The 57,014-nt window shown below is 71.3% G+C and carries 48 protein-coding genes and 4 pseudogenes (1 of these 52 running past the window's edge); 21 read left to right on the top strand and 31 right to left on the bottom strand.

What is annotated here, in order from left to right:
* The first annotated feature begins 448 nt into the window (after positions 1-448).
* Entirely contained in the window at positions 449-1,447 is a 999-nt protein-coding gene (gene trpS, locus H1D24_RS03720; RefSeq protein WP_181655923.1) for a tryptophan--tRNA ligase, read from the top strand.
* Positions 1,448-1,496: 49 nt separating this feature from the next.
* On the opposite strand, the gene proC is transcribed toward trpS, so the two are convergent.
* The 8 genes from proC to H1D24_RS03760 all read right to left on the bottom strand — a co-directional run bounded on the left by proC (position 1,497) and on the right by H1D24_RS03760 (position 6,925).
* Complete coding sequence (gene proC, locus H1D24_RS03725; protein WP_181655924.1) at positions 1,497-2,309, bottom strand: pyrroline-5-carboxylate reductase; 813 nt, start codon at positions 2,307-2,309, stop codon at positions 1,497-1,499.
* 265 nt (positions 2,310-2,574) lie between these two features.
* The gene (locus H1D24_RS03730; protein ID WP_181655925.1) at positions 2,575-3,372 is read right to left on the bottom strand and encodes an ABC transporter permease; all 798 of its coding nucleotides are present in this window, start codon (positions 3,370-3,372) and stop codon (positions 2,575-2,577) included.
* Positions 3,369-4,217 (bottom strand): ABC transporter ATP-binding protein, encoded by an 849-nt coding sequence (locus H1D24_RS03735; protein WP_181655926.1) that lies wholly within the window; start codon positions 4,215-4,217, stop codon positions 3,369-3,371. The genes H1D24_RS03730 and H1D24_RS03735 overlap by 4 nt, the downstream gene beginning before the upstream one ends.
* Before the next feature lie 111 nt (positions 4,218-4,328).
* Positions 4,329-5,141 (bottom strand): class I SAM-dependent methyltransferase, encoded by an 813-nt coding sequence (locus H1D24_RS03740; RefSeq protein WP_181655927.1) that lies wholly within the window; start codon positions 5,139-5,141, stop codon positions 4,329-4,331.
* 109 nt (positions 5,142-5,250) lie between these two features.
* Positions 5,251-5,757 (bottom strand): EamA/RhaT family transporter, encoded by a 507-nt coding sequence (locus tag H1D24_RS03745; RefSeq protein ID WP_181655928.1) that lies wholly within the window; start codon positions 5,755-5,757, stop codon positions 5,251-5,253.
* Positions 5,758-5,874: 117 nt separating this feature from the next.
* Complete coding sequence (locus H1D24_RS03750) at positions 5,875-6,219, bottom strand: SH3 domain-containing protein (protein ID WP_181655929.1); 345 nt, start codon at positions 6,217-6,219, stop codon at positions 5,875-5,877.
* A 20-nt stretch (positions 6,220-6,239) separates the two neighbouring features.
* Positions 6,240-6,551 carry an SH3 domain-containing protein gene (locus H1D24_RS03755; protein WP_181656376.1) on the bottom strand — a complete coding sequence of 104 codons (312 nt, stop codon included), beginning with the start codon at positions 6,549-6,551 and terminating at the stop codon, positions 6,240-6,242.
* A 47-nt stretch (positions 6,552-6,598) separates the two neighbouring features.
* Positions 6,599-6,925 carry an SH3 domain-containing protein gene (locus H1D24_RS03760; RefSeq protein WP_181655930.1) on the bottom strand — a complete coding sequence of 109 codons (327 nt, stop codon included), beginning with the start codon at positions 6,923-6,925 and terminating at the stop codon, positions 6,599-6,601.
* A gap of 152 nt (positions 6,926-7,077) precedes the next feature.
* Here H1D24_RS03760 and H1D24_RS03765 point away from each other — a divergent pair, with 152 nt between their 5' ends.
* The gene (locus H1D24_RS03765; protein ID WP_181655931.1) at positions 7,078-9,309 is read left to right on the top strand and encodes a serine/threonine-protein kinase; all 2,232 of its coding nucleotides are present in this window, start codon (positions 7,078-7,080) and stop codon (positions 9,307-9,309) included.
* Positions 9,310-9,397: 88 nt separating this feature from the next.
* Here H1D24_RS03765 and ilvD read toward each other — a convergent pair whose 3' ends face one another.
* The 4 genes from ilvD to H1D24_RS03785 all read right to left on the bottom strand — a co-directional run bounded on the left by ilvD (position 9,398) and on the right by H1D24_RS03785 (position 14,110).
* On the bottom strand, positions 9,398-11,248 hold the full coding sequence (gene ilvD, locus H1D24_RS03770) for a dihydroxy-acid dehydratase (protein ID WP_181655932.1): 1,851 nt from the start codon (positions 11,246-11,248) through the stop codon (positions 9,398-9,400).
* Between the two features lie 300 nt (positions 11,249-11,548).
* Positions 11,549-12,163 carry a TetR/AcrR family transcriptional regulator gene (locus tag H1D24_RS03775; RefSeq protein ID WP_181655933.1) on the bottom strand — a complete coding sequence of 205 codons (615 nt, stop codon included), beginning with the start codon at positions 12,161-12,163 and terminating at the stop codon, positions 11,549-11,551.
* Positions 12,160-12,984, bottom strand: a complete 825-nt coding sequence (locus H1D24_RS03780) for a sugar phosphate isomerase/epimerase family protein (protein ID WP_181655934.1) — start codon at positions 12,982-12,984, stop codon at positions 12,160-12,162. Before H1D24_RS03780 ends, H1D24_RS03775 begins: the two co-directional genes overlap by 4 nt.
* Positions 12,985-13,177: 193 nt before the next feature.
* A complete protein-coding gene (locus H1D24_RS03785; protein WP_181655935.1) occupies positions 13,178-14,110 on the bottom strand; it encodes a Ppx/GppA family phosphatase in 933 nt (310 codons plus the stop codon).
* A gap of 71 nt (positions 14,111-14,181) precedes the next feature.
* Between H1D24_RS03785 and H1D24_RS03790 the strand changes: the two genes are divergently transcribed.
* Positions 14,182-15,084, top strand: coding sequence for a DUF3109 family protein (locus H1D24_RS03790; protein ID WP_181655936.1), 903 nt, complete (start codon positions 14,182-14,184; stop codon positions 15,082-15,084).
* A gap of 122 nt (positions 15,085-15,206) precedes the next feature.
* On the opposite strand, the gene H1D24_RS03795 is transcribed toward H1D24_RS03790, so the two are convergent.
* The gene (locus H1D24_RS03795; RefSeq protein WP_181655937.1) at positions 15,207-17,072 is read right to left on the bottom strand and encodes a BACON domain-containing protein; all 1,866 of its coding nucleotides are present in this window, start codon (positions 17,070-17,072) and stop codon (positions 15,207-15,209) included.
* Positions 17,073-17,818: 746 nt separating this feature from the next.
* Between H1D24_RS03795 and radA the strand changes: the two genes are divergently transcribed.
* Positions 17,819-19,228: a DNA repair protein RadA gene (gene radA / locus H1D24_RS03800; RefSeq protein ID WP_181655938.1), complete on the top strand. Its 1,410-nt coding sequence runs from the start codon at positions 17,819-17,821 to the stop codon at positions 19,226-19,228.
* Between the two features lie 68 nt (positions 19,229-19,296).
* Positions 19,297-20,421, top strand: a complete 1,125-nt coding sequence (gene disA, locus H1D24_RS03805; RefSeq protein WP_181655939.1) for a DNA integrity scanning diadenylate cyclase DisA — start codon at positions 19,297-19,299, stop codon at positions 20,419-20,421.
* A 120-nt stretch (positions 20,422-20,541) separates the two neighbouring features.
* Here the strand turns inward: disA and H1D24_RS03810 are convergent, their stop codons facing one another.
* Positions 20,542-21,354 (bottom strand): hypothetical protein, encoded by an 813-nt coding sequence (locus tag H1D24_RS03810; protein WP_181655940.1) that lies wholly within the window; start codon positions 21,352-21,354, stop codon positions 20,542-20,544.
* A gap of 197 nt (positions 21,355-21,551) precedes the next feature.
* Here H1D24_RS03810 and H1D24_RS03815 point away from each other — a divergent pair, with 197 nt between their 5' ends.
* The 7 genes and pseudogenes from H1D24_RS03815 to H1D24_RS03845 form a co-directional block, all read left to right on the top strand.
* A complete protein-coding gene (locus H1D24_RS03815; protein ID WP_181655941.1) occupies positions 21,552-22,205 on the top strand; it encodes a phosphatase PAP2 family protein in 654 nt (217 codons plus the stop codon).
* Between the two features lie 429 nt (positions 22,206-22,634).
* Positions 22,635-23,612, top strand: coding sequence for an HhH-GPD family protein (locus tag H1D24_RS03820; RefSeq protein WP_374064133.1), 978 nt, complete (start codon positions 22,635-22,637; stop codon positions 23,610-23,612).
* 280 nt (positions 23,613-23,892) lie between these two features.
* Positions 23,893-24,432, top strand: a complete 540-nt coding sequence (locus tag H1D24_RS03825; RefSeq protein WP_181655942.1) for a SigE family RNA polymerase sigma factor — start codon at positions 23,893-23,895, stop codon at positions 24,430-24,432.
* 56 nt (positions 24,433-24,488) lie between these two features.
* A complete protein-coding gene (locus H1D24_RS03830) occupies positions 24,489-25,157 on the top strand; it encodes a hypothetical protein (RefSeq protein ID WP_374064135.1) in 669 nt (222 codons plus the stop codon).
* Positions 25,158-25,178: 21 nt separating this feature from the next.
* Complete coding sequence (cseB, locus tag H1D24_RS03835) at positions 25,179-25,892, top strand: two-component system response regulator CseB (RefSeq protein ID WP_181655943.1); 714 nt, start codon at positions 25,179-25,181, stop codon at positions 25,890-25,892.
* A gap of 10 nt (positions 25,893-25,902) precedes the next feature.
* Positions 25,903-27,249 carry a two-component system sensor histidine kinase CseC gene (gene cseC / locus H1D24_RS03840; protein WP_309484192.1) on the top strand — a complete coding sequence of 449 codons (1,347 nt, stop codon included), beginning with the start codon at positions 25,903-25,905 and terminating at the stop codon, positions 27,247-27,249.
* A 47-nt stretch (positions 27,250-27,296) separates the two neighbouring features.
* Positions 27,297-27,410 (top strand): annotated as a pseudogene (locus tag H1D24_RS03845) (TetR family transcriptional regulator); the annotation flags it as partial.
* Between the two features lie 83 nt (positions 27,411-27,493).
* Here H1D24_RS03845 and H1D24_RS03850 read toward each other — a convergent pair.
* Positions 27,494-28,159, bottom strand: coding sequence for a M23 family metallopeptidase (locus H1D24_RS03850; RefSeq protein ID WP_181655944.1), 666 nt, complete (start codon positions 28,157-28,159; stop codon positions 27,494-27,496).
* 600 nt (positions 28,160-28,759) lie between these two features.
* Here H1D24_RS03850 and H1D24_RS03855 point away from each other — a divergent pair.
* Positions 28,760-31,912: an NACHT domain-containing protein gene (locus tag H1D24_RS03855; RefSeq protein ID WP_181655945.1), complete on the top strand. Its 3,153-nt coding sequence runs from the start codon at positions 28,760-28,762 to the stop codon at positions 31,910-31,912.
* Positions 31,913-31,984: 72 nt separating this feature from the next.
* On the opposite strand, the gene H1D24_RS03860 is transcribed toward H1D24_RS03855, so the two are convergent.
* On the bottom strand, positions 31,985-34,513 hold the full coding sequence (locus H1D24_RS03860) for an ATP-dependent Clp protease ATP-binding subunit (protein WP_181655946.1): 2,529 nt from the start codon (positions 34,511-34,513) through the stop codon (positions 31,985-31,987).
* A gap of 432 nt (positions 34,514-34,945) precedes the next feature.
* Between H1D24_RS03860 and H1D24_RS03865 the strand changes: the two genes are divergently transcribed.
* Positions 34,946-35,515 (top strand): SCO3374 family protein, encoded by a 570-nt coding sequence (locus tag H1D24_RS03865; protein ID WP_181655947.1) that lies wholly within the window; start codon positions 34,946-34,948, stop codon positions 35,513-35,515.
* Here H1D24_RS03865 and H1D24_RS03870 read toward each other — a convergent pair.
* The 10 genes from H1D24_RS03870 to H1D24_RS03915 form a co-directional block, all read right to left on the bottom strand.
* Complete coding sequence (locus H1D24_RS03870; RefSeq protein ID WP_181655948.1) at positions 35,494-35,832, bottom strand: histone-like nucleoid-structuring protein Lsr2; 339 nt, start codon at positions 35,830-35,832, stop codon at positions 35,494-35,496. The two genes, H1D24_RS03865 and H1D24_RS03870, sit on opposite strands and share 22 nt — an antisense overlap.
* Positions 35,833-36,058: 226 nt before the next feature.
* Positions 36,059-36,592: an amino-acid N-acetyltransferase gene (locus tag H1D24_RS03875; RefSeq protein ID WP_181655949.1), complete on the bottom strand. Its 534-nt coding sequence runs from the start codon at positions 36,590-36,592 to the stop codon at positions 36,059-36,061.
* Positions 36,593-36,601: 9 nt separating this feature from the next.
* Positions 36,602-37,018, bottom strand: coding sequence for a BlaI/MecI/CopY family transcriptional regulator (locus tag H1D24_RS03880; protein ID WP_181656380.1), 417 nt, complete (start codon positions 37,016-37,018; stop codon positions 36,602-36,604).
* A 120-nt stretch (positions 37,019-37,138) separates the two neighbouring features.
* Entirely contained in the window at positions 37,139-37,318 is a 180-nt protein-coding gene (locus tag H1D24_RS03885; RefSeq protein WP_181655950.1) for a hypothetical protein, read from the bottom strand.
* A gap of 269 nt (positions 37,319-37,587) precedes the next feature.
* Positions 37,588-38,334 carry a hypothetical protein gene (locus H1D24_RS03890; protein ID WP_181655951.1) on the bottom strand — a complete coding sequence of 249 codons (747 nt, stop codon included), beginning with the start codon at positions 38,332-38,334 and terminating at the stop codon, positions 37,588-37,590.
* A 418-nt stretch (positions 38,335-38,752) separates the two neighbouring features.
* Positions 38,753-39,550: a type III pantothenate kinase gene (locus H1D24_RS03895; protein ID WP_181655952.1), complete on the bottom strand. Its 798-nt coding sequence runs from the start codon at positions 39,548-39,550 to the stop codon at positions 38,753-38,755.
* 6 nt (positions 39,551-39,556) lie between these two features.
* Positions 39,557-40,552 (bottom strand): carboxylating nicotinate-nucleotide diphosphorylase, encoded by a 996-nt coding sequence (nadC, locus tag H1D24_RS03900; RefSeq protein ID WP_181655953.1) that lies wholly within the window; start codon positions 40,550-40,552, stop codon positions 39,557-39,559.
* Positions 40,553-40,557: 5 nt separating this feature from the next.
* Positions 40,558-42,414, bottom strand: coding sequence for an L-aspartate oxidase (locus tag H1D24_RS03905; RefSeq protein WP_309484216.1), 1,857 nt, complete (start codon positions 42,412-42,414; stop codon positions 40,558-40,560).
* 38 nt (positions 42,415-42,452) lie between these two features.
* Positions 42,453-43,526 carry a pantoate--beta-alanine ligase gene (panC, locus tag H1D24_RS03910; RefSeq protein ID WP_181655954.1) on the bottom strand — a complete coding sequence of 358 codons (1,074 nt, stop codon included), beginning with the start codon at positions 43,524-43,526 and terminating at the stop codon, positions 42,453-42,455.
* Positions 43,523-44,458 (bottom strand): Rossmann-like and DUF2520 domain-containing protein, encoded by a 936-nt coding sequence (locus H1D24_RS03915; protein ID WP_181655955.1) that lies wholly within the window; start codon positions 44,456-44,458, stop codon positions 43,523-43,525. Before H1D24_RS03915 ends, panC begins: the two co-directional genes overlap by 4 nt.
* Positions 44,459-44,612: 154 nt before the next feature.
* On the opposite strand from H1D24_RS03915, the gene H1D24_RS03920 reads away from it, so the two are divergent.
* The 3 genes and pseudogenes from H1D24_RS03920 to H1D24_RS03930 all read left to right on the top strand — a co-directional run.
* Positions 44,613-45,767, top strand: coding sequence for a threonine aldolase family protein (locus H1D24_RS03920; protein WP_181655956.1), 1,155 nt, complete (start codon positions 44,613-44,615; stop codon positions 45,765-45,767).
* A gap of 164 nt (positions 45,768-45,931) precedes the next feature.
* A pseudogene (locus tag H1D24_RS03925) lies at positions 45,932-46,477 on the top strand (ArsR/SmtB family transcription factor); the annotation flags it as partial.
* Between the two features lie 99 nt (positions 46,478-46,576).
* A pseudogene (locus H1D24_RS03930) lies at positions 46,577-46,975 on the top strand (Uma2 family endonuclease); the annotation flags it as partial.
* A 171-nt stretch (positions 46,976-47,146) separates the two neighbouring features.
* Here the strand turns inward: H1D24_RS03930 and H1D24_RS03935 are convergent.
* Together H1D24_RS03935 and H1D24_RS03940 are read right to left on the bottom strand one after the other, a co-directional pair.
* On the bottom strand, positions 47,147-47,830 hold the full coding sequence (locus tag H1D24_RS03935; RefSeq protein WP_181655957.1) for a response regulator: 684 nt from the start codon (positions 47,828-47,830) through the stop codon (positions 47,147-47,149).
* A gap of 94 nt (positions 47,831-47,924) precedes the next feature.
* Positions 47,925-49,139: a sensor histidine kinase gene (locus H1D24_RS03940; RefSeq protein WP_181655958.1), complete on the bottom strand. Its 1,215-nt coding sequence runs from the start codon at positions 49,137-49,139 to the stop codon at positions 47,925-47,927.
* Between the two features lie 118 nt (positions 49,140-49,257).
* Between H1D24_RS03940 and H1D24_RS03945 the strand changes: the two genes are divergently transcribed.
* Positions 49,258-50,397 (top strand): SAM-dependent methyltransferase, encoded by a 1,140-nt coding sequence (locus H1D24_RS03945; protein ID WP_181655959.1) that lies wholly within the window; start codon positions 49,258-49,260, stop codon positions 50,395-50,397.
* 13 nt (positions 50,398-50,410) lie between these two features.
* On the opposite strand, the gene H1D24_RS03950 is transcribed toward H1D24_RS03945, so the two are convergent.
* Positions 50,411-51,562, bottom strand: a complete 1,152-nt coding sequence (locus H1D24_RS03950; protein ID WP_181655960.1) for an NADH-quinone oxidoreductase subunit D — start codon at positions 51,560-51,562, stop codon at positions 50,411-50,413.
* 175 nt (positions 51,563-51,737) lie between these two features.
* On the opposite strand from H1D24_RS03950, the gene H1D24_RS03955 reads away from it, so the two are divergent.
* Together H1D24_RS03955 and H1D24_RS03960 are read left to right on the top strand one after the other, a co-directional pair.
* A complete protein-coding gene (locus H1D24_RS03955; protein ID WP_309484193.1) occupies positions 51,738-52,232 on the top strand; it encodes a PH domain-containing protein in 495 nt (164 codons plus the stop codon).
* A gap of 338 nt (positions 52,233-52,570) precedes the next feature.
* On the top strand, positions 52,571-53,854 hold the full coding sequence (locus H1D24_RS03960; RefSeq protein WP_181656381.1) for a PH domain-containing protein: 1,284 nt from the start codon (positions 52,571-52,573) through the stop codon (positions 53,852-53,854).
* 105 nt (positions 53,855-53,959) lie between these two features.
* Here H1D24_RS03960 and H1D24_RS03965 read toward each other — a convergent pair whose 3' ends face one another.
* Positions 53,960-55,186 (bottom strand): hypothetical protein, encoded by a 1,227-nt coding sequence (locus H1D24_RS03965; protein WP_181655962.1) that lies wholly within the window; start codon positions 55,184-55,186, stop codon positions 53,960-53,962.
* A 337-nt stretch (positions 55,187-55,523) separates the two neighbouring features.
* A pseudogene (locus H1D24_RS42075) lies at positions 55,524-55,632 on the bottom strand (amino acid ABC transporter substrate-binding protein); the annotation flags it as partial.
* Positions 55,633-55,969: 337 nt separating this feature from the next.
* Between H1D24_RS42075 and H1D24_RS03970 the strand changes: the two are divergent.
* Positions 55,970-57,014: the 5' portion of a phosphatidylglycerol lysyltransferase domain-containing protein gene (locus H1D24_RS03970; protein ID WP_181655963.1), read on the top strand. 815 nt of this gene lie beyond the right edge of the window; only the first 1,045 of its 1,860 coding nucleotides appear in the window; its start codon is at positions 55,970-55,972; its stop codon lies off the right edge, out of view.

Consider the following 57,014-nt stretch of genomic DNA (forward strand, 5'->3'; position numbering starts at 1 on the left):
CGGGCTTGTCTTCCCGGCTGTTGGGCCGTTCCGACGAGTGAGACTTTAGCGGAATCCTGCCTCCCGAGCTAATCGGGGACCGCGCCCTTTCGAACGCTGATTCCTCATTTCGCAAACACGCATGAAAACGCGCCGACGACGAGTCATCGTTCGTTTGGATGGTTCTTGCGGAATGGCTGTCCGGGGCCGACCGGAGTCGGTGCTCACGTCGGACAACTCGGAGAACACTACGTAGGTCGGCCAGTCATGTCAACTCGGCGCCGCAGGGCGTACCCTTGTGGGCATGTCCAAGCATGCGTTCACCCAGCAGTGGTGGGCCGCCTGACGGCGGCCGTACTTACGCATGTACTCAACGGCCGCCGCTCCGGCGGCCGTTCGCGTATCTCCCTCCTGGAGGAACCTGAGTCGGCCGGCGGGCAGCGGCGGCCGACGACCAGGAGGTGGAGAGATGACGCGGATCTTCAGCGGGGTCAAGCCGACGGGGCATCTGACGCTGGGGAACTATCTCGGGGCCGTGCGGCAGTGGGCGAAAGTCGACCAGCACCGTGCTGATGCGTTGTTCTGCATCGTCGACCTGCATGCCCTGACGGTGGAGCACGATCCGGGGCGCGTGTGCAGGCTCAGCCGGCAGGGGGCGACGCTGCTGCTGGCGGCCGGACTCGAGCCGGCCCAGTGCACCGTGTTCGTACAGAGCCATGTGGACGAGCACGCGCGTCTGTCGTATCTGCTCGAGTGCGTCGCGACCGACGGCGAGATGCGGCGGATGATCCAGTACAAGGAGAAGTCCGCGCGCGAGCGGGCGCATGGCGGGAGTGTGCGGCTCTCGCTGCTGACGTATCCCGTGCTGATGGCGGCGGACATCCTGGCGTACGGGGCCGACGAGGTGCCGGTCGGGGATGACCAGAGACAGCACGTCGAGCTGACGCGGGATCTGGCGGTGCGGTTCAACCAGCGGTACGGCCACACGTTCGTGACGCCTCGCGCGACGCATCCCGTGGTGGCGGCTCGGGTCATGGATCTGCAGGATCCGACGTCGAAGATGGGGAAGTCGCACGATGCCGGAGCCGGGATCGTCTATCTGCTCGACGAGCCGGATGTGGTGCGGAAGAAGATCATGCGGGCGGTGACCGACAGTGGGCAGGAGGTCGAGTACGACCGGGAGGCCAAGCCGGGTATCTCGAATCTGCTCGAGATTCTTGCGGCTTGTACGGATGGAGAGCCCGAGAAGCTGGGTGGTGCGTACACGTCGTACGGGGCCTTGAAGAAGGACACCGCCGACGCCGTGGTGGAGGTGCTCAGGCCACTGCAGGAGAGGCACAGGGAGCTTGTTGCCGATCCTGCCTATGTGGACGGGGTGTTGAAGGAGGGGGCGGAGAGGGCCAGGGGAATGGCCAGGCCGACGGTGGATGCGGCCTATCGGGCGATCGGGCTGCTGCCGCCTTCGTGACCGATGGGCGCGGCGGTCGGTCGGGCCGGCCGCCGCGCCGGGCGGCGCGTCAGGTGTTCTTGCCGGAGGCCAGTTCGCGGCTGCGGTCGCGGGCCGCTTCGAGGGCGGCGATGAGGGCCGCGCGTACGCCGTGGTTCTCGAGCTCGCGGATGGCGCTGATGGTGGTGCCGGCCGGCGATGTCACGTTCTCGCGGAGCCTGACCGGGTGCTCGCCGCTGTCGCGCAGCATGGTGGCGGCGCCGATCGCGGACTGCACGATCAGGTCATGGGCCTTGTCGCGGGGCAGGCCGAGGAGGATGCCGGCGTCGGTCATGGCTTCGACCAGGTAGAAGAAGTACGCCGGGCCGGAGCCGGAGAGGGCGGTGCAGGCATCCTGCTGCGACTCGGGGACGCGGAGCGTCTTGCCGACGGCGCCGAAGATCTCTTCGGCGTGGGCGAGGTGCTCGGCGGTGGCGTGGGTGCCCGCGGAGATGACGGACATGGCCTCGTCGACGAGGGCGGGGGTGTTGGTCATGACGCGGACGACCGGGGTGCCTGTCGGCAGCCGGTCCTCGAAGTACGTCGTGGGGATGCCCGCCGCGCCGCTGATGATCAGGCGGCCGGCGGGGACGTGCGGGGCGAGTTCGTCGAGGAGGGCGCCCATGTCCTGCGGCTTGACCGTGAGGATGAGGGTGTCGGCGATCTTGGCCGCTTCAGTGTTCGAGACGGGCGTGACGCCGTAGCGGGTCCGGAGCTCTTCGGCGCGTTCGCGGCGGCGGGCGGTGACCAGGAGGTCGGCCGGGGCCCAGCCGGCTCGGATCATTCCGCTGAGCAGGGCTTCGCCGATCTTGCCGGTGCCGAGGACTGCGACTTTCTGGGTCATGGCTGGGGTGCCCTCCGGGGGGTTGCGTCGTCCGGGTTCATCCTCGCACCGGGGGCGTGGGGGTGGCTCGGTTGTCCGGTGGGCGGACGTCGGGTGGCGCGTTTCCCTTGGAGGGTTTCCCTCGGAAGGTTCTCGCCCCCGCCGCCCCTCCCCTTCCCGTCCCTGGGGGCTGCGCCTCCAGCCCCCCTTTCGGCCTGGACGGCCTCGTCCTCAAACTCCCCCAGCTACCGCTGGGAGGTGCCCCCAGACGGGCTGAATGGGGCGATCACGCGGTACGGCGGCGCAGCGTCGCCGCGCCCAGGCTCAGCACCAGCAACGCGCACCCGGCCACGACCAGCGCATCCCGTACGAAGTTCGCCGTCATGTCCGTGTGCCTGAGGACCTCGTTCATGCCGTCCACGGCGTAGGACATGGGGAGGACGTTGGAGATCCCTTCGAGGACCGGGTGCATGTTGGAGCGGTCGGTGAAGAGGCCGCAGAGGAGGAGCTGGGGGAAGATCACCGCCGGCATGAACTGCACCGCCTGGAACTCGGAGGCCGCGAAGGCGGAGACGAAGAGGCCCAGGGCCGTGCCGAGCAGGGCATCGAGCAGGGCGACGAGGAGCAGCAGCCAGGGGGAGCCAGTCACGTCGAGGCCCAGGACCCACAGGGCGAGGCCGGTGGCCAGGGCCGACTGGACGATGGCCAGGGTGCCGAAGGCGAGGGCGTAGCCCGCGATCAGGTCGGCCTTGCCGAGCGGCATGGCGAGGAGGCGTTCGAGGGTGCCGGAGGTGCGTTCGCGCAGGGTGGCGATGGAGGTGACCAGGAACATCGTGATCAGCGGGAAGATGCCGAGCAGCGAGGCGCCGATCGCGTCGAAGGTCCCCGGGCTGCCGTCGAAGACGTAGCGGAGCAGGAAGAGCATCACGCACGGGACGAGGATCATCAGCGCGATGGATCGCGGGTCGTGGCGGAGCTGGCGCAGGACGCGGGCGGCGGTGGCGAGGGTGCGGGATGCGCTGATCGCGGTGGGGCTGGGTGCGGCAGCCGCGGGGCGTGCGGGGTGTGTGCTCGTCGTGGTCATCGGGCGGTCTCCTTGCGGGCGTTGCCGCGGGTGTCGGCGCCGGCATCGGCCGCGGCGGCTTCGACGGCCTCGTCGACGAGATGGAGGAAGGCCGCTTCGACGGTCTCCGAGTGCGTGCGCTCGCGCAGGGCGTCGGGAGTGTCGTCCGCGAGGATCTCGCCCTCGCGCATGAGGAGCAGACGGTGGCAGCGTTCGGCCTCGTCCATGACGTGCGAGGAGACGAGGATCGTGGCTCCGCGCTCGGCGGCGATGGAGTGGAAGAGGTCCCACAGGTCGCGGCGGAGTACGGGATCGAGGCCGACGGTGGGTTCGTCGAGTACGAGGAGTTCGGGGGCGCCGAGCAGGGCGACGGCGAGGGAGACGCGGCTGCGCTGTCCGCCGGAGAGATTGCCGGCGAGGGCGTCGCTGTGCGAGGTGAGGTCGACGTCGGCGATTGCGCGGGTGACATGTTCGTGGCGGCGGTCGGCGGCAGCGCGGCCGGGATCCAGGACGGCCGCGAAGTACTCGAGGTTCTGGCGGATCGTCAGGTCGTCGTAGACGGAGGGTGCCTGGGTCACGTATCCGACGCGGGACCGGAGGGAGGGGTCGCCGGCGGGGCGGCCGAGTACGTCGAGAGTGCCGGTGACCTTGGCCTGCGTACCGACGACCGCCCGCATGAGGGTCGACTTTCCGCAGCCGGAGGGGCCGAGAAGGCCGGTGATCTGGCCGCGGGGGACGGCGAAGTCGACGCTGCGGAGGACGATGCGCGGGCCTCGTACGACGGTGAGGGCGGCGGCTTTGATGGCGGGTGGGGGCTCGGTGGGGGTTCCTTCCCGGACGGGGGGTCCGGAAGCGAAATTCATCATGCGGTGAATAATGCGCGTGGTGGGTAGTGGCGTCAAGGCGTCAAGGTGGGTGAACCCTTGTGAACCCCCGCGGGAGGAGCGGGCGTTTTCCGGTGGTGTGATGCGCGGCTGTCATGTGAGGCGGCCGGGCCTGCGTACGACCGTGAGATCCACGGCGTACACCTCCTCGACCAGGCCGTCCGGGAAGTACCGCAGCAGGTGGCGCCGCTCGTCGGCCAGTACGGGTGCGGACTCCTCAGGGCCCAGGGCGGCGAAGTACGAGCGGCTGCCGAGGTGGGCGAGATGGACGTCGACGGGGATGCGGCGGGTCCAGTGGAGACGGCGGTGCGCCGGACCCAGGCCGGGGGCCAGCCGGTCGATGATCTGCGGCGCTTCGCCGGTGATGCCGTGCGCGTGGTAACCGGGCAGGCGGGCCTGCAGTCGTCGCTCCTGCTCGGCGCACCAGGGCACGTCCGGGTCGGGGATGTTCCACCACAGGGCGAGAGCGCCGCCGGGGCGCAGGACGCGCAGGGCTTCGGGGAGGGAACGTCCCGGGTCCGTCCAGTGCCAGGCCTGTGCGTAGGTGATGAGGTCGGCGCAGGCGTCGCCGAGCGGGAGGGCGTCGCCGAGGGCACGGACGACGGGGACGTCCGGGAGGTGCGCCTTGAGCTGGGCGCCCATGGCCGGGCCGGGTTCGACTGCGACGGCCTGTGCGCCGCGTTCCACCAGCAGGCGAGTGGCGATGCCGGTGCCTGCTCCGACGTCCACGACGCGCGCTCCGCGAATCGGCCGGCCTGCCAACTCCTCGACCGCGTCGAAGAGTTCTGGCGGATAGCCGGGCCGGGCGGCGGCGTACTGACCGGCGACGGAGTCGAAGGACAGCGCGAAGGGGGAGGGACCTGGAAGGTTTGAGGAACCTGGGTAGCCGGAAGCGTCTGGGTGCATGCCACCACGCAAGCGAATCCGCCGCAGAACCGCCAGACCGCGGGTGGTTGCGGGGAGGCGGATGCCTGGCCAGCGGCTGTCAGGCGCGGTCGCTCGGTGGGGCGGCGGCCTAGCCTTTCCGTTTCCGCTTCGACGGGTTGCCCGCGCGGCGTGCCGCACGGCGTTCGTACTGCTCGCGTGCCGCCTCGTGCTCCTCGCGGTACAGCTTCTCGCCGGGGGCCTCGGTGAGGGTGCGGAGGAAGTAGGCGAGGAGGGAGCCGACGAAGCCGATGGCGAGGAGACCTCGGAGGGAGGCCTGGCGGTCGGGCTCGGGGCGCTTGCTGAAGCCGTCCCAGGTGTGACGGAACGCGAGCGCGCTGCAGACCGCGAACATCACGACGACCAGCACGGTCGCCAGCCCTCCGATGGCAGCGATCTCCAGACCCTCGTACGCGAAGCGCAGGACCAGGCACGACACGGCCGCCGCGGCGAGCGAGCCGGCGGCTACGGCCGCGCGGCGCGCCGCGTAGCCGCCGTCGTGGTTCACCCAGGTCGTGCCGAAGAATCGGATGGGTTCGGGGCGGGGGCCCGCGGGGGTGGCCGGGGTGCCGGTCTTGTCGTCCTTCTCGTCGCTCACGCGTCGATTATCGGTCCGGCCCGCCGTGATCCCTACCGGCACTCCTCTGCCGCTCGCTTATCTGCCGCTCCTCGGGGTGGCCCCACCGGTCGTGCGGGCGAGGCCACGCCCGAGGCGTCAGCCGCAGCGCGGTGCCACGTACCCGTCGCTGCCTGTGAACACGTATGCGTCCGAGATGTACTCGCCGTCGGCGATGTTGTCCCAGAGGTTCGTCGTGCCGTACGGGCCGGTGATCGTCTGGCCCGGCGTCTGGCAGAAGATCGGCACCTTGGCGCCATCGGGCAGGACGCGGACGATGCCGTAGCTGGTGCTGGGGCCGCTGCGCACGTTCACGCGGTAGCCGGGCGCGACCGAGTAGTACCTGAGCGCCGAGGCCTCCGCCGCGGCACCCAGCGTCAGTGCGAACGCCGCGACGGTGGCGCCTGCCGCCATCCTGGTGCGTCTGCCGGCCAAGAGCTTCATGGTGATCCCCATCCCGTTCGTCAGGCGCAGCGCGGCCTGATGTAGCCGTCGCTGCCCGTGTTCACGTACGCGTCGGAGACGTACGCCCCGGAGCCGATGTTGTCCCAGATGTTCGTCGTGCCGTACGGGCCGGTGATCGTCTGGCCCGGCGTCTGGCAGTAGATCGTTACCTGGGAGCCCTCCGGCAGCACCCGGACGAGGGTGTACTGGGTCCCCGGCCCGCTACGGACGTTCAGCCGGATGCCGGGAGCAATCGGGTAGGTGACCGCCGCGGCCTCCGCCGCGGCGCCCAGTGTCAGGGCGAAAGCCGCGACTGCGGCGCTTCCCGCCATCGCGGCACGTCTGGTCGGCTGGAGCTTCACGCTGGTTCCTCTCCTTCTCACGCGCAGCGCGGGGCGATGTATCCGTCGCTTCCGGTGTTCACATAGGCGTCGGAGACGTACTCGCCGACGGCGATGTTGTCCCAGATGTTCGTGGTGCCGTACGGCCCGGTCACTGTCTCTCCCGGGCGCTGGCAGAAGATCCGCACATGCGAGCCTTCCGGCAGTACGCGGATGATGCGGTAGCTCGTGCCGGGGCCGCTGCGCACGTTCACTCGGTAGCCCGGGGCGATCGCGTAGTAGCGCAACTGCACGTCGGCCGTGCTCGCGGCCTGCGTGGTGTGCTGCGCCTCTTCTTCCGAGCCCTCGATGCGGTCAACAGCCATGTCGGCTCCCCCCGTTGAAACCCACTTGATCGCGCCAAGTGCGTCGCGGACACACATGGCACGCGGAGGCTAACAAGCCACACCGGTTTCGTACTAATCATCGACTAGGCTCCGTATGTCGCGCGCGGACGAGCTACCCGGGGGGAGAGTCCATGGCGCCGCATCACAGCACTGGAGCAGGCACGGAAGCGGAACTTCCCGGCTATGCCGGGCAGTACCGCCTCGAGTCCTGCCTCGGCTCAGGCGGCATGGGAGTGGTGCACCTTGCGCGCAGCGACTCGGGGCTGCGCCTCGCGGTGAAGGTCGTACACGCCGAGTTTGCCCGAGACCCCGAGTTCAGGGGGCGGTTTCGGCAGGAGGTGGCAGCTGCTCGGCGTGTGAGCGGTGCGTTCACCGCACCGGTCGTCGATGCCGATCCGGAGGCCGAACGCCCCTGGATGGCCACGTTGTTCATCCCTGGTCCCACCCTCGCCGAACACGTGAAGCGGAATGGTCCGATGGAGCCGCCACAGCTGCAGCGTCTGACGGCGGGACTGGCGGAAGCCCTGCGGGACATCCACCGCGCCGGTGTCGTCCACCGCGACCTCAAACCCAGCAACGTCCTGCTGGCCGAAGACGGCCCCAAGGTCATCGATTTCGGCATCTCCCGGCCATCCGACAGTGAACTGCGCACCGAGACCGGGAAGTTGATCGGCACCCCGCCCTTCATGGCGCCCGAGCAGTTCCGCCGCCCCCGGGAAGTGGGCCCGGCGGCGGACATCTTCGCGCTGGGTTCCGTGATGGTGCACGCGGCGACGGGTCGGGGTCCGTTCGATTCCGACAGCCCCTATCTCGTCGCCTACCAAGTGGTTCACGACGAGCCGGATCTGACCTCGGTTCCGGGAAATCTCGTGCCGCTCGTAACGCGCTGTCTCGCCAAGGAACCGGAGGACCGGCCGACGCCCGACGAGCTGATGGCCCAGCTGCGCATGGTCGCGGCGTCCTATGACACCCAGGCGTTCATTCCGGTACGGCGAGGGCGAGAGCCGGTCGGGAAGGACACCGGCCTCGGCACCGGCAAGGGGGGCAGGGAGGACGTCGGCGAGGACGAGCACGGAGCCGGCGTAAAGGGTGGTGCGAGGACGGACGTCGGCAGAAGCAGGCTGAAAGGGCTCCTGCCGGCGGCCGGCTCGCGGCCTTCGAATCATTCTGTGCGCACCCGTTTCCACGTGGCTCTTGCGGTCGGTGCGGTCCTCCTCACCGGCGGCGTGGCCGCGGCCGTCCACCACGTGGGCGCAGTCCCCCACCCCACCGTCTCCGGAAGCGCCACCGGGCAGAGCACCGACCCGACCGGTCGCCAGCCGTGGACCAGAAGTCTGAGCGCCGGCTCCGGAGCCGGGCAGTCCGCTCGGACATCCATGTGCTCATACGGAGTCAAGACGCTGGTGTGTGTCCAGCCTGGGATCCACGCCGTCGATCCGCAGGATGGCACGGTGCTGTGGCGCCGCACATCTGACTTCGCACAGGACGTTCCGGAGCCTCCGGTCATGGCGGGCGGCCTCGTGCTCGCCCTGGTGCAGAAGGGCCGGATGCTGATGGCGCTCGCCCCCTCCTCCGGCAAGGCCCGGTGGAAGCTGGACGTCTCCGCGTACGCGGGTGGTGTGCAGTTCGCGGGCCGAACGGTACTTCTGACGAGCCCCGACGGCACGGTCACCGGCGTGGATGCCGCGTCGGGGAAACAGCGGTGGAGCCACCGCCTCCCGGGCCACGATCGGCCCACCTTCGCGTCGTTCGCTGCGGACGGTCTCGTGTACGCCGCCAGCACGGCGAGCGGCACATCAGGTACCCGGGTCACCGCGGTGGATCCGGTCACCGGTGAGGTCCGCTGGGATCGCCGCCTGGACGGAACACTCAGCCCGGTGGGCACCCGGGGCGACGCGGTCTTTTTCGTATCCGTCGATGCCTTCGCACATACAGAGGCCATCGTCAGCTACAACGCGTCGAGCCGCAGCCTGCACCGAGTGCGGCTCGACGTTCCGCTCATGCAGGCCCGGGCCACGGTGCGCGGCGGCACGGTCTACCTGTTGGCGACGGAGGGTTCGCTCACAGCTGTGGACATGGACGCGCGGGTCCAGCGGTGGCGGTTGGAGACGTCGGTGAGCCGGGGTTCGACGCCCGTCGCCGACGCCGAGCATGTCTACTTCACCGCCGCTGACGGCCGCCTCCTCGCGGTGGACGCCCGCAGGGGGATTCTGCTCGGCCAGACAAGTCCCCGGCTTCCGAAGGCATCGGACCGAGTCGTGGCCGACATTCCCGCACCGCTGCTCGCCATGGGAATGGTGTATGCGAGCGCGCCCGACGGAACGGTGTTCGCCGTGGCGGCGGACGATCCCTCCCGTTGGTGAGCGATCCATCCCGTGCCGATGGGCGATCGCGGAGGCACCGTGAAGGGCCGGGCGGGCCGACGAGCCCGTCCCGGCCGCCGTTCGGACGTCAGCCCAGCTTCGTCACGTCCCGCACAGCCCCCTTGTCCGCGCTCGTCGCCATCGCCGCGTAAGCCCGCAGCGCCGCCGAGACCTTACGGTCGCGGGACTTCGGGGCGTACGCGCCGGCGAGGGCCTCGCGGCGGGCCTCCAGCGTCGTGTCGTCGACGAGGAGTTCGATCGTGCGGTTCGGGATGTCGATGCGGATGCGGTCGCCGTCCTCGACCAGGGCGATCGTGCCGCCGGAGGCCGCCTCGGGGGAGGCGTGGCCGATGGACAGACCCGACGTGCCGCCGGAGAAGCGGCCGTCCGTCACCAGGGCGCAGGCCTTGCCGAGGCCGCGGCCCTTCAGGAACGAGGTCGGGTAGAGCATCTCCTGCATGCCGGGGCCGCCCTTGGGGCCCTCGTAGCGGATGACGACGACGTCGCCCTCCTTGACCTGCTTCGTGAGGATCTTGTCGACCGCCTCTTCCTGCGACTCGCAGACGACGGCCGGGCCCTCGAAGGTCCAGATCGACGCGTCGACGCCCGCCGTCTTCACGACGCAGCCGTCCTCGGCGAGGTTGCCCTTGAGGACCGCGAGGCCGCCGTCCTTCGAGTACGCGTGGGCGACGTCGCGGATGCAGCCGTTCGCCGCGTCGGTGTCCAGCTCCTCCCAGCGCTCGGACTGCGAGAACGCCTCGGCGGAGCGCTTGCAGCCGGGCGCCGCGTGCCACAGCTCGACGGCCTCGTCGGTCGCCGATCCACTGCGGATGTCCCAGTCGTCCAGCCACTCCTTGATCGAGGGGCTGTGGACGGTGTGCACGTCCTCGTTGAGCAGACCGCCGCGGTACAGCTCGCCGAGGATCGCGGGGATGCCGCCCGCGCGGTGCACGTCCTCCATGTAGTACGTCCGCGTCGGCGCCACGTTGGGCGCGACCTTGGCCAGGCACGGGACGCGGCGCGAGACGGCGTCGATGTCGGTCAGGTCGTACCCGGCCTCGGCCTCCTGGGCGGCGGCCAGCAGGTGCAGGATCGTGTTCGTGGAGCCGCCCATGGCGATGTCGAGGGCCATGGCGTTCTCGAAGGCGGCGTGGGTGGCGATGTTGCGCGGGAGGACCGAGGCGTCGTCCTGCTCGTAGTAGCGCTTGGCCAGCTCGACGACCGTGGCGCCCGCGTTCTCGTAGAGGGCCTTGCGCGCGGTGTGCGTGGCGAGCACCGAGCCGTTGCCGGGGAGGGAGAGGCCGATCGCCTCGGTCAGGCAGTTCATCGAGTTGGCGGTGAACATGCCGGAACAGGAACCGCAGGTCGGGCAGGCGTTCTCCTCGATGCGGAGAATGTCCTCGTCCGAGATCTTGTCGTTGACGGCGTCGGAGATCGCGTCGATCAGGTCGAGCGTGCGGACCGTGCCGTCGACGAGGGTCGCGCGGCCGGCCTCCATCGGGCCGCCGGAGACGAAGACCGTGGGGATGTTGAGGCGGAGGGCCGCCATCAGCATGCCCGGGGTGATCTTGTCGCAGTTGGAGATGCAGATCAGGGCGTCGGCGCAGTGGGCCTCGACCATGTACTCGACCGAGTCCGCGATCAGGTCGCGGGACGGCAGCGAGTACAGCATTCCGCCGTGGCCCATCGCGATGCCGTCGTCGACCGCGATCGTGTTGAACTCGCGCGGCACCGCGCCCGCGGCCTTGATCGCCTCGCTGACGATCCGGCCGACCGGCTGCAGGTGCGTGTGACCGGGCACGAACTCGGTGAAGGAGTTGGCAACCGCGATGATCGGCTTGCCGATGTCCTCGCTCGCTACACCGGAGGCGCGCATAAGGGCGCGGGCGCCCGCCATGTTGCGGCCGTGGGTGACAGTGCGGGACCTCAGCTCGGGCATCGTCGCTCGCTCCTTCAGGCAGATGCCTACGGCTGCCTGCGGCACGGTGGTCGCCGGGCTCTCGCGGCGTTGTCCGTACGGCTGGCGGACGCAGGCAGGGATGACTGCAGTCGAGCCTACGCCGCTACGCCAAGATCTGGACAGCTCGTCCGGAATGCGGGACGCCTGTCTCGGTCACCGGCACCCGGTCGGGCCACGAACGGGCCCAGGGGCCGGTCAGATGACCTTGCACCGGGTCAAGGGCCGGTCACATGCACCTGCACCGGGCTCAAGGTCCGCTCACATGCACCTGCACCGGGCTCAGGGCCCGGTCAGATGCCCCTGCACCACCGGCGCCACCCGCGCGATGATCTGCTCCACGTCCGCCGACGCCAGCGGCTCCAACTTGATCACGTACCGCATCATGGCCACGCCGACGAGCTGGGCGGCCGCCAGCTCGGCCCGCAGTTCGGCGTCCGGCGTGCCTACATGGCCCGCGACCCTGCGCAGCAGCTGCGTCGTGACGAGCCGGCGGAAGACCGCGGCGGCCGCCTCGTTGTTCATGGCCGACCGGACCACGGCAAGCAGGGGCGTACGGGTGACCGGGTTCTCCCAGACACCGAAGAGGAACCGGGAGAACCGCTCACCGACCCCGTCGAGCGGACCCTCGATGATCGTGTCCGGCGCCTTCAGGGCCGGCGCGAAGACGACCTCGATCGCCGCCTCGAAGACCTGTTCCTTGGTGCCGAAGTAGTGGTGGACGAGCGCCGGGTCGACGCCCGCTCCCTTGGCGATGCTGCGCACGGACGTCTTGTCGTAGCCCCGCTCGGAGAACTCCTCGCGGGCCGACTGCAGAATGCGCTCGCGCGCCGCGGGGCCCTCCCCCGCATGCGTACGCGATGGACGTCCCCTGCGCCGCGGAGCCGTGTCGGTCATGATCTCGGCACCCTCACCGCGGACGCCAGATGGAGCCGGGTGAAGGCCAGGGCCTCCGCCAGATCGGCCTCGCGCTCGGCGCTGGACATGGCCCGCCGTGTGTTGACCTCCAGGACGACGTGGCCGTCGAAGCCGTTCAGCGCCAGACGTTCCAGGACCTCGGCGCAGGGCTGTGTGCCGCGGCCGGGGACCAGGTGCTCGTCCTTGCCGGATCCGCTGCCGTCGGCGAGGTGGACGTGGCCGAGCCGATCGCTCATGCGGTCGATCATCTGCAGCGCGTCGGTGCGGGCGGTCGCCGTGTGCGAGAGGTCGATCGTGTAGTGCCGGTAATCGTCCTTGGTGACGTCCCACTCCGGGGCGTAGGCGAGCATCTCGCGGTCCCGGTAGCGCCACGGATACATGTTCTCGACGGCGAACCGTACGTCCGTCTCGTCGGCCATGCGCCAGATGCCGCGTACGAAGTCCCGGGCGTACTGCCGCTGCCAGCGGAAGGGCGGATGTACGACGACCGTGGAGGCGCCCAGCTGCTCGGCGGCGGACTTCGCGCGCTGGAGCTTGACCCAGGGGTCGGTGGACCACACCCGCTGCGTGATCAGCAGACAGGGGGCGTGGACGGCGAGGATCGGGATGCGGTGGTAGTCGCTCAGGCGGCGCAGTGCCGCGATGTCCTGGCTGACAGGGTCGTTCCAGACCATGATCTCGAGACCGTCGTACCCGAGGCGCGCGGCGATCTCGAAGGCCGTCGCCGTCGACTCCGGATAGACCGAGGCCGTCGAGAGCGCGACCTTCGCATCCGGGATGCGCACCACTGGTTCTGCCACGAGGGACAGGGTACGGGGCAAGGTCCCCGCGACGGGGGCGTCCCCCGGCGGTGCCGCCCCAACAGAGACGCTCCCCCACGTACGACGTGGTTGCTGTCCGGCTGAGGGGTGTCCCGGCGTCGGGGTTCCCCCCAGTTGACGCTGGGGGCACCCCAGTGCCCAACCCTCCGCAGCGGGGGCGACCCGGCACCTCCTACGTGCTCGACATGTGGTCCAGCCTGCGCAGGATCACGCCCTCGCGGAGCGCCCAGGGGCAGATCTCCACCGACTCCACGCCGAACAGGTCCATCGCGCCCTCCGCGACGAGTGCGCCGGCGAGGAGCTGACCGGAGCGGCCCTCGGAGACGCCCGGGAGCTCCGCGCGCTCCTCGGCCGTCATCTCGATGAGCCGCGGCACCCAGTCCTCCAGGGACCTGCGCTTGAGCTCCCGCTGGACGTAGAGGCCGTCGGCCGAGCGGGCGGCGCCCGCGATACGGGCGAGCTGCCGGAACGTCTTGGAGGTGGCGACCACATGGTCCGGGGTGCCGAGGCGGCTGAACTCCCCGACGGTCCGCGCGATCTGCGCCCGCACATGCCGCCGCAGCGCCTTCACGTCCGCCGGGTCCGGCGGGTCGCCCGGCAGCCAGCTCGCGGTCAGACGTCCTGCGCCCAGCGGCAGCGAGACGGCGGCGTCCGGCTCCTCGTCCATGCCGTACGCGATCTCCAGCGAACCGCCGCCGATGTCCAGGACCAGCAGCTTTCCGGCCGACCAGCCGAACCAGCGGCGGGCTGCGAGGAAGGTCAGACGGGCCTCCTCCTCACCGGTCAGCACCTGCAGCTCGACACCGGTCTCGTCCTTGACGCGGGTCAGTACGTCGTCGGCGTTGCTGGCCTCGCGGACCGCGGAGGTGGCGAACGGCAGCAGGTCCTCGACGCCCTTGTCCTCGGCCGCCTGCAGCGCTTCGTGGACGGTGCCGATCAGTTTGCCGACGCCGTCGGGTCCGATGGCTCCGTCGCCGTCGAGGAGTTCAGCAAGCCGCAGTTCCGCCTTGTGCGAGTGCGCGGGCAGCGGGCGTGCGCCCGGGTGCGCATCCACCACGAGCAGATGCACTGTGTTCGAACCCACGTCGAGGACACCGAGTCTCATATACGGAACGCTACTGCGCGTGGGCCGGACGGAAGTCCCGGGGCGGGGTTCCACCCGCATACCCTGGAGGCGTGCCAAAGACGAAAAAGGCGAAGACCGACAAATCCGCCAAGGGTTCCTCGAAGGCGCAGGAGCCGGAGCTGAGGCCGTCGGAGCAGAGGCAGTCGAAGCCGCCGAAGCAGTCGAAGGGATCGAGGGGATCGGTGCAGGAGCAGCAGCCGGTGCCCGATGAGAAGGGCCTGGACTTCGCCCGCGCATGGGTCGAGTTCCCTGATCCGGCGGACGACGAACAGGTATTCCGCTGCGATCTGACATGGCTTACCTCCCGTTGGAACTGCATCTTCGGAAGCGGCTGCCAGGGCATCCAGGCCGGCCGCGCGGACGACGGGTGCTGCACGCTGGGCGCGCACTTCTCCGAGGAGGACGACGAGAAGCGCGTCGCCGAACATGTGGCGAGGCTCACTCCCGAGATCTGGCAGCACCACGACGTGGGCACGCAGACCGGCTGGGTCCAGGAGGACGAGGACGGCGAGCGCCAGACCCGCCGTTTCGAGGGCTCCTGCATCTTCCAGAACCGGCCCGGTTTCGGGGGCGGCGCGGGCTGCTCGCTGCACATCCTGGCGCTGCGGGAGGGGCGTGAGCCGCTGGAGACCAAGCCGGACGTCTGCTGGCAGCTGCCGATCCGCCGGACGTACGAGTGGATCGACCGGCCCGACGACACCCGCGTCCTGCAGGTGTCGATCGGCGAGTACGACCGCCGGGGCTGGGGTCCGGGCGGCCACGATCTGCACTGGTGGTGTACGTCGGCGACCTCGGCGCACGGAGCGGGCGAGCCGGTGTACGTCTCGTACCGGCCGGAGCTCACCGAGCTGATGGGCAAGGCGGGATACGACCGGCTGGTCGAGCTGTGCGAGGCCCGGCTGGCGTCGCAGCTGCCTCTGGTGGCGCCGCACCCCGCCGACCCCGCGGGCTGAGGCGGGGCCGTTCCGGAGCCGACGCCCCGCCCAGCCCTGGGCCCATCGGTCACTGTCAGAAGCACCCGCCGTCGACAGCAGTAGCGTCGTCGTCCTGCGGGCGGGCCGCCCGCCTACGCCCCTCAGCTGGGGCTCGCCCCTCCCCCGTCGCTCGGCGGCGGCGACGAGTCCCCCGGGTCCGACGGGGCCGGCGAGTCGGAAGGGGCGGTGTCGCTGGGCGCGGGGTCCGGGTCGGAGGGCGCCGGGTCGCTCGGGGCGGGATCCTGCCCTGACGGGGGCGGATCGGACGACGGCGGCGGGTCGGACGACGGGGGCGGATCCGACGAGGGCGGGTCGCTCGGCGCCGGCCCCGGATCGGACGGGGACGGGTGACCGGGCGAGGACGACGGCGGGCTGGACGAAGGCGGGCTGGAGGGTGGCGGGGACGACTCTCCGTACCCCTCGAGGGCGATCACCGCACCCGACGGATCGATCACGATCTGTGCGCGCCAATGGCCGGGAGGCTCGCGATGGTGATCGACGTACACCTCGATCGTGAGCGACTCGCCCGGCGCGAGCGTTCCCGAGGACTGGCTGAAGTAGAGCCACGGGGCGTCCGCGCGCGCCGACCAGTGCACCGGTGCGCCCCCCGATGCCCGCAGCGTGATCAGTGTCGTGTCGCCGCCGCTCGGCTGCGCCTCCACCGTGAGCCTGCCGGGGCCGACCGCGCTGTGGGACGGCGGTGCTCCCGGGCTGATCACCTCCACGGACACGTCGGGCGTGCGGCTGCCGGCGGTGAAGCGCGCGTCGGGCTCGGGGCTGGCGTTGCCGGCGTTCTCGTAGCCGCCCGCGTGGTCGCCCCCGAGCCCGCCGGGGCCGTCCGCCTCGCTGACGGAGATGGAGCGGCCGTCCTGGCCCTCGCCGGTGAGAGGCGCGCCGCGGTAGGCGGCCCAAAGGGCGAGCACCGGGGCCGCGACGACCGTGGCGACGACGGTCGTCGCCACGGCACGCGCGCGTAGCCGGCCGCGGCGGGCTGCTCGGTCCCTGGGGTCCATCGGGAAGCCGCGCCGGTCGAAGCGCGGTGCGCTGTCCCGCGCGCGGGGGGCATGCGTCATCGCGGCGTGCAGGGCGGGGCGCGGGGCCTCGACCACGGGCAGCGCGGCCGGGGTGACGCTGGTGCCGGGCCAGGCGGCCCCGGCGCGCTCGGCGGTACGGCGGCAGCGGGGGCAGTCGTCGACGTGCCGGACGAGCTCGCTGCGCAGGGCCGCGCCGAGGAGCAGCTGGTTGTCGCCGGTGAGGCGGGCGACGGCAGGACAGGTGCCGGTCTCGACGACGGCGAGCGCGGCACGGGTGCGCTCCACCTCGCAGGCCGCGGTGGCCAGGAGTTCCCGGGTCGACGCGAGGTCCATGCCGAGGACCGCGGCGACCTCGTGGGCGGCGAGGTGGTGGCGTACGGCGAGTTCGAGCGCCTCTCGCTGTTCGGGGGTCGTCCCGGCGGCCTCCGGCCAGGCCAGCAGCGCCAGTTCGCGCCGGCGCTCCTGCTCGGTCTCCGCGGAGACCGAGGGGCCGGGGGTCCGGTCGCTCTCCGCCGAGACCGAGGGGGCCGGGCTCCGGTCGCTCTTCGCCGAGACCGAGGCGGCGGCTGTCCGCTCGGCGTGCCGCCCGGCGGCACGCGAGCTCTGCCGCTTCCGCTTGGCCTCGGCGAGCTTGCGCAGACATGACCAGCGTGCGAGCGCGTACAGCCAGGCCTTGCGGTCGCTCTCGGAGTCCGGCCCGCGCGAGCCGCGGCGCTCGGCACACGCGAGGGCTTCACCCAGTGCGGCGGTCGCGGCGTCGTGGTCGCACAGCACGGACAGGCAGTACGTGAACAGGCCGTCGAGATACGGCTCGTAGCGCGCGGGCGGCCGCTGGACCAGCGTGCGGTGCGCCGCCCCGCGGTGCCGCGCATCACGATGCGCCCGGCGGGCTCCGGGGGTCTGTCTGGAGTGCTGCGGCCTACTGCTCGTCACCCGTGCGACCGTAGGCGGGTGGTGGTGGGGCCCTCCTCACCGTCGCGCACATTTAATCCTTACGGGTGAACAGATCCCTCAAAAGGGGACAGGAACCCGTCATTCCGCGATGCGAGCGTTACAGGGACCGGGGCGCGGGGCGGTCTCGTGGCGCGCGGCGCCCGGCGGGCGCGGATGTCGCGCGGCGCCCGGCGGGCTCGGATGTGGCGCGGCACTGGCCGGCGCGGGTGGCGCGCGGCGCGGATGCCGCACGGCGCCGGCGGACGCGGATACCGCACGGCACTGGCGGGCGCGGGCGTAGTGCAGGCGGACACGCGGGGCGGGGTGCGGGGCGGTCGGCGTACGCAGGGCGCGAGCTCGGGAGCGGTGGGTACCGGGCGCGCGGGCGGCAAGGGGCCACCGGACGCCGGTCGGCGCCCCGGGTGCGGTGCGGTGCGGTGCGCGTCGGCACGCGCGCAGGCCGAGGGCCGAGGGTGCCGACCGGCTCCCGCGGCCCTTGGCCGGCACGATCCCGCCTGCCGCCCTGAGCCGCACAGCCGCCGAGGGCGAGGCTGCGGTCGGGAAGCGCAGCCACACTCGGCGACGGGGGGCGTGCCAGCGGCGGCGAGAAGCCGCAGCCACCGGCGGGAACTGGGCATTGACGGCGCGCAGCCGCAGCCGACGGCCGGGCGCCGCGGCATCCGGCGAGCAGCCGCAGTCGGCGGCCGGGGGCCGGGTTGTCGGTGGGCACCGCTACGGTTTCGTCCATGGCTGCCCGTACGAAATCCGGCAAGGACCGGCCGTCCTACCGCTGCACCGAGTGCGGCTGGCAGACGGCCAAGTGGCTCGGCCGCTGCCCCGAGTGCCAGGCATGGGGCACGGTCGAGGAGTACGGCGCGCCCGCGGTGCGTACGACGACGCCCGGCCGCGTCACCACCACGGCCGTGCCGATCGGCCAGGTCGACGGCCGCCAGGCCACGGCTCGCACGACCGGCGTGCCCGAGCTGGACCGCGTGCTCGGCGGCGGACTGGTCCCCGGCGCCGTGGTCCTCGTCGCGGGCGAGCCGGGCGTCGGCAAGTCGACGCTCCTGCTGGACGTGGCGGCCAAGTCGGCCAGCGACGAGCACCGCACGCTCTATGTGACAGGTGAGGAGTCCGCGAGCCAGGTGCGGCTGCGCGCGGACCGCATCAAGGCCATCGACGACCACCTGTATCTGGCGGCCGAGACCGACCTGGCCGCCGTCCTCGGTCATCTGGACGCGGTCAAGCCCTCACTGCTGATCCTCGACTCCGTACAGACCGTGGCCTCGCCGGAGATCGACGGGGCGCCCGGCGGCATGGCCCAGGTCCGCGAGGTCGCCGGGGCCCTCATCCGCGCCTCCAAGGAGCGCGGCATGGCGACGCTCCTGGTCGGCCATGTCACGAAGGACGGCGCGATCGCGGGCCCGCGGCTGCTCGAGCACCTCGTGGACGTCGTGCTGCATTTCGAGGGCGACCGGCACGCGCGCCTGCGGCTGGTCCGCGGCGTCAAGAACCGGTACGGGACGACGGACGAGGTCGGCTGCTTCGAGCTGCACGACGAGGGCATCACCGGTCTCGCCGACCCCAGCGGCCTCTTCCTCACCCGGCGTGCCGAGCCGGTTCCGGGCACGTGCCTGACCGTGACGCTGGAGGGCCGCCGCCCGCTCGTCGCCGAGGTCCAGGCGCTCACCGTCGACTCGCAGATCCCCTCACCCCGGCGCACCACCTCCGGCCTGGAGACGTCCCGCGTCTCGATGATGCTCGCCGTCCTCGAGCAGCGCGGCCGGATCAGCGCGCTCGGCAAGCGCGACATCTACTCCGCGACGGTCGGCGGCGTGAAGCTCTCCGAGCCCGCGGCGGACCTGGCCGTCGCGCTCGCGCTCGCCAGCGCCGCGAGCGACACCCCGCTGCCGAAGAACCTCGTCGCGATCGGCGAGGTGGGCCTCGCGGGCGAGGTCAGACGGGTCACCGGCGTCCAGCGCAGGCTCGCGGAGGCCCACCGCCTCGGCTTCACACACGCCCTCGTACCGACGGATCCGGGCAAGGTCCCGGCCGGTATGAAGGTCCTGGAAGTCGCCGACATAGGGGACGCTCTGCGGGTGCTGCCGAGGTCGCGTCGGAGAGAGGCCCCACGGGAGGAGGAGGACCGCCGGTAGACTTTGCCCCGGTCTCGCCCATCCGTACGAACCGAGGGCGCCCCAGAACCTGCGACCGGAGGAGTGCAGTGGCAGCCAACGACCGGGCAGCAGCTCCCGGAAAGTCCGGTGGGAGCTCCGGTGCCGATGGGCTCATGCGCGCCTCTTTGAGCGCTGTCGCGCCGGGCACGGCGCTGCGTGACGGCCTGGAGCGCGTCCTCCGCGGCAACACCGGAGGACTGATCGTCCTCGGCTCCGACAAGACCGTCGAGGCCATGTGTACGGGCGGTTTTGTCCTCGATGTCGAGTTCACGGCGACGCGGCTGCGCGAGCTGTGCAAGCTCGACGGCGGCATCGTCCTCGACAAGGACCTCACCAAGATCCTGCGGGCGGGTGTCCAGCTCGTGCCGGATCCGACGATCCCGACCGAGGAGACCGGCACGCGGCACCGCACCGCGGACCGCGTGAGCAAGCAGGTCGGCTTCCCGGTCGTGTCGGTGTCCCAGTCCATGCGGCTCATCGCGTTGTACGTGGACGGACAGCGACGGGTCCTGGAGGACTCGGCCGCGATCCTCTCCCGGGCGAACCAGGCCCTGGCGACCCTGGAGCGGTACAAGCTGCGGCTCGACGAGGTCGCGGGCACGCTGTCGGCGCTGGAGATCGAGGACCTGGTGACGGTCCGGGACGTCTCGGCCGTCGCCCAGCGCCTGGAGATGGTGCGGCGCATCGCCACCGAGATCGCCGAATACGTGGTGGAGCTCGGCACGGACGGGCGGCTGCTCGCCCTCCAACTCGAGGAGTTGATCGCGGGCGTGGAGCCGGAGCGGGAGCTCGTCGTCCGGGACTACGTACCGGAGCCGACCGCGAAGAGGTCCCGTACGGTCGAGGAGGCGCTGGCCGAACTCGACTCTCTGACGCACACCGAGCTTCTCGAACTTCCCGTGGTGGCAAGGGCCTTGGGCTACACCGGGTCGCCGGAGGCGCTGGACTCGGCGGTGTCGCCGCGGGGGTTCCGGCTGCTGGCCAAGGTGCCGCGGTTGCCCGGCGCGATCATCGACCGCCTCGTGGAGCACTTCGGCGGCCTGCAGAAACTGCTCGCCGCGAGCGTCGACGACCTGCAGACGGTGGACGGGGTCGGGGAGGCCCGGGCGCGGAGCGTTCGGGAGGGGCTGTCGCGGCTGGCGGAGTCCTCGATCCTCGAGCGCTACGTCTAGCCTCCGGCGGGCTGCGGTTCTCGGGCGCCGCTGTTCTTGGAGTGCCCGCTGTTCTTGCAGTGCCCGCTGTTCTTGCAGTGCCCGCTGTTCTTGCAGTGCCCGCGGTCGGCCCGCCAAGGGCTAATCGTTCTCCAGGACAAAGGAAGTTCGGGCCGTTCCGAGGCCGGAGGCCTTCGCCTCGACAAGGTACGTACCCGCCTTCGCCGAGCCGGCCGCCGGCGTCGCGCACTGAGGTGCACTCGCGTGCCGATCCCACACCACGGTCTGCGTGACGCTCCCGTCCGCCGGCACCCGCAGCAGCAGGCTCCCGCTGCCCTCCGGGCAGTCCGATGACGTCCAGAACGCGTCGTCACTCCCGGTCAGCGTGATCGTCAGCACGGCCTCCTTCGGCCCGAGATCCACCTTGCAGGCGGTGCCCGACGTGTTCTGCGCGATCAGCTCGAACTCCGGCTTCTCACCGGGGTCGTACGTGTTGCGGACGCTGCGTACCGTGAACTTGACCGCACCGGCAGCGCAGTTGGGCAGGCTGGACCCGGCCGGAACCCGGTCGCCCGAGCCACCGCCGCCCGTGGCGCCGTCCGGGGAATCCGTGCCGCCCTCGCCGCCCGAACCGCCGGAGCTTCCCGTCTCGCCGGAGCCCTCACCGTCCCCCGAGCCGTCACCGTCCCCAGAGCCGTCGCCGCTGCCGCCCGACTCGTCGCGGCCGCCCGGGTTTTCGCTGATCGCAGGCCCGGATCCGGAGGGACCCGGCGTGATCGAGGGCGCGGGGTTCTTGCCGTCGGAGTCGCCGGCGTTGTTGTTGCCGCCGCCACCGGAATTGACGACCCATACGACGAGCAGTGCCAGCAGGGCGACCATGGACAGCAGAACGGCCCTCCGTCGCCAGTAGATGCTGGAGGGAAGCGGCCCGACAGGATTGCGCAGAGATCCCACGGCGCAAACTGTACGAGAGATCAGCGGGTTATCCTGCCCCACCCGCCGCCCCGCGCCGCAACTTTTGCGGATCATCATCCCGGCCGCGCAGCCCGTTCACACCCCTCCACCGCTCCGCCGCCCCTGCCTTTCGGCAGATACGGGACTGAACCATCGCATCATGTGATGTGCCGACTTATTGCGTACTGTCCTTGCTCATGCAGGACATCGACTCCGGTCTGTACCGCGGCATCAGCGACTTCGCGCATGACACCCCGGCGTGGGTGCAGCACCTCGTCGAGGCATGGACGGAGGCCGGACTGCTGCTGTTCGGAGCGCTGTTCGTAGCCGCATGGTGGCGGGCGCGGCGCGGCGGGCCCTACGCGCTGGCCGTCGCGGTTCTCGCGCCGCTCGCGACCGCGGTGGCGTCTGTGTGCAGCGAGTTGGTCAAGTCCGCGGTGGACGAGGTGCGTCCGTGCCGCGCCGTGGCCGGCGCCCCCGCCTCGCTCGTCGCCTGTCCGCCCCACGGCGACTGGTCGTTCCCGAGCAACCACGCGTCGATCGCGGGCGCCGCGGCGGTGGCACTGACGCTCGCCTGGCGCGGTCTCGCCCGGCTCGCCTTCCCGATGGCGCTGCTGATGGCGTACTCACGGGTTTTCGTGGGCGTCCACTATCCGCACGACGTGCTCGTGGGGCTGCTCCTCGGCGCCGCCGTGGCATACGCCGTGGTGCGTCTGGGCGCCCGGCCGATGACGCACGTGGCCGAGGCACTGCGGGCGTCCACCACGAGACCGGTCCGGTGGTTCGCCGGTCCGGGTCCCGCGGCACCGGGCCGGGACACGCCCCAGCCGCGATCGGCCCATCGCGGCTGACGGCGCCGCGGCCTCGACGGCCACGGAGACCGGACAGCAACGGGTCGGCGATCGGCTTGTTCGGCCTGTACTGCGCCGCGCCGGCTGTGGCGGGTTCGGCCTGTACTGCGCCGCGCCGGCTGTGGCGGGCCGAGGCGGCAGCCGCCGTTGCCGCTGCCGAGGGCTGCGCCAATGGGTTCGGCGTCCCCGTACGCGCCGTATGAGCTCTGACCGGGGAGGGCTCAAGGGAGTCGGCGGTGGCGTCCGGAGGCCGCCGTGGCGCCCCTCCGATCGTCAGGTTTCGGGGCTGCCAGGCGCCTCGAACCGCCCCGGTACGGCCCGAAACCGTGTCGCCCGGCGTGTCACTCCCGCCTCTCACCTGGCCTTCTGTGGGGCCGCGGCCGCGGATGTCCGCTCGGCGTGCGGCACCGTGGCAGGATCGTGCGTGCCATGACTGCTCCCACGAAATCCATGCCGCCCACCCCGTCCACGGCGCCCATGCCGTCCTGCCGCGCCGCCTCCGGCACCCCGGGGGCCGCCCCGGGCGCCCCGGACGGCGCCGCCCTGCACCCGCCCGTCATCGCATGGTTCGAGGAGAACGCGCGCGACCTGCCGTGGCGTCGGTCCGAGGCGGGGCCATGGGGTGTGATGGTCAGCGAGTTCATGCTGCAGCAGACCCCGGTCAACCGCGTGCTGCCCGTGTACGAACAGTGGATGGCCCGCTGGCCGCGCCCTGCCGACCTGGCCGAGGAGGCGCCCGGGGAAGCCGTCCGCGCCTGGGGCAGGCTCGGCTATCCGCGGCGCGCGCTGCGGCTGCACGGTGCCGCCGTCGCCATAACGGAGCGGCACGGCGGCGACGTACCGACGCAGCACGCGCAGCTGCTCGCGCTCCCCGGCATCGGCGAGTACACCGCCGCCGCCGTGGCGTCCTTCGCCTACGGGCAGCGGCATGCCGTCCTCGACACCAATGTGCGCAGGGTCCTCGCGCGCGCCGTCACCGGTACGCAGTACCCGCCCAACGCCACCACCGCCGCCGAGCGCAAGCTGGCCCGCGCGCTGCTCCCCGAGGACGAGCGCACGGCATCGCGCTGGGCCGCCGCGTCCATGGAGCTCGGGGCGCTGATCTGCACGGCCAAGAACGAGAGTTGTGTCCGCTGCCCCATCGCCGCGCAGTGCGCATGGCGGCTGGCCGGGAAGCCGGCGCACGACGGGGCGCCGCGCCGCGCCCAGACGTACGCGGGGACCGACCGCCAGGTGCGCGGCCGACTGCTGGCCGTGCTGCGGGAGGCCGTGGCGCCCGTGCCGCAGTCCGTGCTCGACCGTGTGTGGGACGAGCCCGTGCAGCGGGCGCGGGCGCTGGACGGACTGGTCGCCGACGGTCTCGTCGAGCCACTGCAGGGCGGCCTGTACCGCCTCCCGCTGGCCTGACCGATCTCCCGCCCCTGCTGGCCTGACCGACCTCCCGCTGGCCTGACCGACCTCCGGCTACCGCTACCAACCCCCGCCGCCCACTATCGGCCGCCCATCACTCGATACGGCCGCTCACCACGCTTTACGGCAGTCCGGCTTCTGTTACACAACCGCCGGACAGCCGTGCGTCCGCCGCAGGCTGCTTCGGACAGCCTCGTGACAACCGCTCCGTAGCTTCTGCCGTACCGCACAGGGGCGCGCACCAGCGCGAACACGGGACGGACGGAGGCGGTTCGGAATGGCGCACGGCGAGGTGTTCGAGTTCGAGGAGTACGTACGCAGTCGGCAGGACGCCCTGCTGCGCAGCGCCCGGCGCCTGGTGCCCGACCCGGTCGACGCGCAGGACCTGCTGCAGACCGCGCTCGTGCGGACGTACGGCCACTGGGAGGGCATAGCCGACAAGCGGCTGGCCGACGCGTATCTGCGCCGCGTCATGATCAATACGCGGACGGAGTGGTGGCGGGCTCGCAAGCTGGAGGAGGTCCCCACCGAGCAGCTGCCGGACGCGAGCGTCGAGGACGCCACCGAGCAGCACGCCGACCGCGCCCTGCTGATGGACGTCATGAAGGTGCTGGCACCCAAGCAGCGCAGCGTCGTCGTGCTGCGACACTGGGAACAGATGTCCACGGAGGAGACGGCCGCCGCCCTCGGCATGTCGGTCGGCACGGTCAAGAGCACGCTGCACCGGGCGCTCGCCCGGCTCCGCCAGGAGCTGGAGAACCGCGACCTCGATGCGCGCGCGCTCGAACGTGAGGAGCGGGAGCGTTGCGCGGCCTAGGCATGGGGGCCATACGAGGGATACGGCACCTACGACGCGTAGGGTCACGACGAGGCGTGGGGGCCCCACGGGGCGACGTCCCCGCCGCCGGACGCGGCGGCCGGACGGGACGAACCCTGACGGCGGGGGGCACAGCGGCGGCCGGGCTCGCCGCCCTCGGCCTTTCCCTCGCCGGATGCGGCGCGGGCGGCACCGGTGCGCGCGACGAGGGCCCGGCGCGGGGCGCCTCGGTCGCCCAGTCCGCACCCTCGCCCTCCTCATCGCCCGCTCCCACGGCGAAGCGCGTCGACGCGGTCGCGCTGGTCAAGAACGATCCGAAGGTGAGCGCCGAGGTCAAGCGGGACCTGAAACCGTGCGTCGCGGACGAGTACCCCGTCGACGTGTCCTACGGCAAGCTGACCGGCGGCTCCTCGGACGACATCGTCGTCAACGTGATGACCTGCGGCGATGCGGTCGGCGTCGGCTCGTATGTGTACCGCGCGGTCGGCACGGAGTATCAGAATGTCTTCCGCGTCGAGGAGCCGCCTGTCTATGCGGAGATCGACAGGGGCGACCTCGTCGTCACCATGCAGGTGTACGAGAAGGGGGATCCCGTGGAGTACCCGTCCGGCGAGAACGTGATCACCTACCACTGGTCCGCGAACAGGTTCGTCGAGCAGGCCCGTACGCACAACGACTACAGCAACGCGGTGGGCGGGGGTTCGCCCACCGCCCCGGAGAACTGACACAGAAGGCAGCACATTCGGATGGCAGAGCAGACCCACGTCCTGTTCGTCGAGGACGACGACGTCATCCGCGAGGCCACCCAGCTGGCGCTGGAGCGCGACGGCTTCGTGGTCACCGCCATGCCCGACGGCCTGTCGGGGCTCGAGGCGTTCCGGGCCGACCGACCCGACATCGCGCTGCTCGATGTGATGGTCCCGGGCCTCGACGGTGTCTCGCTCTGCCGGCGCATCCGCGACGAGTCCACCGTGCCGGTGATCATGCTGTCGGCGCGCGCCGACTCGATCGACGTCGTCCTCGGCCTGGAAGCGGGCGCCGACGACTACGTGACCAAGCCGTTCGACGGCGCCGTGCTGGTGGCCAGGATCCGCGCCGTGCTGCGCCGTTTCGGGCACGCGAGCGGGGCGGCCTCCGGTGCCGGTAAGGCCGACGGCGCGGGGCAGGCGAGCGGCGGTGTGCTGAGCTTCGGCGATCTGCAGATCGACACGGAGGGCATGGAGGTACGGCGCGGTGGCGCGCTGGTGGGGCTGACGCCGACCGAGATGCGGCTGCTGCTCGAGTTCTCCTCCGCGCCCGGCACGGTGCTCTCCCGCGACAAGCTGCTGGAGCGCGTGTGGGACTACGGCTGGGGTGGCGACACCCGCGTCGTCGACGTCCATGTGCAGCGCCTGCGCACCAAGATCGGCCAGGACCGGATCGAGACGGTCCGCGGCTTCGGCTACAAGCTCAGGGCCTGAGGAGCACACCGTGGACCTGGGGGGTTTCGGCGGCCGGCGGCTGCCGGGCGTGGGCAGACGGCTGCACACCGGGGTGCGGTGGAAGATCAGCGCCGCGATCACGCTGGTGGGCGCGCTGGTGGCGCTCGCGCTGAGCCTGGTCGTGCACAACGCGGCGCGCGTCTCGATGCTCGACAACGCACGCGACGTCCAGGACGAGCGCATCCAGGTCGCGCAGCGCATGTACGAGACGACCGGCCGGCTGAACTTCATGGGCCTCAAGATCAACGATCCGGCCATCCCGAAGGACCTGCTGGCGAAGGCGATGGCCGGGCGCCGGGCGACCTACGTGACGGACAAGCCCAACGGCGTGCCCGACATCTGGGCCGCCGTCCCGCTGAACGACGGCCGCGTGCTGTCGCTGCACACCGGGTTCACGGACCGCAGCGCCGAGGTCATGAAGGACCTGGACCAGGCGCTGATCGTCGGTTCGATCGTGGTGGTCTTCGGCGGCTGCGCGCTCGGTGTGCTCATCGGCGGCCAGATGTCGCGGCGACTGCGCAAGGCCGCGGCCGCGGCGGGAGAGGTCGCCCAGGGGCAGACGGACGTACGGGTGCGCGACGCCATAGGCGGTGTCGTACGCGATGAGACGGACGACCTCGCGCGGGCCGTCGACGCGATGGCGGACGCCCTCAAACAGCGCCTGGAGGCCGAACGCCGGGTGACCGCCGACATCGCCCATGAGCTGCGCACACCCGTGACCGGACTGCTGACGGCGGCCGAACTGCTGCCGCCGGGGCGGCCGACCGAGCTCGTACGGGACCGGGCGCAGGCCATGCGCACACTCGTCGAGGACGTGCTGGAGGTGGCGCGTCTCGACAGCGCGTCGGAGCGGGCCGAGTTGCAGGACATCATGCTGGGCGAGTTCGTGACCCGGCGGGTCGCGGTAAGGGACGCGGACGTCGCGGTGCGCGTGGTGCACGAGTCGGAGGTCACCACCGACCCGCGGCGCCTGGAGCGGGTTCTCGGCAATCTGCTGGCCAATGCCGTCAGGCACGGCAGGCCGCCGATCGAGGTCACGGTGGAGAGCCGGGTGATCCGGGTGCGCGACCACGGGCCCGGATTCCCGGAAGAACTGCTCGCCGAGGGGCCCAGCCGGTTCCGGACCGGCAGCAGGGACCGCTCAGGGCAGGGCCACGGGCTCGGCCTGACGATCGCAGCGGGCCAGGCGCGGGTGCTCGGCGCACGCCTGACCTTCCGCAACGTACGGCCTCCCGGGGCGTCCGACGACGTACCGGCGGAGGGCGCGGTGGCGGTGCTGTGGCTGCCGGAGCACGCGCCGACGAACACCGGGAGCTACCCGATGCTGGAGGACTGACGTTCCCGATCGGTCGGGTCGGCCTCTCGATCAGGCTCGGGCAGGCGATCCACGCCGCCCTGTTCGCCCTCAGGGACGTCGAAGGCGACCCCGAGGACAAGCGCAAGGCTGTCCTCGAGGTCGCCATCGATCTGGTGACTCAGGCCCACTCCGGCGCCTGAGTCGTCGGACGGGGTTCGCCGCGGTCATCCGGTGAGCGGCCGGCGGCGATCCGTCAACGGTGATCAGCCGTGATCAGAGGTGATCAGAGGGCGACGCCGTGCGCACGCAGGAAGGCCGCCGGGTTGATCGCGGAACCGTAGTTCGGGGTGGTGCGGATCTCGAAGTGCAGGTGCGGGCCGCTGGAGTTGCCGGTGTTGCCGGACAGGGCGATCTTCTGCCCGGCCTTCACGGCCTGGCCGACCCGCACGTTGATCTTCGACAGGTGCGCGTACTGCGAGTACGTGCCGTTGCCGTGCTTGATCACGATGGCGTTGCCGTACGCCGGGCCGTCACCGGCACCGTTCGGGCCGGCCTTGACGACGGTGCCGCTGCCGGCGGCGGCGACCGGGGTGCCGGTGCGCACCGCGAAGTCCTGGCCGGAGTGCTTGGCCGCCCACATGCCGCCGCTCTGGGCGTAGCTCGCGGAGAGCGTGTAGCCCTTGACCGGGACGACCCAGCCGCCGGCCTTCTTGGCAGCGGCCTCGGTGACCGACGCCTGAGCGGCGGTGGCGGCCTTGGCCTGGGCCTCGGCCTGCGCGGCGACGGAAGCGGCGGTGGTCTTGGGCAGCGCGGAGGCGGTGACGGTGTCCGCAGCGGCCGCGACCCCGGCACCGAGGAACGCCGAGGCTCCCAGGCTGACGGCTACGACGGCCGCCCGCGTACGAAGCAGGGACGAACCGGGGATGCGGGACGTGGCGAGCTTGGACATTCGGGATACCTCCGGGCTTAAGCAAATCCAGCACTTAAAAGCCATGTGCCGGTCGGGACTCCACATTGGTAACCCACTCCACCGATCCCGCTCAAAACCCCTTTCTACTAGCCTTCCTCGTAGGAAAACATCACATTCTGGACCTCTTGACATCCCCTGCCGGGACGTCAAACCGCCCTAATCCACCACAAGAACCTCTTATCTGGACGAGGTTTAAACGCACTTGGCGGCTGGTGCACAACGCTCAAACATGGGTGTTCCTAGATCTTGCTGCCACATCTACCGATTCCCACCACTGGTCCGGAACGGGAATCCAGGCCGATCCCACCCCACTAACCACTATTCCGCCTAGTAACGGACAAAACGGCTGTGTGCCATGTCACCGAAAGGCAAGATCCCGCACCAGGAAATGTGACCCGCGCTACTCGGGGGAATGTGACCTGCATTACTCGGCGCTCTTTGGAATGTGTGACCTGGGCTACTCGAATTGGCCTTTCCGCCAGCTCTGCCCGGTCCCCGGCCGGCACGGATGCGGTCGCCGTGACCCCGCATCGACGGACTACGCTGACCGCACCGTCACCGTGCCGTCGGGGGAGCGACATGGAACCTGCAGCCGTAGGGGTCCGGCTGGCATCGAGCGTGGTCACCCCGCTGATCAAGAAGCTCTTCGTGAGCGAGGGACCGGGCGCGGGGCTCGTCGAGAAGCCGACCCGCATCTCCGGCTATGTCTCGTTCAAGGGCGAGAAGCGCACCCTCGACGAGAGGGACCTGACGAAGCTCGCCGCCGAACTGGTCGCGCGAGCCCTCCGTACGGGCGAGCGCCCATTCCCCGCCGACGAGGAACAGGCCGTCGCGCACGCCCTCGCCAGGACCCTGCACGCTCTCGGCGACCTCACCATGACCGACGTACAGGCCGTGGAGCTCGGCCATGCGGGCCTGGCGCTCCGGCTGCGCGAGGCGAGCGGGAACCCCGAGCGCCTGCTGTCCTTCGACGCGACCGTCTTCTACGAGCGGCTCCTCGACACGGCCTGCCTGCACATCCTGCACTTCTTCACGCAGCGGTCGGCGTTCGTACCCCGGGCGCTCGTCGAGCAGAGCCGCCGCCAGGCCGAGCTCATCGCGAAGGCCGACGCGCTGATCGCCCGGACGCCGTTACCGGGCGGCCAGGACGCGGCGTTCGAGCAGCGTTATCTCGCCTACGTCGCCACCAGGCACAGCCAGCTCACCATCTACGGCATCGACCTGGTCGACTCGCCCGAGCGCTGGCCCCTCGACGCCGCCTATCTGAGCCTCCAGGCCCTGCGCCCCGCCGAGGACGCGGAGCCCGCCGGCCCGGACGGCTCGCACATCGTGTCCCCCGGCACCGCTCTCCCCGCTGAAGAGGCACTCGCCGACCGGAACCTGGTCCTGCTGCGCGGGGTGGCGCGCTCCGGCAAGACGACGCTCGTGCAGTGGCTCGCCGTGACCGCGGCGCGGGGCGAGCGAGGCGACCGCATTCCGTTCGTCCTCCCCCTGCGCACCCTCGTCCGACGCCATGACGGGCTACCGGCACCCGACGGCTTCCTCTCCTCCGTCCGCATCCCCTTCCATGCCGCGAGCCCGGACGGCTGGGCGGACAGGGTGCTCACCGCGGGCCGCGGACTGCTCCTCGTCGACGGTATCGACGAGATCCCCGAGCGCGACCGGGAGCGGACCCGGGGCTGGCTGGGCGACCTCCTGGGCGCCTATCCCGGCAACCAGTGGCTGGTCACATCGCGCCCCTCCGCCGTACGCGAGGACTGGCTCGCCTCCGAGGGATTCACGGAGCTGACGCTCTCCCCCATGACCCGCGCGGACGTGTCCGCCTTCATCCGGCGCTGGCACACGGCGGCACGCATCGACGCCTCCGACACGGACCGGCTCGACGCGTACGAGCAGTCGCTGCTGGAAGCCGTAGGGACCAAGCAGGATCTCGGCCGCCTCGCCACCAACCCCCTGATGTGCGGCCTGATCTGCGCGCTTCACCGCGACAGGCGCGGCTATCTCCCGCACGGACGGCAGGAGTTGTATGACGCTGCCCTCTCCATGCTGCTGTCGCGCCGTGATGAGGAACGCGACATGTTCCCGCACGGGGGCGGGGACGGCCGGGACGGTATCCATCTCACGGAACTCCCCCAGATCCAGCTCCTCCAGCGGCTCGCCTACTGGCTGATCCGCAACAACCAGTCGGAGATGGACCGCGAGCGCGCCGAACGCATCATCGCCGATGCCCTGCCGTCCCTCCCGGCAGCCGCCGCGCAGGGAGACGCGCCCCGGATCCTCCGCCATCTGCTCGTACGCAGCGGGCTCCTGCGCGAACCCACCGTCGGCACCGTCGAGTTCGTCCACCGCACGTTCCAGGACTACCTGGGCGCGAAGGCGGCGGTCGAGGACGGGGACTTCGGTCTGCTGGTCCGCAACGCCGCCGACTCCCAGTGGGCGGACGTGATCCGCATGGCGGTGGCGCATGCCCGGCCGCGCGAACGCGCCCAACTCCTGGGCGGACTCGTCGAGTCGGCACAGAGCGCCGACGGCACCCCGGCCGACACCCGTATCCGGCTGCTCGCCCTCGCCTGCCTGGAGCACGCCACGGAGCTCGACCCGGCCGTACGGAGGGCCGTGGAGGAGCAGGCGGCCGCGCTCATCCCACCCCGTACGACGGAGGAGGCACGCGCCCTCGCCGAGGCCGGCCTCCTCGTCCTGGAACTGCTCCCCGGACCGGACGGCCTCACCGACGCGGAGGCCAGGGCCGTGGTCATCACCGCGTCCCTCATCGGCACGGACGCCGCCGTCCCGGTCCTGGCCCGCTTCCGCTCACACCCGTCGCTGGACGTGCGCGCCCAGCTGACCTGGACGTGGCATCGATTCGACAGCGCGCGGTACGCGACGGAAGTCATCGCGCACCTCGATCCGGACGGCCTCTACTTCACCACGCACTCGGCCGACAACCTGCGCAACCTGCGGGAACTCGGCAAGCACCCCCGCCTCCAAACCGTGGGCGACATCGGCTCCGCCACGCTCCAGGCACACCTTCGGCCCAACCAGCTGACGCACCTGGTGGTACTGGACAACCGGGTTCTGCGGGACCTCACGTTCCTCAGGGACCAGCGCCGACTGGTGCGTCTGGACCTGAGCGACTGCCCATCCGTGAACGACCTCGCGCCCCTGGCCGGGCTTCCACTACGGCAGATGTGGCTCGTCGCCATGCCCGGTCTGCTCACCGCCGGGAGCCTTGCAGCGATCGCCTCGCTCCCCGCCCTGCGCGAACTCCAAATCGGCCAGGAACTCCAAGGTGACTCTCTGGAAGAGGTCCTGCCACCGGGAATGCCGCTGGAACTGCTCTACTTCCATCGGTATGCCCTCAGGCACACCGGTCTCAGAGGGCTGAGCCACTGGCCATCGCTGCGCGCTCTCGGCCTTAATCCCCCTTCAGGAGAACTCACGCCCGAGGACTGGTCGGAAGTCGCCCGGCTCCCCGCGCTCAGGGAGCTGCGGCTCCACGCCTCAGCTCTCCCCGAAGCCGCCTCCGCGCCGCCCCTCCCCGCCATCGAGCACCTACAGCTCAGAAAGCTCACCGGAAGCGAAGATCTCAGGGAGCTGCCCGTAATCTTCCCGAATCTGCGGTCGGTCGAATTCGTCCTGGCTTCGGACGAGGACGGGACAGCACTCCCCGAGCACATCACCGGCCTCTTTCCCGGCAGGCACACGGTCAGGGAAATCCACAGCGTGCTGTAACGCGAAATAGGGTCGGCCCCGGAACCGAAGTTCCGGGGCCGACCCCTTCCAGCGCTCAGCTCAGCGCGAGCGTCACGCGTCCTTGCTCAGGTTCGGACCCGAGCCGCCGCCCGCCGCCGACTCGACCGGCGGCACGTCCGGCAGGGCCGACTTCTCCTCGCCGCGGAAGGTGAACTTGCGGGCCTCGCCCTCGCCCTCCGTGTCGACGACCACGATGTGGCCGGGGCGCAGCTCGCCGAAGAGGATCTTCTCGGAGAGCAGGTCCTCGATCTCGCGCTGGATCGTCCGGCGCAGCGGCCGGGCGCCCAGAACGGGGTCGTAGCCCTTCTTCGCCAGGAGCGACTTGGCGGTCGAGCTGAGCTCGATGCCCATGTCGCGGTCCTTCAGGCGCTCGTCCACCTTGGCGATCATGAGGTCGACGATCTGGATGATGTCTTCCTCGGTGAGCTGGTGGAAGACCACCGTGTCGTCGACACGGTTCAGGAACTCCGGGCGGAAGTGCTGCTTCAGCTCGTCGTTGACCTTGGCCTTCATGCGCTCGTAGTTGGTCTTCGTGTCACCCGCGGCGGCGAAGCCGAGGTTGAAGCCCTTGGAGATGTCCCGGGTGCCGAGGTTGGTCGTCATGATGATGACCGTGTTCTTGAAGTCCACGACCCGGCCCTGGGAGTCGGTCAGGCGACCGTCCTCCAGGATCTGCAGCAGGCTGTTGAAGATGTCCGGGTGAGCCTTCTCCACCTCGTCGAACAGGACGACGGAGAACGGCTTGCGGCGGACCTTCTCGGTCAGCTGGCCGCCCTCTTCGTAGCCCACGTAGCCGGGGGGCGAACCGAAGAGACGCGACACCGTGTGCTTCTCGCTGAACTCCGACATGTCGAGGGAGATCAGCGCGTCCTCGTCACCGAAGAGGAACTCCGCGAGGGTCTTCGACAGCTCCGTCTTACCGACACCCGAGGGGCCGGCGAAGATGAAGGAGCCACCGGGACGCTTCGGGTCCTTCAGACCCGCACGCGTACGACGGATCGCCTGCGAGAGCGCCTTGATGGCGTCCTTCTGGCCGATGACCCGCTTGTGGAGCTCGTCCTCCATGCGCAGCAGACGCGAGGACTCCTCCTCGGTCAGCTTGAAGACCGGGATGCCGGTGGCGGTGGCGAGGACCTCGGCGATCAGCTCGCCGTCGACCTCGGCGACGACGTCCATGTCGCCGGCCTTCCACTCCTTCTCCCGCTTGGTCTTCGCCGAGAGCAGCTGCTTCTCCTTGTCGCGGAGAGACGCCGCCTTCTCGAAGTCCTGGGAGTCGATCGCCGACTCCTTGTCCCGGCGCACGGCCGCGATCTTCTCGTCGAACTCGCGGAGGTCCGGCGGCGCGGTCATCCGGCGGATACGCATCCGGGAACCGGCCTCGTCGATCAGGTCGATCGCCTTGTCCGGCAGGAAGCGGTCCGAGATGTACCGGTCGGCCAGGGTTGCGGCCTGGACCAGGGCCTCGTCCGTGATGGAGACGCGGTGGTGCGCCTCGTAGCGGTCGCGCAGGCCCTTGAGGATCTCGATGGTGTGCGGCAGCGACGGCTCCGCGACCTGGATGGGCTGGAAGCGGCGCTCGAGCGCGGCATCCTTCTCCAGGTGCTTGCGGTACTCGTCGAGCGTGGTCGCACCGATCGTCTGCAGCTCACCGCGGGCCAGCATCGGCTTCAGGATCGAAGCGGCGTCGATGGCGCCCTCGGCGGCACCCGCACCGACCAGCGTGTGCAGCTCGTCGATGAACAGGATGATGTCGCCGCGGGTGCGGATCTCCTTGAGCACCTTCTTCAGGCGCTCCTCGAAGTCACCGCGGTACCGGGAGCCGGCGACCAGGGCGCCCAGGTCGAGGGTGTAGAGGTGCTTGTCCTTGAGGGTCTCGGGCACCTCGCCCTTGACGATGGCCTGCGCCAGGCCCTCGACGACGGCGGTCTTGCCGACGCCGGGCTCGCCGATGAGTACGGGGTTGTTCTTGGTGCGGCGGGACAGCACCTGCATGACCCGCTCGATCTCCTTCTCGCGCCCGATGACGGGGTCGAGCTTGGACTCGCGAGCGGCCTGGGTGAGGTTCCGGCCGAACTGGTCCAGGACCAGGGACGTGGAGGGGGTGCCCTCGGCAGGACCACCGGCGGCGGCGGTCTCCTTGCCCTGGTATCCGGAGAGCAGCTGGATGACCTGCTGCCGCACCCGGTTGAGGTCTGCGCCCAGCTTGACCAGGACCTGGGCGGCGACGCCCTCGCCCTCGCGGATCAGGCCGAGCAGGATGTGCTCCGTGCCGATGTAGTTGTGGCCCAGCTGAAGGGCCTCGCGGAGCGACAGCTCCAGGACCTTCTTGGCACGGGGGGTGAAGGGGATGTGCCCGGACGGGGCCTGCTGGCCCTGGCCGATGATCTCCTCCACCTGCTGGCGGACCGCCTCGAGCGAAATCCCGAGGCTCTCCAGGGCCTTAGCGGCGACACCCTCACCCTCGTGGATCAGGCCCAGGAGGATGTGCTCGGTGCCGATGTAGTTGTGGTTGAGCATCCGGGCTTCTTCCTGAGCCAGGACGACAACCCGCCGCGCGCGGTCGGTGAACCTCTCGAACATCGTTAATCGCTCCTCAGAGCGGTCAGGCAGTAAGGGGACGCTCCCCTCCCTGTCCTTCCGCAGCTTAGTCCCGCAAGCGGGGACCGCTCATTCCAACTGCCGACACCCGTCCTTGGCCTCCCAACCCGGAACGCCGACAACTGCTCCAACCCGATGGTGCGAGACGATGTTCCCGCAGGCCAGGTAGTTACCCACGCCGCCAGTACGCCGATGGCGAACGTGAGACGCCCCAACACTGCGTGTCGCCCCTCCCCACTAGGGATGTCTTACCCGTAACGACTGACACTCCATGCGGCGTGCCCCGGTTCCCTCCGCTACGGGCGAACAACCTTGCGCGCCCGCGTGCATCCACACGCCCCCATCACGGATACTCTGCGCATCGACCACACCACCTTGCGTAACTCAGAGCCACTCCCTGGGGTTGCTCCTTGCATGGTTCCTACGGTCCCCCCTCCTTCGCGCCCGGTCCACCCGAGCCGCCCGGCTGATCCGGTACGGCGGTGGTACGAGCACGAGCTGGGCTGGGCGGCGGCCGACGGGACGCCGGTGCAGCTGCTGACGGGGCTGCGCTTCGACGTACTGGAACTGCCCGCCGATGCGGGTCACGCGGTCCTGGGACGGCTCTCGCCGCAGTGCCCGGTGGCTCTGCAGGGGCCGGTGATGCGGCTGCTGGTTGCCACGGGAAGCGCGGAGGAGCTGCCGGGGCTGCTCGACTGGCTGGAGTGGGGCGCTCTCGCCCGGGACCTCACAGCGATCGGGGCGGGCGGTCGGATCGACGCGCCGACGCCCCCGGGGTGGCGGGGCTCGCCGGGGGCCGCCCGCTGGTTGCGGCCCCCCGAGTCAGGTTGCGCGGCGGAACCGGCGCTGCCGGCCCTGGCTTCGCTGGGGGGCGGTGGGGGCGCCCCCGCTCTCGATCTCGTACGACTGGTGGACGCGGCGGCGACGGAGTGCCACCGGGCCCGGCTGCGGCGTCTGAGCGCTCAGGCGTTGGCCTTCTCGTAGGCCTCACGGATGGTCGCGGGGACACGGCCGCGGTCGTTGACCTCGTAGCCGTTCTCCTTCGCCCAGGCGCGGATCTGTGCGGTGTCCTGGCTGCCACCGGACGCTGCTGCGCGTGCCTTGCCGCGGGCGCCGGCGCCGCGGCCTCCGGTACGACGACCGCCCTTGACGTAGGGCTCCAGCAGTCCGCGGAGCTTGTCGGCATTGGCGGTGGTGAGGTCGATCTCGTACGTCTTGCCGTCCAGCGCGAACGTCACGGTCTCGTCCGCCTCGCCGCCGTCGAGGTCATCGACAAGAAGGACCTGAACCTTCTGTGCCACCGGATTTCCTTTCATCGAAACTTCAGGACCGGGGCCTGCGGCTTCAGCCGCTGATTCGCCGGCCCCTGTTATATGCAGTGCTGCAGTACGTCGGAAAGCAAACCGCTTTTCCTGGAAAAACACAAACCCCTGACAGAGACCGGGGACCCAAGGACGCCTGGAAACGTGCGCGTTTCGGACATAGGGCACCCGGGAACAGGGTCCGGCTTGGAATAGCGCCCCATGATCACAGGTGCAGAAGCATCCGGCTGTTGCCCAAGGTGTTCGGTTTCACTCGTTCGAGACCGAGGAACTCCGCGACGCCCTCGTCATAGGAACGCAACAGCTCGCTGTAGACATCTGTGTCGACGGGCGTCTCGCCGATCTCCACGAAGCCGTGCTTGGCGAAGAACTCCACTTCGAAGGTGAGGCAGAATACGCGGCGAACACCGAGCCAGCGGGCGGTCTGGAGCAGCTTCTCCAGCAACTGATGTCCGACCCCCGCGCCCCTGACCACGGGGTTCACGGCGAGTGTGCGGACTTCTGCGAGGTCTTCCCACATCACATGCAGGGCACCGCAGCCGACGACCTCCGCGTTGTCGTCGCGTTCCGCCACCCAGAACTCCTGGATGTCCTCGTAAAGCGTCACGGTCGCTTTGTCGAGCAGGATCCGCTGACGGACGTACGAGTCGAGGAGACGGCGTACGGCCGGTACATCCGCGGTGCGCGCCCTGCGTACGGTGACGGCTTTTGCGGTGGCTTCCGGTGACTCTGCTGGCATGAGCGGACGCTATCGCCCGGCCTCACCCTCCGCTGAACCGGGGCTCTCCCGGCCTTCCAGGATCTCGGGGCCTTGCACGATGCGGATGGCCGCGCGTAGCGCCTCGCGCTGTTCCGGCGACATCATGCCGAAGAAGGCGACGAGTGCGGCGGCCGCGTTGTCGCTCTGCGACCAGGCTTCGTTCATGAGTGCGGCGGCGTAGGCGGCACGTGTGGAGACCGCCTCATATCGATAGGCGCGGCCTTCCGCCTCGCGGCGTACCCAGCCCTTCTGATGGAGATTGTCCAAAACGGTCATCACGGTGGTGTACGCGATCGACCGCTCCTGCTGGAGATCTTCCAGGACTTCTCGAACGGTCACCGGGCGGTTCCACTTCCACACCCGCGTCATGACCGCGTCTTCGAGTTCTCCCAATGGGCGAGGCACACCAGAACAATAGTGGGAGAAGCCACCAATGACGCGCCGAACGTGGCCTTTCTGCAACAAAAAGGGCGTATGACTCGAAAAGCTAGGAGTCATACGCCGCTTTGGGGCCCCTGCGACGGGTCAGGCGTCGCCGGGCCCACGGGTCGGACGGGCGGCCTCGGCACGCGCGATGGCGGCGTCGACGGCCGCGTCCTCCTTGGCCTTGTTGGCGCCGCCCTGGGACTTCACGATCGTCACCACCAGGCCGGTGAAGAACACTGCCATCACTACCGGGGGCAAGAGCGCGGAGACGTATTCCATGCCCCCAGGGTAGCTAAGCGGTGCCGGGGAAGTGCGGGTGCGTTCCCGCGCCCGCCGCGGCAGCGGCTTGTGTCAACAGCCGGTGCGTGCTCTCGGCGTGCCGGACGAAGGCCCTCGATGGGGGCCCCTCCCATGCCCTTAAGGCAATGGGGGAGGAGCTACTTGGGCCTTTGGCCGGTGCGGCGAGTGGGGGCACCTCCCACGCCCTTAAGGCAGTGGGGGAGCGTGCCGGGCGGCGTGGGGGCGTGCCTGAACTTCCCCGGGGCCGCTTAGACGGCGGCGAGCTTCTGCGGTGGGGCGGGCGGTGGCGCGGGCTTGCGCTTGGGCGGGAAGACCTCGGCCGGGGTCGGCACGGGGCGCTGCGGGGCGGGGCGCTCGGCCGGGGGCTGCTCCGGCTTCGGCTTCGCCGGTTCCTTGGCGGCGGCGCGGCCGCCGGGGAGGGCCAGCAGGCGGATACGGGAGGTGGCGGCCAGGGACGGGCGTGGGCGCCCCGCCGTGACGGCCGCCGGAGTCTGGCGGCCTGGCTGCCAAGCTGTCGGCCGAGCTGCCGCGGGTTCGCCGCGTACGGCGGTGTCGCCGCGTACGGCGGTGTCGCCGCGTACGGCGGTGTCGTCCCGTACGGTCTCGGCTGCGGCCTGATCGGTGTGGCCGGGGCAGCGGTCGAGGAGGGCCCCGGCGACGGGGTTGCCGTTGGCACCCAGTGCGCGGAGGGCCGTGACGTCCTCCGGGCCCGGCTGGTGGCCGGTGTTCAGGGCGTCCTCCAGCAGCGCGAGATAGCCGATGGCGCTGCCCGGGAGCGCGGCCCGGTAGCGGGCGAGGTCCGCCACCAGGAAGGCGCAGAGCCGGTCGCCCTCGCGGACCGCCTCATCGACGGACTCGGCGAGGCGCAGGCAGGCCTGGACGTCCTCGGCGGAGACGGAGCTGGGGTGAAGGGCAAGAGCGAGGGCACGTCGGAGCACACGCAGCTCCTCCGCACCGAACGCCATGCCACCGCGGGATCCGTAAGGCGTGGGCATGGCCTGACGATACGCGCTAATCAGACAAAAGCCAGCTATCGCCCAATCCTGGGCGTGGCTCTCCTACGGGGCTCCCGTCGCTGCCACTACGGGGTTCCCGTCGCTGCCATCGACCGCCGGCGGCGGAGCGGGGCGGGGGCGCCACCTGCCGGTGGCGGGTCCAGGCGCGCACGCGGCTACCCGCCGGCGGCCGGCTGGTGCGCCACCTGTCGGTGGCCGGGTCGGGCCGCGCCGGTCCGTTGTGGACAGGCGTTCCGCAGGGCTGGGGCACCTCCCAGCGGTGGCTGGGGTGGGTGGGCACGACCCACGACGGCGGGTCACGTGGCGTATGGCGTGCAGCACGGCGGCTGGGGGCAACACCACGACGGCGGGTGCCGTGGAAGGTGCCCCAGCCCCCGGTAGGGGACCGGGCGCGCCGTCAGGTGCGGGAAACGTTGCGTTCGTAGACCAGGCGGAGCCCGATCAGCGTCAGCCACGGCTCGTGTTCGTCGATGGTCGAGGCCTCGCCGAGAACCATCGGCGCAAGCCCACCGGTGGCGATGACCGTGACGTCGTCCGGATCTTCGGCGAGCTCACGGGCCATCCGGTTCACGACACCGTCGACCTGCCCCGCGAAGCCGTAGATGATGCCCGACTGCATGGCCTCCACGGTGTTCTTGCCGATCACACTCCGCGGCCGCGCGATCTCGATCTTGCGGAGCTGCGCGCCTCGTACGCCGAGCGCCTCGACCGAGATCTCGATGCCGGGGGCGATGACGCCGCCGGCGTACTCCCCGCGCGCGGAGACCGCGTCGAACGTCGTCGCCGTGCCGAAGTCGACCACGATCGCCGGGCCCCCGTAGAGCTCGACCGCCGCGACCGCGTTGATGATGCGGTCGGCGCCGACCTCCTTGGGGTTGTCCATCAGGATCGGCACGCCGGTCTTGATGCCGGGCTCGACCAGGACGGCGGGCACGTCGCCGTAGTACCGGCGGGTGACCTCGCGCAGCTCGTGCAGGACCGACGGGACGGTCGAGCAGATCGCGATGCCGTCGATGCCGTCGCCGAGCTCCTCGCCGAGGAGCGGGTGCATGCCCATGAGGCCGTTGAGCAGGACGGCGAGCTCGTCGGCGGTGCGACGGGCCTCGGTGGAGATCCGCCAGTGCTCGACGATGTCCTCGCCGTCGAAGAGCCCCAGCACGGTGTGGGTGTTACCCACGTCGATGGTGAGAAGCATGTGGTTTTACTCCGCCTCCGTCGCGGCCGGGGCCTCCCGCAGGTCCAGGCCGATGTCGAGGATCGGCGAGGAGTGCGTGAGGGCGCCCACCGCCAGGTAGTCGACGCCCGTCTCCGCGTACGCGCGGGCGTTGTCCAGGGTGAGGCGGCCGGAGGACTCGAGGATCGCGCGCCCGTGCACGAGGGACACGGCTTCCTCCGTGTCGCCGGGCGTGAAGTTGTCCAGGAGGATCAGGTCGGCGCCCGCGTCCACGGCCTCGCGCAGCTGGTGCAGGGTGTCCACCTCCACCTCGACCGGCAGGCCCGGGAACTCCTCGCGCACCGCCTTGAAGGCCTGTGCCACGCCGCCCGCCGCGACCACGTGGTTGTCCTTGACCAGCGCGGCGTCGGACAGCGACATGCGGTGGTTGACGCCGCCGCCGCAGCGCACCGCGTACTTCTCCAGCGACCTGAGGCCCGGCGTGGTCTTGCGGGTGTCGCGGACCTTCGCCTTCGTGCCCTCCAGAACGTCCGCCCACGCGCGCGTGGCCGTCGCGATGCCGGAGAGGCGGCACAGCAGGTTGAGCGCGCTGCGCTCCCCGGTGAGCAGATCGCGCGTACGGGCGGTGACGCTGAGCAGCTTCTGGCCGGCGGCGACCCGGTCGCCGTCCTCCACGTGCCGCTCCACCTCGAACTCGTCGGTGCAGACGACGGACAGGACGGCTTCGGCGACACGCAGACCGGCGACGGTGCCCGCCTCGCGCGCGGTGAAGTCGCCGGTCGCGACGGCGTCCTCGGGGATGGTCGCGACGGACGTGACGTCCACGCCGCCCGCGAGGTCCTCCGCGACGGCCATGTGCGCGATGTCCTCGACCTCGACCGGGTCGAGTCCGGCGTCGGCCAGGAGCTGGGCGAGCGCGGGGTCGAGCCCGCACTCCATGGGGTCGTGCTCGTCCTCGCCGCTGCAGCCGCAGCCGTCGCCGCAGCCACCGCTCGGGAAGACGGGAAGGTCGGGGGTGCTCACGTCGGTCACTGCTCCTGGGGACGGGACTGCGGGTGGGTCGGGGGGAGGTCGCCGGACGGGGACCGGGCGGGGTCCGGGGCCGGGGTGTCCTGGGCCGGCGGCGGCAATGGCCGGCCGGGCCGGGTGGGGGAGAACGCGGCACTCTCGGTCGTATGCACGGCCAGGGACCGGTCCGGGTTCAGCCGTACGACGATGTGGCGGCCCCACACCTCATCGTCCCGGTCGGCGTAGTCCTCGCGCCAGTGGCAGCCGCGGGTCTCCTCGCGCTGCCTCGCGGCGGCGACCAGCACGCGGGCGACGCACAGCAGGTTGGTCGTCTCCCAGGTGTCGACGCCGGGCTCGGCGGTCTTGCCGTTCTCGGCGAGAGCGTCCTTCGCGTCGGAGTGCAGCCGCTGCAGCTCCTCGGCGGCGCGCGCCAGGGACTCCGCGGAGCGCAGGACTCCGGCGCCCTCGGACATGATCCGCTGGATCGCGAACCGGGCCTCGGGCGCGAGCAGCGGGTGCGCGGGCGTCTCGGGGTGCTCCACGGGGGTGGGCACGCGCGCGTGGAGGCTGCTTTCCCCAGCCGCCGCGGCGATGTCGGCCGCGATGCGCTCCGCGTAGACCAGGCCCTCCAGGAGGGAGTTCGAGGCGAGGCGGTTGGCGCCGTGGACACCGGTGCAGGCGACCTCGCCGCACGCGTACAGGCCGGGCACCGTGGTGCGGCCGTGCTCGTCGGTGCGGACGCCGCCCGAGGCGTAGTGCGCGGCCGGGGCGACCGGGACGGGCTCGGTGACGGGGTCGATGCCGTGGGCGCGGCACGCGGCGAGGATCGTCGGGAACCGCTGCTCCCACATCTCCGCGCCGAAGTGGCGGGCGTCCAGGTACATGTGCTCGGCGCCCTGCTCCTGCATGCGGCGCATGATGCCCTTGGCGACGATGTCGCGGGGCGCGAGCTCGGCGAGTTCGTGCTGTCCGGCCATGAAGCGCACGCCGTCCGCGTCGACGAGGTGCGCGCCCTCGCCGCGTACCGCCTCGGAGACCAGCGGCTGCTGGCCCTCCGCGTCGGCGCCGAGGAACAGCACCGTGGGGTGGAACTGGACGAACTCCAGGTCGCTGACCTCGGCTCCGGCGCGCAGCGCGAGCGCGACGCCGTCGCCCGTCGACACGGATGGGTTGGTCGTCGCCGAGAAGACCTGGCCCATGCCGCCGGTCGCGAGCACCACGGCGGGCGCGTGCACCGCACCGACGCCGTCGTGCTGGCCCTCGCCCATGACGTGCAGCGTGATGCCCGCCGCGCGGCCCTCGGCGTCCGTCAGCAGGTCCAGGACCAGTGCGTTCTCGACGGTTCGCACGCCACGCGCGCGTACCGCCTCGACGAGCGCGCGGGAGATCTCGGCGCCGGTCGCGTCGCCGCCCGCATGCGCGATACGGCGGCGGTGGTGGCCGCCCTCGCGGGTGAGCTCGATGTCGCCGGTCTCCGGCGATGTGTCGAAGTGGGCGCCCGTGTCGATGAGACGGCGTACCGCGTCGGGGCCCTCGGTGACGAGGATGCGCACGGCCTCCTCGTCGCACAGGCCCGCGCCCGCGACGAGCGTGTCCTCCAGATGCTGCTCGGGGGTGTCCCCGTCACCGAGGGCGGCCGCGATGCCGCCCTGCGCCCAGCGCGTGGAGCCGTCGTCCAGCCGGGCCTTGGTGACCACGACGGTCCCCAGGCCCGCCGCCTCGCAGCGCAGCGCCGCGGTGAGTCCGGCCACGCCGGAGCCGACGACCACGACGTCGGCTGCCAGGGACCAGCCGGGGGCGGGCGCGTGCAGCCGTATGCCGGTGGCGCGGCCCGGCGCCGTGGCCGGCCCCGTGCTCGTGCCGCCCGGAGGGGCTATCGCGGGTCCTGTCCCGGAGGATGACGTACCTGTGCCGGTCACGAGGCGGCTCCGAAGGTGAGGGGAAGGTTGTCGATCAACCGGGTCGTGCCGACCTTCGCGGCGACCGCGAGGACCGCGTCGCCCGTGAAGTCGTCGGGGACCTCCGTGAAGTCGGCCGGGTCGACCAGGGCGAGATAGTCCAGTACGAGCGGCGGATCGAGGCGGGACGCCTCGTCGAGGACCAGCTGGGCGGCGGCGCGGACGGCGGCGGTGCGGCCGCGATAGGAGGAGGTGCGGCGCGATGGGGGTCCCCCCAGGCTTTCGGCTCTGGGGGAGCCTCCGGCAAGGGCGGTGGTGGGTGAGGGGCGGGAGGTGGCGACGGCATGGGCGTCCGCGGCGGCGCGGGACTCGCCGAGCGCGCTGAGCGCCTCGGCACGCGCGTGCGTGGACGGTGCGAGAACGGCACGCGCGCGGAGCGCCTCCTGCGCGGCATGCCGGTCCTGGCCCGCGAAGAGAGCCTGCGACAGGGCGAGCGCGGTGCGCCTCTCGGCGGGCGAGAGGTAGCGGTTGCGGCTGGACAGGGCCAGCCCGTCCTCCTCGCGCACGGTCGGCACGCCCACGATCTCCATGCCGAAGTCGAGGTCGCGCACCATGCGTCGGATGAGGGCGAGCTGCTGGGCGTCCTTCTGCCCGTAGAGCGCCATGTCGGGCGCGGTGAGGTGGAGCAGCTTGGCGACGACGGTCAGCATGCCGTCGAAGTGCCCGGGCCGCGACGCGCCCTCCAGGCGCTCCCCCATGGGGCCCGCGGAGATACGCACCTGGGGCTCGCCGCCCGGGTAGACCTCGTCCGCGGACGGGGCGAAGACCACGTCGGCGCCCGCCTGTTCGGCGACCTTCACATCCGCGTCAAGGGTGCGCGGATAGCGGTCGAGGTCCTCTCCCGCGCCGAACTGCAGCGGGTTCACGAAGACCGTGACGACGACCTCGCCCTCGCGTCCCGCCAGCCGCCGCGCCTCGCGGACCAGGGTGGCGTGCCCCTCGTGCAGGGCGCCCATGGTCATGACGACGGCCCGGCGGCCGGCACGCGCGCGTGCGCGCAGTTCCTCCGCGGTGTGCAGCAGCGTGGTCATCGCACCTCTCCGTCCGCGCCGTCGATGTCCGCCCCATTGGCCAGTACCCCGAGCAGATCCTCGGCGAGCTCGGGCTTGAGCAGCCCGTGGGCGAGCGCGCGGTCGGCGGTGGCCCGCGCCATGGCGAGATACCCGGCGACGGTGCCCGGCGCGTGCTTGCGCAGCTCCGCGACATGGGCGGCGACCGTGCCGGCGTCCCCGCGCGCGACAGGGCCGGTGAGCGCCGCGTCGCCGGACCGCAGCGCATTGTCGAGCGCGGCGCCGAGGAGCGGGCCGAGCATGCGGTCAGGGGCCCCGACGCCCGCGGCGCGCAGCAGCTCCATGGCCTCGGCGACCAGCGTGACCAGGTGGTTCGCACCGAGAGCGAGCGCCGCGTGGTACAGCGGGCGGGCCTCCTCCTCGATCCACTCCGGCTCGCCGCCCATCTCGATGACCAGCGCTTCGGCAGCCAGCCGCAGTTCCTCGGGCGCGGTCACGCCGAACGAGCATCCGGCCAGCCGCTGTACGTCGACGGGAGTGCCGGTGAACGTCATCGCGGGATGCAGGGCGAGGGGCAGCGCACCGGCGCGCAGCGCGGGATCGAGCACCTTGGCGCCGTACCGCCCGGAGGTGTGCACGAGGAGCTGTCCTGGCCGCACCGCGCCCGTCTCGGCGAGACCTTCGACGAGGCCCGGCAGGGCGTCGTCGGGCACGGTCAGCAGCACCAGCTCGGCCCGCTCCAGGACCTCCGCAGGGGACACCATCGGAACATCGGGCAGCATCGCGGCGGCCCGGCGCCTCGATGCGTCGGAAACCCCGGAGACGGCGACCGGGCGGTGCCCGGCGAGCTGGAGGGAGGCGGCCAGCGCGGGTCCGACCCGGCCTGCTCCCACGACCCCGACGGAGAGCCGCGCGGGGCGGTCCTTCGGATCGGGCGGTTGAGGTGTGTTCACTCGACGACGGCCTTCCGTTCCAGTCCGCTCGGGGTACCGGACGATTTCTCGTCATGCTAACGCGATCGGTTCGTGGGGTTCTTCCTCTGTCCACAGGCTCGGGGTTTGTCCACAGGCTGTGGGCACCCCTGGGGCCGTACGACATGATCTGTGGATGACCGATCCCACAGAGCAGGAGCGCAAGCGGCGCCTCGCCGCGCTGCGCAGCGCCGAGCGGACTTTGTCCCGCACAGCGATGGAGAGCACCCTCCGGGAACAGCTCGCTCAGCTGTCGGACGGGGCACCTGCCGTATACGACCTGGAAGAGGCCTCCGACGTCTACGGGGACGGTGTCGTCGAGGAACTGGAGCGCCGCGTCGCCTCGCTGCTCGGCAAGGACGCCGGGGCCTTCTTTCCCACCGGGACGATGGCGCAGCAGGTGGCGCTCCGCTGCTGGGCAGGGCGCACCGGCAACCCCACCGTCGCCCTGCATCCCCTCGCGCACCCTGAGCAGCACGAGCGCGGCGCCCTCGAGACCCTCAGCGGTCTGCGTACGGTCCATCCGACGACCGAGCCCCGGCTGCCGACCGCCGACGAGGTACGGGACTTCGGCGAGCCCTTCGGGACGCTGATGCTCGAACTGCCGCTCAGGGAGGCCGGTTTCGTCCTGCCGTCGTGGGAGGAGCTGGAGGCCGTCGTGGAGGCGGCGCGGGAGCGGGACGCGGTCGTGCACATCGACGGGGCGCGCCTGTGGGAGTGCCCCACCCATTTCGGCCGCCCGCTGGAGGAGATAGCGGGGCTCGCGGACACCGTGTACGTGTCGTTCTACAAATCGCTCGGCGGTCTGGGGGGATCCGTGCTGGCCGGCCCCCGGTCGCTGATCGACGAGGCGAAGGCCTGGCGCCACCGTTACGGTGGCCAGGTCTTCCAGCAGTTCCCGACCGCCCTGTCCGTCCTCATCGGCCTGGAGCGCGAGCTGCCGCGGCTGCCGGAGTACGTGGCGCACGCGGGCGTGGTCGCCGCGGCGCTGCGTGAGGGGTTCGCAGAGGCGGGGGTTCCGTGGGCACGCGTCCACCCCGAAGAGCCGCACACGCACCAGTTCCAGGTCTGGCTGCCGTACGCCGCCGAGGTCCTGAACGACGCGCTGATACGGCAGGCCGAGGAGACGAAGACGGCGCTGTTCCGGGTCTTCTGGGAGGGTGGCGGCCCGCCCGGGGTGTCGGTCACCGAGGTCACGGTGACCGCCGCCGGTCTGGAGTGGACACCGGACGACGTCCGCGCGGCCGTCGCGGACTTCGTCGAGCGGCTGCCCGGCGAGGTCAGCAGGTAGGGCGGGTACGCCGCAGGTGCAGCCGGCGGGCCAGTCCGGCGCGGAGCCGACCGCGGGCCGGGCGCTCGGCAACGACGGCACGGAAACGGCGCTGGTCGCGCACCTCGCGCACGACCTGCCAGTTCTGGGCGCCTGGCGCTGGGGGATCGGGCAGGCCCTGCACCGACGCCCGGCACAAGACGGAGATCCTGCGCCACAAGGGCCTTGCCGATGCCCTGACCGCCGTCTCGCCCGCGCTGAGTCTGACCGAGGACGCCGGCCGGATCGAGGTCGACAAGCTCGTGCTGGGCAGGACGACGGCCGTGGACCCGGTGGTCGGCGCGGGCATCACCTTCGTGCCGTCGCACTTCGGCTGGCCCCATCTGATGGTCCTGCACGCCCCCGGCTGGCGCCCCGTCGTCCACTACCCGGTGGGCTCGCCCGAACTGCCCAGCCCCGCTTCGGTCGAGACGCTGAAGCTGCGCCTCGAAGCCCTCTCCCACCCCATACGTCTGCGCCTGTGCCGCAACATGGCCCGCGCGCCGTACACAACGGGCGAGCTGGCCATTGCGCACGGCCTGAGCGCGCCCGAGGTCTCCCGCCACCTGGCCGTGCTGAAGAAGGCAGGCCTCATCACCACCCGGCGCCGTGGCCGGTACGTCCTGTACCAGCTGGACGTGACCGTGGTGGCCCGGCTGGGCAGCGACTTCCTGGAGGGCATCCTGCGCTGACCCGACGCCGTGTCGGCGGCTGCCGATACGGCGGTGTTCCGAGGCGAGAGGAGGACACTCATGACCGCGGCGGACGACCCGCCGAGCGCCGACGCCCAGATGGCACCGGAGCAGTTCGAGGCGCTCGCGGCGGCTGCTGAGCGGGAAGCCGACGGCCTGCGCCTCGAATTCGTCCGCGGAAGGCTGGGGGACAAGGCCGAGCCCGATGGCGTGCACGACGAGATCATCATGTGGCTGCAGGCCCTCTGCATCCAGCACAACCCCGAGCTGGGCCTCTACGGCGAGCGTGGCCTGAGGATCGAGACCTGCCGCAAGGGCCGCGCACGTCCGGACGGAACACTCGCACCCCGCGGGCATTTCCTCCGCGCCGGTACCTGGGCCGAGCCCGAGGGCGTTCTCATGACCGTCGGAGTCACCTCGCACGACGTGGACACCCACGAGCGGGACCGGGTGGAGAAGCCCCGCGCGTACGCGGAGAGCGGCATCCCGGTCTACTCGCTCGTCGATCGCGAGGCGGGCGAGGTCACCGTGTACAGCGAGCCCGTCGAGGCGCCTACCAGGAGCGCCACTCCGCGGCATTCGGCAAGACGGTCTCACTGCCCGAGCCTGTCGGGCTCACTCTCGACACCGAGCCCCTCAGGACCTGGGCCGAGCAGGGCACCGACTGAGTCAGGCGCCGCCTCCGGCCCGGACAAGCCCCGTCTCGTACGCGAGAACCACCACCTGCACCCGGTCGCGCAGCCCGAGTTTGGTGAGGATGCGGCCGACGTGTGTCTTCACCGTCGCCTCGGACAGGACCAGCCGCGCCGCGATCTCGCCGTTCGACTTGCCCTGCGCGACCAGCACCATCACCTCGCGTTCGCGGTCCGTCAGCCGCTCCAGCTCCTTGTGCTGCGGCTCCTTGCCGGCGCTCGGCAGCATCGGCGCGAAACGGTCGAGCAGCCGCCGGGTCGTGGACGGCGCGACGACGGCGTCACCGCTGTGCACGGCCCGTATCGCGGCGAGCAGCTCGCCGGGCGGCACATCCTTGAGCATGAATCCGGAGGCGCCCGCCTTCAGCGCCGAGAAGGCGTACTCGTCGAGGTCGAAGGTGGTGAGGATCAGCACCTTCGGGGCGCCTTCCCGCTGCCCGTCCGCACAGACGCGGCGGGTCGTCTCCACGCCGTCCAGCTTCGGCATGCGGACGTCCATCAGCACCACGTCCACCGCGGTCGACCGCAGCACCTGAAGCGCCTCGACGCCGTCGCCCGCCTCCGCGACGACCTCCATGTCGGGCTGGGCCGCCAGCACCATGCGGAAGCCGGTGCGCAGCAGCGCCTGGTCGTCGACGAGCATCACGCGGATCGGCGGCATGGGGTGAGTCCCTTCGTGGACCTCGGAAGATCATGAGGAGAAGACATGAGAGCGGAGGCTGGACACATGAGGAGGTCAGAGCCATGAGAACGTGTCAACCGTGCCAGCCGACGGGCTTGAGCGGCAGCAGGGCGCTGATACGGAAGCCTCCCCCGGGCCGCGGCCCGGCGTCCAGCGTGCCGCCGACCATGCCGATGCGTTCCCGCATGCCGATCAGGCCGTGGCCCTTGCCGTCGGGCCCGCCTTCCTCGCACAGCTCGTGCGGGGCGCCCTTGCCGTCGTCCTCGACGAGCAGGCCGAGGCCGTCGTCGAAGTAGACGAGCCGCACGCTCGCCCCGGCGTTCGGGCCACCGTGCTTGCGGGTGTTGGTGAGCGCCTCCTGCACGATGCGGTACGCGGTGAGCTCCACGCCGCTGGGCAGTGGGCGCGGGGTGCCCTCGACCTTGAAGTCGACGGGCAGGCCGGCGCTGCGTACCTGTTCGATCAGCTCGTCGATCTGCTCGACATCGGGCTGCGGAACGTACTCGCCGCTCTCCTCGTGCTCCCCGGTCCGCAGCACGCCGAGCAGCCGCCGCATCTCCGCGAGCGCCTGGCGGCCGGTGCCGGAGATCGTCTCCAGGGCCTTCTTCGCCTGGTCGGGTGCGGTGTCCATGACGTAGGCGGCGCCATCCGCCTGCACCACCATGACCGACACGTTGTGCGCGACGACGTCGTGCAGTTCCCGGGCGATCCGGGCCCTCTCGGCGGCGACCGCGACCTTGGACTGCGCCTCGCGCTCCTTCTCCAGGCGGGCGGCGCGCTCCTCGAGCTGGGCGAGGTAGGCGCGGCGGGTGCGGAGGGAGTCGCCGAGCACCCAGGCAAGCGCGAAGGGCACGGTCTGGAAGACCGTGACGAGCACGTGCCCGGCGCCGCTGACGTTCTCCTGCGGCCAGCGCAGCTGGGACAGGGGCGCCGCGAACAGGCCGCCGACCAGCGCGAAGCGGGACACCCAGCGTTCGCCGGTCGCGGCCACGGTGTAGATGGCCACCAGCATCGCGAAGTCGGCCGGCATCACCGCGACGTCGAGGACCAGCTGGGCCATGCCCGCCGCGGCGGCGACCAGCAGCATCTTCTCGGGCATACGGCGTCGCAGGGCGACGGCGAGACAGAGGGCCAGCGCGATCGGGACGTACGCGACGGGCGGGTTCTCCTCCAGCGGAGATTCCAGCGCGCGTACGTAGTTCACGCCGGCGATCCCGAGGAGGAAGACGGCCCAGAAGCCGTCGACCCATGTCGGGTGCCTGCGGAAGTAGTCGTAGACGCGCTGCACGTCACCCAGAGTAGGAAAGCGTGCAGGGTGCAGGAGTCAACCGGAGGTTCGATCCGCACCTCGGCCTTGTACTCCCCAAGGTGGAGGTCCGCATGGCCGTTGCACTTAGCCTGGCGCCGTGACGGATGAGCGTAACGAGGACGCGTGCGGCTGGCGGGAGGCCACCGTCGAGGCGCTGTACGGGCCGGCTGGCTTCTATCGTGGGCCGGAGGGTCCAGCGGGCCATTTCCGCACGTCAGTGCACGCGTCGCCGCTCTTCGCCGCAGCGGTGGCACGGCTGCTGTGCCGGGTGGACGAGGCGCTGGGACACCCCGCCGAACTGGCCTTCGTCGACATGGGCGCGGGCCGCGGTGAGCTCGTGTCGGGGGTCCTCGCGGCGCTGCCCGCCGGCGTGGCCGCCCGCGCGCGCGGGTACGCGGTCGAGCTTGCCGTGCCCAGACCGGCCGGGCTCGACCACCGGATCGAGTGGCTTGCCGAACCGCCCCAGGATGTGACGGGGCTGCTGTTCGCCAACGAGTGGCTCGACAACGTCCCCCTGGATGTCGCCGAGACGGACGCCGCCGGTGTGCCGCGGCTGGTCCTCGTACGCGCGGACGGCACCGAGACCCTCGGAGCTCCGGTCGACGGCCGCGACGCGGAGTGGCTCGCGCGGTGGTGGCCGTTGGCGGCGGGGCGCGGGTCGGGCACCGAGGGCCGGTCGGACGCCGGGGGCCAGTCGGGCCTGGGCGGCCCGTCGGACGCGGGCCCCGGGGCGTACACAGCACCCGTGCCGCCGCACGCCGAACCCGGCCTGCGTGCCGAGATCGGTCACCCCCGGGACGACGCATGGGCCGCCGCCGTCGCCACGCTTGCCCGCGGGCTCGCCGTCGCCGTCGACTACGCCCACCTCAAGGACGCGCGGCCGCCCTTCGGAACGCTGACCGGTTTCCGCCAGGGCCGGGAGACGACGCCGGTGCCGGACGGCTCCTGCGACATCACGGCGCATGTCGCGCTGGACGCGTGCGCGCTGCCGGGTGCCCGGATTGTCACCCAGCGCGCCGCCCTGCGGGCGCTGGGCGTGACGGGGGCGAGGCCGCCGCTGTCCCTGGCCTCGTCGGATCCGGCGGCGTACGTACGCGCCCTCGCGGACGCGGGGGCAGCCGCCGAGCTCACCGCGCCGGGCGGCCTCGGCGACTTCGGCTGGCTCCTGCAGCCCGTCGGCGTAGCAGCGGACCTGTTGTACGTGCCGGCCGGGGACGTACGTACCGACGGGTGGTGACGTTCTGGTCGGGCTACTTGTCGATGTCCCCGACGACGAAGAACATCGACCCCAGGATCGCCACCATGTCCGCGACCAGCGTGCCCGGCAGCAGCTCGGTGAGCGCCTGGATGTTGTTGTACGAGGCGGAGCGGAGCTTCAGCCGGTACGGCGTCTTCTCGCCCTTGCTGACCAGGTAGTAGCCGTTGATGCCGAGGGGGTTCTCGGTCCAGGCGTACGTGTGGCCCTCAGGCGCCTTCAGGACCTTCGGGAGGCGCTGGTTGATCGGGCCCTGGGGCAGCTCGGCCATGCGGTCGAGGCAGGCGTCGGCGAGGTCGAGCGAGATGTGCGTCTGTTCAAGGAGGCACTCGAAGCGGGCCAGGCAGTCGCCTTCCTCGCGGGTGACGACCTCGAGAGTGTCCTGGAGCTCGCCGTACGCGAGGTAGGGCTCGTCGCGGCGCAGGTCGAAGTCGACGCCGGACGCGCGGGCGATGGGGCCGCTCACGCCGTACGCGTGGACCGTCTCCGGCGTGAGGACGCCGACGCCGCGGGTGCGGCCGCGGAAGATCTCGTTGCCGAGGACCAGCCGGTCGTACACGTCCATACGGGAGCGGACGTCGGCGACGGCGTGCCGGGCGCGCCCGAGCCAGCCGGCGGGCAGGTCCTCCTTGAGGCCGCCGACCCGGTTGAACATGTAGTGCATGCGGCCGCCGGAGATCTCCTCCATCACGGCCTGGAGCTCCTCGCGCTCCCGGAAGGCGTAGAAGACCGGGGTGATACCACCCAGTTCGAGGGGGTACGAGCCGAGGAACATGAGGTGGTTGAGGACGCGGTTCAGCTCGGCGAGCAGCGTGCGCATCCACACCGCGCGCTCCGGGACCTCCATGCCGAGCATGCGCTCGACGGCGAGCACGACACCGAGTTCGTTCGAGAACGCGGAGAGCCAGTCGTGGCGGTTGGCCAGCATCACGATCTGCCGGTAGTCGCGCGCCTCGAACAGCTTCTCGGCACCACGGTGCATATAGCCGATGACCGGCTCCGCATGCCGGATCCGCTCGCCGTCCAGGACGAGCCGCAGCCGCAGCACGCCGTGCGTGGACGGGTGCTGAGGGCCGATGTTGAGCACCATGTCGGTGCTCTCGGCGGCGCCGCCGATGCCGATCGTGGTCTCCGTCGTAGGAGTCATGGGAACAGTCTCTCGTACGTAGGCTTGCGGTATGGAGACGGGGACTGGGGCAGAGGACGGCACCGGGGCCGGGGCGGGGGACGGCACCGGGGCCGGGGCGGGGAATGGAGCCGAGGCCGGGGCGGGGAATGGAGCCGAGGCTCGGGCTGGGGTCGGGGCCGGCGTTGGGGGCAGCGTGCATGCCGCTGGGACAGGAAACGCCGAGACTGAGCCCGAGTGGACGGGACTGCCACCGGGGCTGCTGCGGATGCGGCGGCTGTTGCTGGTGGTGTGGCTGGTGCCGTTGACCGTGGCGGCGGGGTTGCTGCCGGGGCTGCTCGCCGGAACCGGCTGGGCAGCCTTCGCACTGCTGCCGTTGGCGCTGCTGCTGTGGGGCTGGTCGATGCTGGGACGCAACTGGCGCTCGTGGCGGTACGCGGAGCGCGCGGACGACCTGCTGATCAGCCGGGGTGTGCTGTGGCGGGAGGAGACGATCGTGCCGTACGGAAGGATGCAGCTGGTCGAGGTCACGTCGGGCCCGGTCGAACGCCACTTCGGCCTCGCAAGCGTGCAACTCCACACGGCGGCCGCGACCTCCGACGCACGCATCCCCGGCCTGCTCCCGACCGAGGCGGAACGCCTGCGCGACCGCCTCACGGAACTGGGCGAGGCCCGATCGGCCGGACTGTGAACGGCCAGGGGTCTGCGAACGGCGAGGCGCCCTCGAACCCCGGACCGGCCGACGAGGGGCCGACTGCGGACCAGCCACACGAGCCAGGGGCGGCCGCGAGCCGGACGCAGACAGCCGAGGGCACGGGAACGGGCACCGGCACGGGTTCGGGCCCGGGCACGGGCACCGGCACGGGTTCGGGCCCGGGCACGGGAACGGGCACCGGCACCGGCACCGGCACCGGCACCGGCACCGGCACAGGTTCGGGCCCGGGCACGGGTACGGGCACCGGCACCGGCACAGGCACGGGTAGGGGCGCGGGCACCGGCACGGGTACGGCCCGGGGCGACGGCGAGGGCGTGGCCGAGCGGCGGTTGCATCCCGTCACGCCCCTGCGGCGCGCGTGGGCGCCCATCGCCGTTGTCGCCGGCTGGGCGGTGCACGACCCGGACCAGGCGCAACGGCGGCTGACCGAGCTCACCACGTTCACGCTGCTGCTCGGCCTGGCCGTACTGATACCGGTCGCCGCCCTCTACGGCTTTCTGACCTGGTGGTACACGCACTTCGCCGTCACCGGCACGGAACTGCGCATCCGCACCGGGCTGCTGTTCCGCCGTACCGCACATATCCGCCTCGACCGGCTCCAGGCCGTGGACGTCACCCAGCCCCTGCTGGCCCGATTCGCAGGCGTCGCGAAACTCAGACTCGACGTCATAGGGACGGACAAGAAGGACGAACTCGCCTATCTCGGCGAGAAGGAGGCCCGTGTCCTCCGTGCCGAACTCCTCGCCCGCGCCGCCGGGTTCGCGCCCGAGACGGCACAGGAGGTCGGCGAGGCCCCGGCACAGCGGCTGGTGCATGTTCCGCCGCGGATGCTCGCGGTGTCGCTGCTGCTCACCGGCGCGCCCTGGGCGATGCTGCTGGCCTCGCTCGTCGTACCGCCGCTGATCTGGATGGCCACCCACAACGTGTGGACGGTGCTGGCCACGGCACTGCCGCTGCTGGGCGCCGCCGGCGCGAACAGTGTGGGCCGGTTCATCGGCGAGTACGACTGGACGGTCGCCGAATCCCCGGACGGGCTCCGTATCGACCACGGACTGCTCGACCGTACGCACGAGACTGTGCCGCCGGGCCGGGTGCAGACCGTCCGCATCATCGAACCGCTGCTGTGGCGGCGGCGCGGCTGGGTCCGTGTCGAGCTCGACGTGGCCGGTTCGTCCAACTCCGTACTGGTGCCGGTGGCTTCGCGGGAGGTCGCGGAGACGGTGATATCGCGGGTGCTGCCGGGCGTGACGGTGCCGGGCGCGTTGTCCCGCCCGCCGAGCCGGGCGCGCTGGTGCGCACCGTTCTGGTGGCGTGGTTACGGTCTCGCGGTCACGGACGCGGTGTTCGCGTCGCGTCACGGGCTGCTGCGCCGCAGCCTGTCGCTGGTGCCGCACGCGAAGGTGCAGAGCGTACGGCTTGTCCAGGGGCCCTGGCAGCGCGCCCGGTCGCTGGCCGACCTCCATGTGGACACGGGCGCCAACAAGACCGTGACCGCCGGGCTCCGCGACGCCGCCGAGGCGGCGACCCTCCTGCACGCCCAGGCGGACCGCTCCCGTACGGGCCGCCGCGAGGCCCGCCCGGACCGCTGGATGGCCTGAGCGACGGCCTGCGGCGGCCCGCACGCGGGCCCGGAGGCGGGAAGGGCGCAGCGGCGCAGCCCACGACGGCGGGTGCCCTCGCGCCCTCGCGAGACGAAACGGCCGTCAGGCCTGCAGCGCCGACCTCAGGTCCGCCACGTCGATCTGCTCAGTCTCGTCGTGCTCCGTCAGGTCGATGACCTGGCCGACCGCCCGACCGGTGTCGGTGGCCGGCTTGAACTCGGCCTCGGCCTCCGACTTGTGGAGGGCCAGAACCTCCTCGCCGACGACATCCGCCAGGTCCTCGTTCTGCACCGCTGCGAGTGCGGCCGGCGCCACGCTCTTGGTGCCGAAGAAGTCGAAGCTCCCCTCGACCGCTCGGCGTCGCGCGGGGGCGGGCGGTACGACCGCCGCGGCAGTCGGCACCAGATAGTGGCCCATGGGTGCGGCGGCCGCGCGCGTGTGCTCGACGGCCGCCACGGACTTCCCCTGCGACTCGCCCTCCCCAGCGGCAGCGCCCTCCCGCGCGGCGGCTCGCTCGCCGGCGGCCGCATGCTCCGCCGGGGCCCTGCCGCTCTCCGCCCGGCCGGTACCGGCCGAGTCAGTCTTCACTGACGCGCCACCCCTCGCAAGGCGGTCCAGCGCGGAGTTGGCTCGCAGGAAGAGTTCCGGACTCGGAGCCGCCTGGCCGGAAGCCGCGGACACGCGCCGGGCGGGCTCGGGCCCGGCGCCCGCGGACCCGTCGGACGCGCGCTCGTTGGACGCGCGCTCGTTGGACGCAGGCTCCGCAGGAGCGGGAACCCTGGACGCAGCCCCCGCAGAAGCGAGCACCGTGGACGCCGGCGCCACCCCGGCCCCCGTGGCCCCGCCCGCCGGCGGCAACGCCCTCGCCGGGGCCGCCGCCTCTATGGCCAGCAGCCGCCGTCCCTCCAGCGCGGAGGCCCGCTCGGTCTCCGCGGTCGCGTAACGCCGCAGCAGTGCCGCGTGCTCGGTGCGCAGCGCAGCCAGCTCGGCGCGCTTCGCCCGCAACTTGTGCTCCAGCTTGATACGCAGCTCACGCGACTCGTCGAGGTCGGACTCGAGCTCGGCCGTCCGCTCCTCGTAACGCCATTCGTCGCTCTGGCGCGCCCGAATGAGCTCTGCGACACGTTTGCCCGCCAGCCGGTCCCAGCGACGCATGACGACCGCACCCGCGACGGTCACCGCCGCGGCGGCCCCGGCCAGCCCACGGAGCACCACCGGCTCCGTGAACAACCAGGCGCCGGCGGCGCAGACGAGCGAGGCGCCTGCGATCGTCGAGGGCGGCAGCAGCCTGTGCAGGGGTGGCGAATGGCGGTGACGTCCACGTGGCATGGCCAGAAACTTACCGCGCGTAGGCGAATCATGGTGCCCCGGCAGGCAAAAAATGGTACGCCGGTCACGGCCTTCTTGATCAGCTTGTGTTCCGCGTTGACCTTCCCTCCGAGTTCGACGAGATCGGCCGTCGTGAGTGTCTTCGTCAACCTCCCCAGTACGTCGGCTATATCGGTGCTGCCCGCGTGATGCGACCGGCAGCCCGACGCCCCGGCGCGGCGAACCGCGCTGCGGAAGCTCGTGGAACACGCGGAGCCTGAAGCTGCTTCGGGCGGGCGACGCGGTCGATCAGAACGCGTTCGCGGTGAGTACGGCATTTCGCGGAGAAGCACCACCTCATCACTCAAGGCGACCTGCTTCGCGTTCGGCCCGTTCTCCTTGAGATTGAGGAATTCGGCAAGTGTCGCGGCGTATTCGGGAACGACGTCGATGGCGCCCTTCTCCACGGGGCCTGTGCCCCCTGCATACCTTTGCCGTCGCTTTTCCCCCTGTTGCCCTTCCGTGGGTGAACCCGCCCTCCCGGTACGCCCTCCTAGAGAACGCACCGTCCCCCGACGCCGGTTCGGCGTCGGGCCTCATGGGCCCCCGGGACCGCCTGGGGTCAAGGTGTTGGCAGAGGTGCTGGCAGAGCTACGGGAGACGATGCCCGCCAGGATAGATAGGGATATATCGGTCATGACTCCTGACGGCACCGTGCAAGGCGGCAGGATTCGCGGACACTTGGCGCCCGAAGACGCAGGCACGCTGCGGCACACCGGGCCTCAGCCCCTCACATTCGGGCGCATGCTTCGCGGCCCCCGTGCCGACGCCGTGCCCGCCATCGTCGCCCGGGCCCCTACGTTCGTCGGCCTGGTGGACGTCGCGGCAGGCGTCTTCCCGCGCTTCCGGCACAGCCGGATGCACGCCATCGCAGAGGTACTGCCGGGCGCGCTCGGCCCGTTCGCAGCCGCCCTCTCGCTCAGCACCGGCATCCTGCTGCTGCTCCTCGCCCACGGACTGCGGCGCCACAAGCGGCGGGCCTGGCAGGCCGCCGTGGGGCTGCTGCCGGCGGGCGCCGTGGCGCAGTTCCTGTACCGGCACTCGATCGTGGGCGTGCTGATCTCCCTCGTGCTGCTGGCGCTGCTGCTGCGCCACCGGGACCAGTTCGCGGCGCTGCCCGATCCGCGCAGCCGCTGGCTCGCGCTCGCCAACGTCGTCCTCATGGGCGCCGGCTCTCTCGCCCTCGGCCTGGTCATCGTCAGCGTCCACCCCGGCGAGACGGTCGGCGACCCGAGCCTCGCGGAGCGTCTGGAGCACGTCCTGTACGGGCTGTTCGGCTTCGAAGGCCCCGTCGACTACACCGGTCGTACGTCATGGACGGTCGCTTACTCGCTCGGGGCCCTCGGCCTCATTACCGCGATCACCACCATCTACCTGGCGCTCCGCCCGGAACACCCGGTCGCACGCCTCACCGCGGACGACGAGGCGCGGCTGCGCGAGCTCCTCGCCCGGCACGGCGCCCGCGACTCGCTCGGCCACTTCGCGCTCCGCCGCGACAAGGGCGTCGTCTTCTCGCCCAGTGGCAAGGCGGCCGTCTGCTACCGCGTCGTGTCCGGCGTCATGCTCGCCAGCGGCGACCCCATCGGCGACGTCGAGGCCTGGCCGGGCGCGATCGAGCGCTTCATGGACGAGGCCAGGATCCACTCGTGGACGCCCGCCGTCATGGGCTGCTCCGAGACGGGTGGCGAGGTGTGGGCCCGCGAGACCGGTCTGGACGCGCTCGAACTGGGCGACGAGGCGGTGGTGGACGTCGCGGATTTCTCCCTCTCCGGGCGCGCGATGCGCAATG

This window comes from Streptomyces himalayensis subsp. himalayensis (genome assembly GCF_013778455.1).
GTDB lineage: Bacteria > Actinomycetota > Actinomycetes > Streptomycetales > Streptomycetaceae > Streptomyces > Streptomyces himalayensis.

Excerpts from the sequence above, each read along its gene's own strand:
- H1D24_RS03895 (WP_181655952.1), bottom strand. The coding sequence starts at position 39,550 with ATGCTTCTCACCATCGACGTGGGTAACACCCACACCGTGCTGGGGCTC.
- H1D24_RS03735 (WP_181655926.1), bottom strand. The coding sequence starts at position 4,217 with ATGATGAATTTCGCTTCCGGACCCCCCGTCCGGGAAGGAACCCCCACC.
- H1D24_RS03750 (WP_181655929.1), bottom strand. The coding sequence starts at position 6,219 with ATGAAGCTCTTGGCCGGCAGACGCACCAGGATGGCGGCAGGCGCCACC.
- H1D24_RS03885 (WP_181655950.1), bottom strand. The coding sequence starts at position 37,318 with ATGGAATACGTCTCCGCGCTCTTGCCCCCGGTAGTGATGGCAGTGTTC.
- H1D24_RS03965 (WP_181655962.1), bottom strand. The coding sequence starts at position 55,186 with ATGCCACGTGGACGTCACCGCCATTCGCCACCCCTGCACAGGCTGCTG.
- H1D24_RS03825 (WP_181655942.1), top strand. The coding sequence starts at position 23,893 with ATGGCGCACGGCGAGGTGTTCGAGTTCGAGGAGTACGTACGCAGTCGG.
- ilvD (WP_181655932.1), bottom strand. The coding sequence starts at position 11,248 with ATGCCCGAGCTGAGGTCCCGCACTGTCACCCACGGCCGCAACATGGCG.
- H1D24_RS03815 (WP_181655941.1), top strand. The coding sequence starts at position 21,552 with ATGCAGGACATCGACTCCGGTCTGTACCGCGGCATCAGCGACTTCGCG.
- H1D24_RS03890 (WP_181655951.1), bottom strand. The coding sequence starts at position 38,334 with ATGCCCACGCCTTACGGATCCCGCGGTGGCATGGCGTTCGGTGCGGAG.
- proC (WP_181655924.1), bottom strand. The coding sequence starts at position 2,309 with ATGACCCAGAAAGTCGCAGTCCTCGGCACCGGCAAGATCGGCGAAGCC.
- radA (WP_181655938.1), top strand. The coding sequence starts at position 17,819 with ATGGCTGCCCGTACGAAATCCGGCAAGGACCGGCCGTCCTACCGCTGC.
- H1D24_RS03760 (WP_181655930.1), bottom strand. The coding sequence starts at position 6,925 with ATGGCTGTTGACCGCATCGAGGGCTCGGAAGAAGAGGCGCAGCACACC.
- H1D24_RS03755 (WP_181656376.1), bottom strand. The coding sequence starts at position 6,551 with ATGGCGGGAAGCGCCGCAGTCGCGGCTTTCGCCCTGACACTGGGCGCC.
- H1D24_RS03765 (WP_181655931.1), top strand. The coding sequence starts at position 7,078 with ATGGCGCCGCATCACAGCACTGGAGCAGGCACGGAAGCGGAACTTCCC.
- H1D24_RS03855 (WP_181655945.1), top strand. The coding sequence starts at position 28,760 with ATGGAACCTGCAGCCGTAGGGGTCCGGCTGGCATCGAGCGTGGTCACC.
- H1D24_RS03785 (WP_181655935.1), bottom strand. The coding sequence starts at position 14,110 with ATGAGACTCGGTGTCCTCGACGTGGGTTCGAACACAGTGCATCTGCTC.
- H1D24_RS03740 (WP_181655927.1), bottom strand. The coding sequence starts at position 5,141 with ATGCACCCAGACGCTTCCGGCTACCCAGGTTCCTCAAACCTTCCAGGT.
- H1D24_RS03775 (WP_181655933.1), bottom strand. The coding sequence starts at position 12,163 with ATGACCGACACGGCTCCGCGGCGCAGGGGACGTCCATCGCGTACGCAT.
- H1D24_RS03860 (WP_181655946.1), bottom strand. The coding sequence starts at position 34,513 with ATGTTCGAGAGGTTCACCGACCGCGCGCGGCGGGTTGTCGTCCTGGCT.
- H1D24_RS03730 (WP_181655925.1), bottom strand. The coding sequence starts at position 3,372 with ATGACCACGACGAGCACACACCCCGCACGCCCCGCGGCTGCCGCACCC.
- panC (WP_181655954.1), bottom strand. The coding sequence starts at position 43,526 with ATGACCACGCTGCTGCACACCGCGGAGGAACTGCGCGCACGCGCGCGT.
- H1D24_RS03920 (WP_181655956.1), top strand. The coding sequence starts at position 44,613 with ATGACCGATCCCACAGAGCAGGAGCGCAAGCGGCGCCTCGCCGCGCTG.
- H1D24_RS03850 (WP_181655944.1), bottom strand. The coding sequence starts at position 28,159 with ATGTCCAAGCTCGCCACGTCCCGCATCCCCGGTTCGTCCCTGCTTCGT.
- H1D24_RS03865 (WP_181655947.1), top strand. The coding sequence starts at position 34,946 with ATGGTTCCTACGGTCCCCCCTCCTTCGCGCCCGGTCCACCCGAGCCGC.
- cseB (WP_181655943.1), top strand. The coding sequence starts at position 25,179 with ATGGCAGAGCAGACCCACGTCCTGTTCGTCGAGGACGACGACGTCATC.
- H1D24_RS03875 (WP_181655949.1), bottom strand. The coding sequence starts at position 36,592 with ATGCCAGCAGAGTCACCGGAAGCCACCGCAAAAGCCGTCACCGTACGC.
- H1D24_RS03935 (WP_181655957.1), bottom strand. The coding sequence starts at position 47,830 with ATGCCGCCGATCCGCGTGATGCTCGTCGACGACCAGGCGCTGCTGCGC.
- H1D24_RS03950 (WP_181655960.1), bottom strand. The coding sequence starts at position 51,562 with ATGACTCCTACGACGGAGACCACGATCGGCATCGGCGGCGCCGCCGAG.
- trpS (WP_181655923.1), top strand. The coding sequence starts at position 449 with ATGACGCGGATCTTCAGCGGGGTCAAGCCGACGGGGCATCTGACGCTG.
- H1D24_RS03820 (WP_374064133.1), top strand. The coding sequence starts at position 22,635 with ATGACTGCTCCCACGAAATCCATGCCGCCCACCCCGTCCACGGCGCCC.